The 48,867-nt window shown below is 48.6% G+C and carries 43 protein-coding genes and 1 tRNA gene; 22 read left to right on the top strand and 22 right to left on the bottom strand.

What is annotated here, in order from left to right:
- The 4 genes from ACTF7Q_RS01420 to ACTF7Q_RS01435 all read left to right on the top strand — a co-directional run.
- A partial coding sequence (locus tag ACTF7Q_RS01420) for a GcvT family protein (RefSeq protein WP_438996068.1) occupies positions 1-2,167 on the top strand: 2,167 nt, incomplete at its 5' end.
- A 2-nt stretch (positions 2,168-2,169) separates the two neighbouring features.
- A complete protein-coding gene (locus ACTF7Q_RS01425; protein ID WP_438996069.1) occupies positions 2,170-4,641 on the top strand; it encodes a GcvT family protein in 2,472 nt (823 codons plus the stop codon).
- Positions 4,642-4,685: 44 nt separating this feature from the next.
- On the top strand, positions 4,686-6,233 hold the full coding sequence (locus ACTF7Q_RS01430) for a trimethylamine methyltransferase family protein (protein WP_438996070.1): 1,548 nt from the start codon (positions 4,686-4,688) through the stop codon (positions 6,231-6,233).
- A gap of 121 nt (positions 6,234-6,354) precedes the next feature.
- Positions 6,355-8,127: an acyl-CoA dehydrogenase gene (locus ACTF7Q_RS01435; RefSeq protein WP_438996071.1), complete on the top strand. Its 1,773-nt coding sequence runs from the start codon at positions 6,355-6,357 to the stop codon at positions 8,125-8,127.
- On the opposite strand, the gene ACTF7Q_RS01440 is transcribed toward ACTF7Q_RS01435, so the two are convergent.
- From ACTF7Q_RS01440 to hmgA, 10 genes are all read right to left on the bottom strand, one after another.
- Complete coding sequence (locus ACTF7Q_RS01440; RefSeq protein WP_438996072.1) at positions 8,124-10,466, bottom strand: 3-hydroxyacyl-CoA dehydrogenase NAD-binding domain-containing protein; 2,343 nt, start codon at positions 10,464-10,466, stop codon at positions 8,124-8,126. The genes ACTF7Q_RS01435 and ACTF7Q_RS01440 overlap by 4 nt on opposite strands.
- 44 nt (positions 10,467-10,510) lie before the next feature.
- Positions 10,511-11,308, bottom strand: a complete 798-nt coding sequence (locus tag ACTF7Q_RS01445) for an alpha/beta fold hydrolase (RefSeq protein ID WP_438996073.1) — start codon at positions 11,306-11,308, stop codon at positions 10,511-10,513.
- A gap of 24 nt (positions 11,309-11,332) precedes the next feature.
- A complete protein-coding gene (locus ACTF7Q_RS01450; RefSeq protein WP_438996074.1) occupies positions 11,333-12,631 on the bottom strand; it encodes an O-acetylhomoserine aminocarboxypropyltransferase in 1,299 nt (432 codons plus the stop codon).
- A gap of 90 nt (positions 12,632-12,721) precedes the next feature.
- Positions 12,722-13,756: an MBL fold metallo-hydrolase gene (locus ACTF7Q_RS01455; protein ID WP_438996075.1), complete on the bottom strand. Its 1,035-nt coding sequence runs from the start codon at positions 13,754-13,756 to the stop codon at positions 12,722-12,724.
- Complete coding sequence (locus ACTF7Q_RS01460; protein ID WP_438996076.1) at positions 13,740-14,243, bottom strand: tRNA (cytidine(34)-2'-O)-methyltransferase; 504 nt, start codon at positions 14,241-14,243, stop codon at positions 13,740-13,742. The genes ACTF7Q_RS01455 and ACTF7Q_RS01460 overlap by 17 nt, the downstream gene beginning before the upstream one ends.
- Before the next feature lie 27 nt (positions 14,244-14,270).
- Positions 14,271-14,471 carry a DUF2783 domain-containing protein gene (locus tag ACTF7Q_RS01465; protein WP_438996077.1) on the bottom strand — a complete coding sequence of 67 codons (201 nt, stop codon included), beginning with the start codon at positions 14,469-14,471 and terminating at the stop codon, positions 14,271-14,273.
- 18 nt (positions 14,472-14,489) lie between these two features.
- Positions 14,490-16,103: an FAD-dependent oxidoreductase gene (locus tag ACTF7Q_RS01470; RefSeq protein ID WP_438996078.1), complete on the bottom strand. Its 1,614-nt coding sequence runs from the start codon at positions 16,101-16,103 to the stop codon at positions 14,490-14,492.
- Positions 16,104-16,130: 27 nt separating this feature from the next.
- On the bottom strand, positions 16,131-17,081 hold the full coding sequence (locus ACTF7Q_RS01475; protein WP_438996079.1) for an MBL fold metallo-hydrolase: 951 nt from the start codon (positions 17,079-17,081) through the stop codon (positions 16,131-16,133).
- On the bottom strand, positions 17,074-18,090 hold the full coding sequence (locus ACTF7Q_RS01480) for a fumarylacetoacetate hydrolase family protein (protein ID WP_438996080.1): 1,017 nt from the start codon (positions 18,088-18,090) through the stop codon (positions 17,074-17,076). Before ACTF7Q_RS01480 ends, ACTF7Q_RS01475 begins: the two co-directional genes overlap by 8 nt.
- Positions 18,091-18,115: 25 nt before the next feature.
- Positions 18,116-19,414 carry a homogentisate 1,2-dioxygenase gene (gene hmgA, locus ACTF7Q_RS01485; RefSeq protein WP_438996081.1) on the bottom strand — a complete coding sequence of 433 codons (1,299 nt, stop codon included), beginning with the start codon at positions 19,412-19,414 and terminating at the stop codon, positions 18,116-18,118.
- A 359-nt stretch (positions 19,415-19,773) separates the two neighbouring features.
- Between hmgA and ACTF7Q_RS01490 the strand changes: the two genes are divergently transcribed.
- From ACTF7Q_RS01490 to ACTF7Q_RS01500, 3 genes are read left to right on the top strand one after another with little or no spacing between them, the layout of a single operon-like run.
- Positions 19,774-21,297 (top strand): TolC family protein, encoded by a 1,524-nt coding sequence (locus ACTF7Q_RS01490; protein WP_438996082.1) that lies wholly within the window; start codon positions 19,774-19,776, stop codon positions 21,295-21,297.
- The gene (locus ACTF7Q_RS01495) at positions 21,291-23,000 is read left to right on the top strand and encodes an ATP-binding cassette domain-containing protein (RefSeq protein WP_438996083.1); all 1,710 of its coding nucleotides are present in this window, start codon (positions 21,291-21,293) and stop codon (positions 22,998-23,000) included. The genes ACTF7Q_RS01490 and ACTF7Q_RS01495 overlap by 7 nt, the downstream gene beginning before the upstream one ends.
- A 2-nt stretch (positions 23,001-23,002) precedes the next feature.
- Positions 23,003-24,457 (top strand): HlyD family type I secretion periplasmic adaptor subunit, encoded by a 1,455-nt coding sequence (locus tag ACTF7Q_RS01500; RefSeq protein WP_438996084.1) that lies wholly within the window; start codon positions 23,003-23,005, stop codon positions 24,455-24,457.
- A 35-nt stretch (positions 24,458-24,492) separates the two neighbouring features.
- Here ACTF7Q_RS01500 and ACTF7Q_RS01505 read toward each other — a convergent pair whose 3' ends face one another.
- A complete protein-coding gene (locus tag ACTF7Q_RS01505) occupies positions 24,493-25,689 on the bottom strand; it encodes a putative manganese transporter (RefSeq protein ID WP_438996085.1) in 1,197 nt (398 codons plus the stop codon).
- 148 nt (positions 25,690-25,837) lie between these two features.
- Between ACTF7Q_RS01505 and ACTF7Q_RS01510 the strand changes: the two genes are divergently transcribed.
- A complete protein-coding gene (locus ACTF7Q_RS01510; protein WP_438996086.1) occupies positions 25,838-26,509 on the top strand; it encodes a thiamine diphosphokinase in 672 nt (223 codons plus the stop codon).
- Here the strand turns inward: ACTF7Q_RS01510 and ACTF7Q_RS01515 are convergent.
- Positions 26,506-27,795, bottom strand: a complete 1,290-nt coding sequence (locus ACTF7Q_RS01515; protein ID WP_438996087.1) for an NCS2 family permease — start codon at positions 27,793-27,795, stop codon at positions 26,506-26,508. The genes ACTF7Q_RS01510 and ACTF7Q_RS01515 overlap by 4 nt on opposite strands.
- 215 nt (positions 27,796-28,010) lie before the next feature.
- On the opposite strand from ACTF7Q_RS01515, the gene ACTF7Q_RS01520 reads away from it, so the two are divergent.
- Complete coding sequence (locus tag ACTF7Q_RS01520; RefSeq protein WP_438996088.1) at positions 28,011-28,643, top strand: biotin transporter BioY; 633 nt, start codon at positions 28,011-28,013, stop codon at positions 28,641-28,643.
- Between the two features lie 26 nt (positions 28,644-28,669).
- Positions 28,670-29,599, top strand: a complete 930-nt coding sequence (locus tag ACTF7Q_RS01525; protein WP_438996089.1) for an AEC family transporter — start codon at positions 28,670-28,672, stop codon at positions 29,597-29,599.
- Between the two features lie 45 nt (positions 29,600-29,644).
- Here the strand turns inward: ACTF7Q_RS01525 and ACTF7Q_RS01530 are convergent, their stop codons facing one another.
- The 3 genes from ACTF7Q_RS01530 to ACTF7Q_RS01540 all read right to left on the bottom strand — a co-directional run bounded on the left by ACTF7Q_RS01530 (position 29,645) and on the right by ACTF7Q_RS01540 (position 32,045).
- Entirely contained in the window at positions 29,645-29,929 is a 285-nt protein-coding gene (locus tag ACTF7Q_RS01530) for a hypothetical protein (protein WP_438996090.1), read from the bottom strand.
- A 304-nt stretch (positions 29,930-30,233) separates the two neighbouring features.
- A complete protein-coding gene (locus ACTF7Q_RS01535; protein ID WP_438996091.1) occupies positions 30,234-31,430 on the bottom strand; it encodes a hypothetical protein in 1,197 nt (398 codons plus the stop codon).
- Positions 31,431-31,667: 237 nt separating this feature from the next.
- On the bottom strand, positions 31,668-32,045 hold the full coding sequence (locus ACTF7Q_RS01540) for a carboxymuconolactone decarboxylase family protein (RefSeq protein ID WP_438996092.1): 378 nt from the start codon (positions 32,043-32,045) through the stop codon (positions 31,668-31,670).
- A 299-nt stretch (positions 32,046-32,344) separates the two neighbouring features.
- On the opposite strand from ACTF7Q_RS01540, the gene ACTF7Q_RS01545 reads away from it, so the two are divergent.
- The 5 genes from ACTF7Q_RS01545 to ACTF7Q_RS01565 all read left to right on the top strand — a co-directional run bounded on the left by ACTF7Q_RS01545 (position 32,345) and on the right by ACTF7Q_RS01565 (position 36,949).
- Positions 32,345-33,523: a hypothetical protein gene (locus tag ACTF7Q_RS01545; RefSeq protein WP_438996093.1), complete on the top strand. Its 1,179-nt coding sequence runs from the start codon at positions 32,345-32,347 to the stop codon at positions 33,521-33,523.
- Between the two features lie 162 nt (positions 33,524-33,685).
- Positions 33,686-34,393, top strand: coding sequence for a phosphatidylserine decarboxylase (locus tag ACTF7Q_RS01550; protein WP_438996094.1), 708 nt, complete (start codon positions 33,686-33,688; stop codon positions 34,391-34,393).
- Positions 34,390-35,199 (top strand): CDP-alcohol phosphatidyltransferase family protein, encoded by an 810-nt coding sequence (locus ACTF7Q_RS01555; protein ID WP_438996095.1) that lies wholly within the window; start codon positions 34,390-34,392, stop codon positions 35,197-35,199. The genes ACTF7Q_RS01550 and ACTF7Q_RS01555 overlap by 4 nt, the downstream gene beginning before the upstream one ends.
- A 74-nt stretch (positions 35,200-35,273) precedes the next feature.
- Positions 35,274-35,681, top strand: coding sequence for a Fur family transcriptional regulator (locus tag ACTF7Q_RS01560; RefSeq protein ID WP_438996096.1), 408 nt, complete (start codon positions 35,274-35,276; stop codon positions 35,679-35,681).
- Positions 35,682-35,824: 143 nt separating this feature from the next.
- Entirely contained in the window at positions 35,825-36,949 is a 1,125-nt protein-coding gene (locus ACTF7Q_RS01565; RefSeq protein ID WP_438996097.1) for an MFS transporter, read from the top strand.
- A 331-nt stretch (positions 36,950-37,280) separates the two neighbouring features.
- Here the strand turns inward: ACTF7Q_RS01565 and gluQRS are convergent, their stop codons facing one another.
- Entirely contained in the window at positions 37,281-38,183 is a 903-nt protein-coding gene (gene gluQRS, locus ACTF7Q_RS01570) for a tRNA glutamyl-Q(34) synthetase GluQRS (protein ID WP_438996098.1), read from the bottom strand.
- A gap of 90 nt (positions 38,184-38,273) precedes the next feature.
- Between gluQRS and ACTF7Q_RS01575 the strand changes: the two genes are divergently transcribed.
- The gene (locus ACTF7Q_RS01575) at positions 38,274-38,939 is read left to right on the top strand and encodes an alpha/beta hydrolase (RefSeq protein ID WP_438996099.1); all 666 of its coding nucleotides are present in this window, start codon (positions 38,274-38,276) and stop codon (positions 38,937-38,939) included.
- Between the two features lie 155 nt (positions 38,940-39,094).
- A complete protein-coding gene (locus ACTF7Q_RS01580; protein WP_438996100.1) occupies positions 39,095-39,661 on the top strand; it encodes an HNH endonuclease in 567 nt (188 codons plus the stop codon).
- Here the strand turns inward: ACTF7Q_RS01580 and ACTF7Q_RS01585 are convergent.
- The 6 genes from ACTF7Q_RS01585 to ACTF7Q_RS01610 form a co-directional block, all read right to left on the bottom strand.
- Positions 39,658-40,185, bottom strand: a complete 528-nt coding sequence (locus ACTF7Q_RS01585; RefSeq protein ID WP_438996101.1) for a demethoxyubiquinone hydroxylase family protein — start codon at positions 40,183-40,185, stop codon at positions 39,658-39,660. The two genes, ACTF7Q_RS01580 and ACTF7Q_RS01585, sit on opposite strands and share 4 nt — an antisense overlap.
- Before the next feature lie 21 nt (positions 40,186-40,206).
- The gene (locus ACTF7Q_RS01590) at positions 40,207-40,728 is read right to left on the bottom strand and encodes a disulfide bond formation protein B (protein WP_438996102.1); all 522 of its coding nucleotides are present in this window, start codon (positions 40,726-40,728) and stop codon (positions 40,207-40,209) included.
- Positions 40,713-41,312, bottom strand: a complete 600-nt coding sequence (locus tag ACTF7Q_RS01595) for a YqaA family protein (RefSeq protein WP_438996103.1) — start codon at positions 41,310-41,312, stop codon at positions 40,713-40,715. The genes ACTF7Q_RS01590 and ACTF7Q_RS01595 overlap by 16 nt, the downstream gene beginning before the upstream one ends.
- A gap of 19 nt (positions 41,313-41,331) precedes the next feature.
- Positions 41,332-41,417, bottom strand: a tRNA-Leu gene (locus ACTF7Q_RS01600).
- A gap of 20 nt (positions 41,418-41,437) precedes the next feature.
- Positions 41,438-42,151 carry a gamma-glutamylcyclotransferase gene (locus ACTF7Q_RS01605; protein WP_438996104.1) on the bottom strand — a complete coding sequence of 238 codons (714 nt, stop codon included), beginning with the start codon at positions 42,149-42,151 and terminating at the stop codon, positions 41,438-41,440.
- Positions 42,132-43,034, bottom strand: coding sequence for a mechanosensitive ion channel family protein (locus ACTF7Q_RS01610; RefSeq protein WP_438996105.1), 903 nt, complete (start codon positions 43,032-43,034; stop codon positions 42,132-42,134). The genes ACTF7Q_RS01605 and ACTF7Q_RS01610 overlap by 20 nt, the downstream gene beginning before the upstream one ends.
- Positions 43,035-43,245: 211 nt before the next feature.
- Here ACTF7Q_RS01610 and ribF point away from each other — a divergent pair, with 211 nt between their 5' ends.
- The 5 genes from ribF to mutL all read left to right on the top strand — a co-directional run.
- Entirely contained in the window at positions 43,246-44,229 is a 984-nt protein-coding gene (gene ribF, locus ACTF7Q_RS01615) for a riboflavin biosynthesis protein RibF (RefSeq protein WP_438996106.1), read from the top strand.
- A 60-nt stretch (positions 44,230-44,289) separates the two neighbouring features.
- Positions 44,290-47,097 carry an isoleucine--tRNA ligase gene (gene ileS, locus ACTF7Q_RS01620; protein ID WP_438996107.1) on the top strand — a complete coding sequence of 936 codons (2,808 nt, stop codon included), beginning with the start codon at positions 44,290-44,292 and terminating at the stop codon, positions 47,095-47,097.
- A 40-nt stretch (positions 47,098-47,137) separates the two neighbouring features.
- On the top strand, positions 47,138-47,641 hold the full coding sequence (gene lspA / locus ACTF7Q_RS01625; protein WP_438996108.1) for a signal peptidase II: 504 nt from the start codon (positions 47,138-47,140) through the stop codon (positions 47,639-47,641).
- Positions 47,638-48,180, top strand: coding sequence for a DUF3035 domain-containing protein (locus tag ACTF7Q_RS01630; protein WP_438996109.1), 543 nt, complete (start codon positions 47,638-47,640; stop codon positions 48,178-48,180). Before lspA ends, ACTF7Q_RS01630 begins: the two co-directional genes overlap by 4 nt.
- Positions 48,181-48,186: 6 nt before the next feature.
- Positions 48,187-48,867: DNA mismatch repair endonuclease MutL (gene mutL, locus ACTF7Q_RS01635; protein WP_438996110.1), on the top strand; the 681-nt coding region annotated here is incomplete at its 3' end.

Genomic DNA, 48,867 nt, shown 5'->3' on the forward strand with positions numbered 1-48,867 from the left:
TGCCCATAGTCGCCAGCGCATGGAAGAGTTCCGCCATGTTGAGCGTATGGGGCGGCAGATGGGTGTCGAATTACAGGAAATGTCGAATAAGGACATGCAGGATGTCTATCCGTTTCTTGAAACGCATGATCTATATGGTGGCCAGTGGGATCCCTATGATGGCGATATTGATCCAGCGCAATTAACGCAGGCATTGGCCAAGGGCGCGCGTGATCTAGGTGCGACCATTATTCGTTTCTGTCCAGTAACCGGTGTCAAATGGGACAAGGGTGAATGGACTATTTCAACGTCGCAAGGTGATATTCAGGCTGAATTCGTTGTCAATGCGGCGGGTTATCGTGCCAATGAGCTTGGCAAGATGTTTGGCCGTGATGTGCCCTGTGTATCGCTGGCGCATCAATATCTGATTACCGAAGCCATTCCCGAACTGACCGCACGCGACAGCAAGTTACCATTGCTGCGCGATCCGGACAGCTCGTATTATCTGCGTCAGGAAAAAGACGGATTATTGCTTGGGCCCTATGAAAAAAATTGCCGTGCTCATTGGCTGACCGACGATGATCCGATGCCGGATGATTTCTCTTTCCAGCTATATAATGATGACCTTGACCGGCTGGAATGGTATATTGAGGATGCCTGTGAACGTGTGCCGATTCTGGGCAGTGGTGGAATAACCCGCGTAGTCAATGGCCCGATTCCCTATACGCCTGACGGTTTGCCGCTTATCGGCCAGATGCCAGGTGTGCCCAACGCTTTTGAAGCTTGTGTATTTACCTTTGGCATTGTGCAGGGCGGTGGCGCGGGTAAATTACTGGCGGATATTATTGTCGAAGGCGAGGCTGAAACCGATAGCTGGGCGGTTGACCCGCGCCGCTTTACCGATCATGTCGATACGGCTTATACGGCGGCTAAGGCCATTGAAACCTATAGCCATGAATATGCTATGCATTTTCCGCAAATTCAGTGGCCAGCTGGTCGTAAGGCAAAGGTGAGTCCGCTTTATGAACGGCTCGAAGCTGCAGGTGCCGAATTTGGCGCCTATGGTGGGTGGGAACGTGCGGATTGGTTCCCAAAAGCAGGTGATGAGAGGCGTCCTGCAGATAGCTATGATCGTCAAGCCTGGTTCGACACCGTTGGTGCCGAATGCCGCCATGTTGCAGAACATGCAGGCATTCTCGAACTAACCGGATTTTCGCGTTATATGATCAAAGGTGAAGGCACGCGGAATTGGTTATCATCGCTGATTACGGGCAATCTACCAAAGCCCGGACGGATTGGCCTGATTTATTTTGCCTCGCCAAAGGGGCGCGTGCTTAGCGAAATGACCGCAACCTGTCTTGGCGATGATGAATTCATGCTGATGACAGGTGCTGGGGCATATTGGCATGATTTCGATTTGCTGTCCTTTGCCCTGCCAGCAGGGGGGGCGATTTCCATCAGCGATTTAACGCGCGATTTTGCCACCTTGCTTGTCACGGGGCCAAAAGCACCTGCTTTGCTTGCTGATGTGGTTGCTATAGATGTGGCGTCAGCCGCGTTTCCGTGGCTGACGCATCAAAAAGTTACGATCGCTGGGGTTGAAACCACGGCTATCCGTGTATCTTTTGCTGGTGAAGCTGGATGGGAACTACATTGCCCAATGCAAGATGTTGTTACCGTTTATGACGCCATTATCGCACAGGGTGATGCGCATCAACTTGGGCATTTCGGCATGTTGGCATTAGATTCGATGCGGCTTGAAAAAGGCTATAGGTCATGGAAGGCCGATCTAACTTCGGATTATACGATGTTGGAAAGTGGTCTCGAACGCTGGGTGAATTTCAGCAAAGACGACTTTACCGGCAAGGCGGCATTGATGGCCGAGCATCAGGCAGGCGCAAAACGGTGCTTTGTAACTTTGACTGTTGATGATCCAGCTGATGGCGCGCCTTTTGGAGAGGCGGTCTATCTAAGTACGGTTCTGGTCAATGGCGAAGCTGCTGGTCTGGTTATATCGGCGGGTTACGGTCATCGGGTAGGGGCATCGATAGCTATGGCGGTCATTGATGCAGACGCGCTGGTTGATGGGGCAACGGTTGCGGTTGATGTGCTAGGCCGGATCCGCCATGCGCATATTGTCGATGGCCATGTTCTGTATGATTCAAGCAATGCAAAGTTAAAGGGGTAGTCATGGCCATTCCGTCCCACGCACGTGCTGTCATTATCGGTGGCGGTGTCATCGGTTGTTCGATCGCGTATCATCTTGGCAAGCTTGGTTGGAAAGATGTGGTTCTGCTTGAACGCAAACAGCTGACCTGTGGCACAACATGGCATGCCGCAGGTCTGATCGCCCAGCTTCGCGCGACCCAGAATATGACCCGTCTGGCGAAATATTCGCAGGAACTTTATTTTGATCTGGAACAGGAAACCGGCGTTGCGACCGGCTTTAAGCGGAATGGATCAATCACTGTTGCCCTGACAGATGAACGGATGGAAGAGCTGAGACGTTCGGCGGCCATGGCGCGTGCCTTTGGTGTCGAAGTCGATGAGATTCTGCCCGATGATGTCAGCAAACGCTATCCGGGGCTGTCGCTGGATAATGTTGTTGGGGGCGTATGGTTGCCAAAGGATGGGCAAGCCGATCCAGTCAATATTACGCAAGCATTAGCCAAAGGTGCGCGTAATTTTGGCGTCAAGATCATTCAGGGTGTCAAGGTAACGGCCATTGACCAATCTGAGGGATGCGTGACTGGCGTGATGACGAATGAAGGGCCGATCACGGCTGATTATGTGGTTAATGCAGGTGGCATGTGGGCGCGCGAAATTGGCGCAATGGCAGGTGTTGCTGTACCACTTCATGCCTGTGAGCATTTTTATATTGTGACCGAGGCGATTGAAGGGCTAACGCCGAATCTGCCAGTTCTTCGGGTGCCAGACGAGTGCGCCTATTATAAGGAAGATGCTGGCAAAATGTTGCTTGGTGCCTTTGAACCAAATTCAAAACCATGGGGTATGAATGGCATCCCTGAGGATTTTGAATTTGACTCATTGCCCGAAGATTTTGACCATTTCGAACCTATTTTAGAGCGTGCTGTGGAACGGTTGCCAGCCTTGGCAACGGCAGGTATCCAGACCTTTTTTAATGGGCCAGAAAGTTTTACCCCAGATGATCGCTATATTTTAGGTGAGGCACCTGAGGTGAAGAATTTCTTTGTCGCGGCCGGGTTTAATTCGGTGGGCATCCAGTCCGCAGGTGGTGCCGGCATGGCGCTGGCTGAATGGATGGATACAGGCAATGCCCCGATGGATTTGTGGGATGTTGATATCCGCCGGATGATGCCGTTTCAGGCAAACCGCAGCTATCTTAAAACCCGGGTTTCGGAAACGCTTGGCCTGTTATATGCCGACCATTTTCCCTATAGGCAGGTTGAAAGTGCCCGCGATGTTCGCCAATCACCTGTTCATGACCGGCTGAAGGCGGCAGGTGCTTGTTTTGGTGAAACAAGTGGATGGGAACGCGCGAATTGGTTCTTGCCGTCATCGGAAATCGCCAAAGGTACAGTCCCAGCTTATGAATATAGCTGGAAGCGCCAAAACTGGTTTGATTATAGTGCCAGCGAACACAAAGCTGTTCGTGAAAAAGTCGGCATGTTTGATATGTCGAGCTTTGGCAAAATCAAAGTCATTGGCAAGGATGCCGAGGCTGTTTTGCAGACTATTGCGGCAAATGATGTGGCGGTTGCACCAGGTAAGATTGTCTATACACAATTTCTCAATGAAGCTGGCCATATAGAGGCTGATGTTACGATTACCCGACTAACATCGGATGAATTTTTGATTGTAACGCCAGCCGCAACAGTGCGGCGTGATCTGCACTGGATTAATGGACATATCCCCGATACTGCACATGCGATTGCGATTGATGTGACGGTTTCTGAGTCTGTCCTTGTTGTCATGGGCCCTGAAGCACGTGATTTTCTGCAACCCTTGATCCCACAAAGCCTTGCGAATGATGATTTTGCCTTTGGCACGATGCAGGATATTGAGATTGGACATGGCATTGCCCGCGCGCATCGCGTGACCTATGTGGGCGAGCTTGGCTGGGAGTTATATGTTTCGGCGGATATGTCGAATCATGTGTTTGATGCAATCATGGCACGCGCCCAAGATCACCCCTTACAGCTATGTGGTCTTCATGCGCTGGATAGTTGCCGGATAGAAAAGGCATTCCGGCATTTTGGGCATGATATTTCGAATGAGGATCATGTGCTTGAAGCGGGACTTGGCTTTGCTGTTAAGGAAACCAAACCAGCGTCAAAATTTGGCGGTATGATTGGGGCTGATGCGGTGAAGGCAAAACGCAATGACGGGCTGGATCAGCGATTGATGCAATTCCGCCTGAAAGATCCAGACCCGCTTTTATATCATAATGAAGCGATTTTGCGTGATGGCGAGATTGTTGGCTTTTTAACCAGTGGAAATTACGGGCACCATCTTGGCGGGGCGATTGGCCTTGGTTATGTCGGGTGCGCTGATGCTGGCGAAACGGCTGAGTCCCAGTTGCAATCACATTATCAAATCGATGTTGCTGGCCAGATGATTGACGCTGATGTCAGCTTTAAACCGATGTATGACCCGAAAGCTGAACAAGTGCGCTTATAGCCGAAAGACATTCAGATAGATAGACAGACAGAAAGGAAGAAACGATGCGGCAGAATAGACCTATTCCACATTCCACCCGCCGAAGCGGCGGTCGTGAGGCGCGTCGCTCGGTTCGAGCCGCACCGCTGGCAGACGAATTACGCCCAGTTCGCCCAGGCCTGTCTGGAGGCACCTTCAAACCTTTAAGCGAGGCTTCAGTCAAAGCAATTGAAGATACCGTTTATCAGATACTTGACGAAATTGGTCTAAGTCAGGCACCTGAAAGCGGTGTGAAATATATGACTGATGCAGGGGCTATCGCGGGTGACGATGGTCGTGTCCGCTTTCCGCGGGCGCTTGTCGAAGATACGCTTGCCAAAGCCGCCCGACATATCACGATCCATGGACAGGATGAAAAGCATGACTTGCTGTTATCGGGATCACGCGTGCATTTTGGCACTGCTGGCGCCGCTGTTCATGTCGTTGATGTGCAGAATAATTGCTATCGTGAGTCATATCTAGCCGATATCTATGACGCCGCGCGCATAGTCGAGCAAATGGATAATATTCATTTCTTTCAGCGTCCGATGGTGGCACGCGATATTCCCGATCCGGCTGATCTCGATTTTAACACTGTCTATGCCGCGATAAAGGGTACTACAAAGCATGTAGGCTGTAGCTTTACCGAAGCGCCATTCATGCGGCCAGTAATTGACATGCTGCATATGGTTGCAGGCGGTGAAGATAAATGGCGTGCACGGCCATTTGTGTCTAACAGTAACTGTTTTGTCGTGCCACCGTTGCGGTTTGCGACCGAGTCCTGTCTGGTGATGGAAGAAGCGGTTCATGCAGGTATGCCAGTATTGCTATTATCGGCAGGTCAGGCTGGGGCGACAGCACCGGCCAGTATTGCAGGCGCTGTGGCTCAAGCGCTTGCCGAAGTGATTGCTGGTCTGGTCTATGTCAATGCGATGGTGCCGGGGCATCCCTGTATCGTTGGCACCTGGCCATTTGTGTCTGATTTGCGCACTGGTGCGATGTCGGGAGGATCAGGCGAACAAGGGCTTTTGACCGCCGCCTGTTCGCAGATGCTACAGCATTTCGATCTGCCTGGTGGTGCTGCATCGGGGATGGCTGATGCCAAAATGCCAGATGCACAATCAGGCTACGAAAAAGGCAGCACGTTGGTTATGGCAGGCCTATCAGGGCTGAATATGGTCTATGAAGCGGCAGGTATGCATGCGTCATTACTTGGCTTTTGTCTGGAAAGTCTGATCATCGATAATGACATGATCGGGCAATGTCTGCGCTGTGTGCGTGGCGTCGAAGTCAATGAAGCGACGTTGGGTGTTGCTGTGATGAAAGATGTCTGTATGGGTGGCGCAGGGCATTATCTGGGGCATGACCAGACGATAGGCCTGATGCAGACGGAATATGTTTATCCAGCAATAGCCGACCGGTCGAGCCCAAAGGAATGGGAAGAACTTGGCAAGCCAAACCTCGTCGAGGTAGCAAGCAAGCGCAAGGATGAAATTCTTGCTAGCTTTAACCCGACGCATATTCCAGACGCGCTTGATGCTAAAATCCGAAGCGAATTTAATGTGCTATTATAGTTGGCAGACGTGACATCGAGCCACGGTTTGTGTCGTTGTAATGCCAAAGGGAGAAGTTTATTATCAGTCATCTTATAGATTGTTAATGAACATGCCCCGCTTTGTTGATTGTGAGTGACCTATGTATAAAGCCCCTGTCGATGACATGAAATTTGCCCTTGCGCATCTGGTTGGTATTGATGATATCGCCGCACTGCCTGGTATGGATATGGTCTCGGATGATCTGGTCGAGGCTGTGCTCGAAGAAGCCGGTAAAGTTGCCGGTGATATTATTGCCCCGCTAAATCACGATGGTGATGTTATGGGCGCTATGCGTAATGACGATGGTTCGGTATCTCTACCAGACGGGTTTGGCGCGGCGTGGCAGGCTCTAGCGACAGGTGGATGGATCGGGTTCGAAGCGGATCCCGACTATGGTGGACAAGGCTTGCCCTTGTGTCTGGGGTCAGTGGTCAGTGAAATGTGGAATAGCGCCAATATGAGCTTTGCGCTTTGCCATTTGCTTACGCAAGGGGCGATTGACGCGTTGGAACAGGTTGCCAGCCCTGAACAAAAAGCCACGTTCCTTCCCAATCTGATTAGCGGTGAATGGTCAGGCACGATGAATTTGACCGAACCACAAGCTGGCACCGACCTTGGTGCTTTGCGCACAATGGCGATCCCTAATGATGACCATTATCTGATTAAGGGTCAGAAGATATATATCACCTATGGCCAGCATGATATGAGCAAGAATATCATCCATCTTGTGCTGGCGCGGACGCCTGATGCCCCGGATGGGGTCAAGGGCATTTCGCTGTTTGCGGTGCCTAAAATCTTGGTCAATACCGATGGTTCTTTGGGTGAGGCGAATGATGTTTTCTGCGTTTCGATTGAGAAAAAGCTGGGCATTAAGGCATCACCGACTGCGGTTTTGCAATATGGTGACAATGGTGGTGCGGTTGGCTATCTGATTGGCGAAGAAAATAAGGGTCTGGAATATATGTTCCTGATGATGAATAACGCCCGCTTTGCCGTTGGTATGCAAGGCGTTGCTATTTCCGAGCGCGCCTATCAACAGGCTGTGCATTATGCACATGATCGTGTGCAAGGCACACCAATAGCGGGCAATAAAGGTGACAGCATTGTTCATCATCCGGATGTCTTGCGCATACTGACCATTATGAAAGCCGAGATTGAAGCGATGCGCGCCTTGATGGTGGTGGGTGGTGCCTGTCTGGATAAATCGCATGGCACGGATAACGCGGCGTTCTGGCATGAGCGCGCAAGCCTGCTGATCCCAGTGATTAAGGGCTGGATGACCGAGCGGTCACAGGCACTAACATCGGATGCTGTTCAAATTCATGGTGGCATGGGATTCATCGAGGAAACCGGCGTTGCCCAGCATTATCGTGATGCCCGTATTCTCCCAATTTATGAAGGCACTACGGCGATCCAAGCCAATGATCTTGTTTTTCGTAAAACCCTGCGAGATGGGGGCGCGGCTGTGACCAGCCTGTTTGCCGATATTGATGCTGATATGAATGCGATTATCAGCACCCAAAATGACAACACAATGGCTTTAGCGGATCAGGTCAAACAGGCTGTTGATACAGGCCGGCAGGCGCTGGAATCATTGCTGGCACGAGCTAATAATCCGCGTGATGCCGCCGCCGCAGGTGTCGATTTTATCATGCTTATTGGCTATCTGACGGGGGGCTGGCAAATGGCACGTGCAGCAGCGGCGGCAGTAAAAGCCGAAGCCGAACAAGCTGGCAACCCCGACTTCATGAAAGCCAAACAGGCAAGCGCTGCGGCCTATATGGCCTATAGCTTGCCCGAGGTTGCAAAATTGGCCAGCAAAATGATGAATGGGCCTGACGCGCTTGCCAAAATGGACGTTAACTGGCTTTAATTTCTGACAGGTGAGCCATTATCAAGCATTGAGGAAATGCGGATATAGGTTTCTTTAGTCTTGGCCAAAGTGATAAAGGCTTCCCGCTCGCGATCATAAAGCCCCTGTTCGTCAATTTCACCACCATCACCGGCGCGTTGCAACATAACACTGGCAATCGCCATGGCGACTGTCTTGTCATGCGGCATGAAATCGCCCCGATCGATACCTTCCTGCATAAAGCCAGCCATCTTATCAGCCAAATTGGCGTCCGCCAGTTTTGACGATGGTATATCGGGTGCGCGGTAACTATCCTGCATTTTGCCAATCATGCTTATTGCTTTGGTCAACAGCCTGTCTCGGTTCATAACCGCTTCGTCATGATCTGGGCGGAAATACTGCATTTTAGCCGATAGGTTAGGCGACGAACCGGTGGCACCATAGCCGATATTCATCCATGTTTTCCAAGCGGCATCATCAACATTTTTACCAGCGGCTTGCCACCGTAAAAAAGTTTCCTTGATACCACCACCGCCAGGTACAACACCAACACCAGCCTCAACAAGGCCAAGCACCGAATTTGAATGAACTGCTAATTTGTCACAATGTGCTAGCACCTCAAAACCACCACCAACGGCCAAGCCTGATGGCGCACCGATAACAGGCACAGGCGTATATTTCAGCGCGCAAACAGCGTCTTGGAATCGTGCCAGAAATTTATCTATACCGTCCCAGTCTTCGGCTTCTATAAAGGCGCGAAACGCGTTCAGATCAACACCAGCCGAAAAATGCTGAGCGTCATTATGGACGATTATACCACTGCCATGATCCTTGGTGGCGGCAGCTACAATTTCCATGGATTCATCATTCAGCGCATTTGCCTTTGAATGAAATTCGATAAGCCTTAGATCGTTGACGCTTTGTGCAAAGCCATCAAGAACAAAAAGGCTGGCAGAATTATTGCTTATAATGGGCGTCATCGATCTGCGCGTCATATGAAACCGTATGACGCCTGTCGGCAACATGACCGGATTATATTTTTTGGCAGCGTCGCGCACCATCAGGCTACTGCCCTGTAACTGGTAGAATGGGCTTTCAGTTTTTAAAACCTCAGGAACTGTGACACCAGCTTCCGACATTAATGATTGCATGCGCTCATATCCAATAGCGTCGATCAATTCAAATGGCCCACGGATCCAGTTAAAGCCCAGCTTCATAGCATCGTCGATATCTTGCGGGTTATTTGTGACAGCAGGGATAAGGCTGGCCGCATAGGCAAGTACCCGTCCCAGAACACGGCGACAGAACCGCGCATTTATGTCATCACCAGCTAGGATCATATCCAAAGGCTCAGCACGTTGTGCGGTGGCTTCGGCCGCTTTGCTTGCTGATTCTGGTAAGGTTGTTTTCACCGGCTTTAGCGGAAGCAATTCGGCACCACCAAGTGGCCTGACAAATATATTTTCATCATCATCGGTGACGTAAAAACCACCTTTGCCTTTGTCTCCGGTATAGCCATTGGCAATCATCGCATCAATCATGGGGTTTTTGCCCCCAACGGCATGAAAGGCATCATTTTCTGGCAGGATGCTCGCAAGTGATGCAACCACATCAACCATAAGATCAATGCCGATAAGATCATAAAGGCCAAACACACCCGTTTTGGGAATACCCATGGGGCGCCCCATCAAGGCGTCAGCATCTTCGACCGACAAGCCGCATTTGAAAGCTTCGTCAATACCAACTTGTAGCGCAAACACGCCAACACGGTTGCCTAAAAAGCCGGGTGTATCCGCACAGCGGACAACACCTTTGCCCAGAACACGGTCATTGAAATCAGCCAGTTTTTCAATAATACGGGCTTCGGTTTCACTGCCGCGCACCAACTCGAGCAGGCGCATATACCGTACTGGGTTGAAATAATGTGTAATCGCAAACCGTTTTTTAAAAGCGATTGGCATATCTTCGACAAGAAGCCGGATCGGAATTGTTGATGTGTTCGAACTGATAATGCAATGTGCCGGAACAATATCATCAAGCCGTTTATATAAAGCTTTCTTGATATCAAGCCGTTCGACCACAGCTTCGATTACCCAGTCATAATCAGCTAGTTTTTCAAGATCGCCATCAATCGTGCCGGTGCTTATACGGTTGGTGAATTTCTTATCCATCAATTGCGGCGGGTCTGATGCCAGCAAACGATCTATAGCCATTTCAGCCGGGGTTTTGTCGCCCGGGTTGTGGGCATCAAGATCAAGTAACAAAACATCATGTCCGGCATTAGCGATCTGGGCGGCTATGCCACTTCCCATGGTGCCAGCACCAATAACAGCAATTTTGGAAAAATCAGATTGTGTCATAACTTAAACCTTTATCTTCGGCAGGTATTTGCCATGTAATCCATTCACCGGTTCCCAAGGAAATTACGCATGGCGGCGTTCACCGCAAGCGGGCGTTCAACAGGTAACATATGACCAGCATTATTAATGATCTCAAGGGTAGAATCCTGGATAGCTTCGGCCATCATTTTACCGAACTTTAATGGTGTGTTTCGGTCTTTCTGGGCAAGCAGGCATAAGGTTGGCTGACGGATCGATGCGGCGGCGGCGGTGCCATGACTATAATTATTGCAGGCGGTGAAATCGGCTTTTAACGCCGCGCGGTTATTTATCGCCATCAACCGCTCTCCAAAGCCAATAAAAGAATGCCCTGGCAGTGAGTGGTCATATTTATGCGCCTCGGGGCCATGCCCAAAGCTTGTCAGCATGGCAATGGCTTTTTCCAGCGCTTTATCAGACATGTCTAACAAAACATCATTGACCGGAATGGCCATGGCGCCAGCAATCAGAACCAGATGCGTGATGCGGTCAGGCTGGCTGGCAGCTGCTTCGATTGTGACAAGGCAGCCTTGCGAATGCCCAACCACACGGGCAGTTTTGACGCCGAGACTGTCAAGCAAATCGATAAGCCAAGCGGCCATATCTTCAATTGTTTCAAGAGGCGCGCCTTCAGATAGGCCATGTCCGGGGAAATCGGGCACTAACACGCTATAGCCTTGATGGGCAAAATGACGGCTTTGTAAAATCCAGCTTAAATGATTCTGTCCGCTTCCATGCAACATGACAAGCACATCGCCAGCCGGATCAAAATCACGTCCGCCAGTTGCAAGATGGATTTGTATGCCATGCAGATTATGTTTCATAGTTATCCCCGCTATGCTGGCAGATCAGGCTTTGACCGCACGGCTAGCCGCCTTCAGCCCTTGTTTGAAGTCGGCAATAATATCGTCTATGTCTTCCAGCCCCACCGACAGGCGAATCATATCATCTGACAAACCGCCTTCGATCATGGCTTCGGCGGAAATATGCGAATGTGTCGTGCTGGCTGGATGGATCACTAGGGTTTTGGCATCGCCAACATTTGCCAGATGTGATGCTAGATCGACTGACTCGATAAAGGCGCGTCCTGCTTCGCGTCCCCCTTTCAGACCGAAAACAATGATCGAGCCTGCGCCACGCGGCAACATTTTCTTGGCAAGTTCATGCCCTGGATGATCGGGCAGATTAGGGTGGCGCACCCATGCCACACCATCGTGATCGCTAAGAAACGCGAGCATTTTGTCCGTATTTTCCATATGCCGTTGCATGCGTAACGGCAAGGTTTCCAGACCTTGGAGAATATGAAAGGCATTGGTTGGTGACAGGCTTGGCCCCAGATTGTACATCCCTTCGGCGCGGAATCGTGCGGTAAAGGCGGCAGGGCCGAATTCTTCATAGAAATTAATGCCGTTCATTGAATAATGTGGGCCAGCGATAGTCGGAAATTTATCGTTGCGTCCCCAGTCAAAATTACCTGCATCAACGACAATACCGCCAATTGCAATGCCGTGACCGCCCATCCATTTTGTCAATGAGTGAATGATGATACTGGCACCAAGATCAATTGGTTTTAAAAGCCAAGGCGTATTGAAAGTACAGTCAAGGATTAGCGGAATACCGGCTTCATCGGCAACCTTGGCGACTTTTTCGACATCCATGATATCGAGACCCGGATTGCCTATGACCTCGCCAAAAATCAGTTTGGTATTTTCCTGAATAGCGGCTTTTATGGCGTCGGGGTCGCAGGGATCAACAAAGCTGGTGGTGATGCCAAAACGCGGTAGCGTGTTTTCCATCAGATTGATATTTGCACCATACATGCGTGATGATGACACAATGTGATCGCCTTGCGAACAAATGGTCAGCAAAGCTGTTGAAAGCGCCGCCATGCCAGAAGCCGTCGCGGTGGCAGCAACAGCCCCGTCAAGGGCGGCAACACGTTGTTCAAGAACAGCAACAGTCGGGTTGGAAATGCGACTATAGAGATGGCCGCCAATTTCCATATTATATAGCGCGGCTGCATGATCACTATCTTTGAAAACATAGGATGTAGTCTGATGAATCGGCACAGCACGTGACCCATGTGTTTCATCGGGTACATGTCCGGCATGCAAGCTCAAAGTATCGAATTTATAATCGCCGCTCATAGAGTCACCTTTAGGTAAAGCACAGACCTCTTTTTGCCCTGTTCGCTAGGCCAAGTCAATCAATCGGAGAGCCAGCTTACATGCATAACCCTAAGCCAGAGCAAAATAACCGATATTGTCTTCGCCAATCGCATAATCCATTTTACCACTATGGAACAGGTGATTGAGATGCGCCCGTGCTTCGCAACTAGCAAAAAACACTTCATGGTCGGTCAATTCAAATGGAAATAGATGGTCACTGGCCATTTTGGTCGATAGGGGCGAGATTCTGGCAGCGTCGATTAATTGCTCCAGTCTTTGTTGATGGTGCGCAATCAAGGCGGCGGCGCGAATGCCGCCACCATAATAAGGCCAGTCATGGCCTGAAATTACCAGCCAGTCATTATCCAATGCGCACATATCATGCAGATAGGTAAAATAATGTGCCAGCACATCTGCATTGATATTGCGGAAAGACGCCGACACATTTGGTGAGATTCGCGGTAACAGGAAATCGATTCCAAGATATAATTTACGCGCATGATCGCTCAGGCTTATATGGCCTGGTGAATGCCCGCCATCAAAGCGCAGCTGCCAGCTACCAGCGACGGTTTTGATCTCGTGTCCAGCTTTGAGAATGGTGACATCTGGCAGTTCTCCCACGAGGGAACGATAAAAATTGCCAGATTTTTTGGTGCGGTCAATGACAGCTTCGGGCAGACCAAATTCAGAATAAATCTCGACAGCAAGTTTTTCATAATCGGCATTGGTCATATCCAATGCCCAGCGCATCATCTCATGCTCGATAGCACCTGTCATAATTGGCGCACCTGTCAGGCTGGATAATTGCCCCGCATAACCAACATGATCAGCGTGATGATGTGTCACCAGAATGCCAGCAACCGGCTTGCCTGCAAGCGGCCCATCAAGCATAGGTGGCCATTGTACGGCGTTACTATCGGCCTTTATGCCGCAATCGATCAATATCCAGCCGTCGGCGGTATCAAGCGCATAAAGATTGATGTGGTTCAGGCGGAAGGGCAGGCTGAAACGAAACCAATATAGATCATCAGCAAGTGCAACCATGTGGCCGGGGGCTGGTACGTCGATATCCAGAGGTTGCATTGTGCTAGTTTGAACTGTCATGAGATATCTTCTGCTGGGGTGTTTGAAAGCCGTTTTGACGCCATGCTTCATACAGGGTAACAGACACAGCATTGCTAAGATTCAGGCTACGATTGCCAGGCAGCATTGGTAGAGATAATTTCTGACTCTCGCCAAGTGCCGCGTGGATATGGTCAGGTAAGCCAGTTGTTTCTGCACCAAACAGGAAAACATCCCCCATAGCTAAGGCGGTGTCATGCACAATCTGCGTGCCGAATTTGGTGACGGCAAATAGCCGCGCTGCGCCAATCGAAATACCCAGCAGGTCAAGGCATGAGTCCAAACTGTCATGTTGCTGCACCTGTGCCATGTCATGATAATCAAGACCCGCCCGGCGACATGATTTTTCATCAAGCGAAAAGCCAAGCGGCTTGACTAGATGCAGGCGCGCCCCCGTATTTGCGCATAGCCGGATGATATTTCCTGTATTGGGTGGTATCTGCGGCGTGAACAGGATGATGTCAAACATGAAGAATATTATCCGTTGCGCCAGAAGCTAGTTATCAATAGATATGCGCGCTGTGCGGATGGCGTCGCGGATGATAGCGGCATCGCCAATATGATTCATCATCACCAGAATAAGCGCGGCATTTAGCTGGTTGCTTTTGTCTGCAGATAAGCCGGCATGAGCGTCAAGTAACTCGTTATAGAGCGCATCGCTGTCGGCACCTAGGTTAAAATCTGTTTTGATTGTCATGCGCCTCTCCTATGCCCCCTATGCCTCTATGATGTTGTGTGCATAAGCGCGTGCCAATGCGGCGGACATATCGGCGATGCTCGCTTTGTCTGGGAGCCAGCGTGCGGTAACATGCTGATCTGGTCGTATCAGATATATCCCCTTACCATATCGTGTGCTGACAACCCCATCACTATCGATGTAATCACCATCCACGGCAATGTGAATACAATCAAGATTGTCCGGCACATCGCATAAAGGCATGCCAATCACCAAAAGTGTAAATCCGTTTCCAAGCAGGTTCATCAACCAGACGCGCTCACCATCTTTATTGGTAAGCGGTGCATCCATACAGGGGGCGCCTAACGTCATATGGACGTCAAAATCGTTCATATCATGGCCAGTCAGGCTGCTTTGGCCAAGATGACATGGCAGTGACAAGCGTCCCGCATTGACAAGCCGGCGGGCAAAAGGCGCGTTTACACTTAATCCCAGAACAGCATTGCGAAAGGCCATTTCGACATTGCTATCAGGGGACATGAAACGTGATGTCCAACTGGAATTACGGATATTTTCATCAGCGCCAAAAACCCGTTCTTCATTATAGCTATCTAGTAATTTTGAGTCTGCCTGTCCGGTGATAACGGCGGCCAGCTTCCAGCCCAGATTATCGATATCATGGATGCCGCCATTACCACCTCGCGCCCCAAAAGGGGATACGACATGTGCTGAGTCACCTACAAAAATGACGCGGTCATGGATAAACCGGTCAATCCGTCTGCAGTTGAAATCATAGATGCTGACCCAATCAAGCTTGAAGGGGCGGCCACCAACGATCTTTTCGATGCGTGGAATGACATTTTCGGGTTTCTTTTCTTCATCTGGATCCGCATCGGGGCCAAGCTGTAAATCAATCCGGTAGATATTATCCGGCTGTTTATGAAGCAAAGCTGACTGTCCTTTATGAAAGGTGGGGGTAAACCAGAACCACCGTTCGGATGGGAAGTCAGCCTCCATTTCGACATCGGCTATCAGAAAGCGTTCGTCAAAATGCCGACCGTCAAAATCAAGGCCGAATTGTTTGCGCAGACGGCTGTTCGCCCCGTCACAAGCTAGAAGATAGGCACCACAAATATCATAGTTACCATCAGGCGTTTGAATCGATGCGGTGACATGATCATCATCCTGGGTGACTAAAACGACTTTATTCTTGAAGCGTAAATCGATCAGTTCAGGGAAATCGGCGCAGCGTTCGACCAGAAACTGTTCGACATAATATTGCTGTAGATTGATAAATGCCGGAAATTTGTGACCGTCTTCGGGCAATAGATCAAAGCTGTAAATTTCGGCATCACCGCGGTAAACGCGTCCCAATTTCCATGTTACGCCTTTGGCCAGCATGCGATCAGCCACGCCAAGCCGATCAAAGATTTCCAGCGAACGTTTGGCCCAGCAAATGGCTCGACTGCCAACCGAGACAACATTATTGTCGTCAAGAACGATGCTGGCGATTCCCCTAGTCGCAAGATCAACCGCCGCCGCCAGTCCAATCGGGCCCGCACCAACGATTAAAACAGGCGCATCAGATGCCGCTTCGCCTGATAATTCAGGCGGGGTGTGGTATGGAAATGATTCATAGGCATAACGTGCCATAACAAACTCATATTCTACTGATATGTATCAGCCTTGTAATGCGTTCCACATATCCAGATCACGTTCGGCAGTCCAGATACGCGGTGTATCAATGCCTTTTGCCTCGTCAAAGGCACGCGCCACATTAAATGGCAGGCAATGTTCGTAAATTGCATAATCAGCGAATTTAGGGTCGCAGACGTCACGCACAGCGTCCCACGCATCTTTCAATGTGCCATCTCTGGCCGCCACCATGGCCGCTGGCCGATAGGTACTCATCACAAAGTCGCGGGTGTTTTCAATCGCCGCTGTGACCATATTGTCACCAACCAGCGCGTCACCGCGTCCTGGCGCAATGGCACTTGGGGCAAAACCGGCAATCTTATCCAATGTATTGCCCCAATCATTGAAATGACCATCACCGCAATAGCAAGCGGAATGATATTCAACGATATCGCCGGTGAACATCACCTGTTCGTCTGGCACAAAGGCAACAATATCTCCAGCTGTATGGGCGCGGCCAAGATGCATCAGATCAATTTGCCGTTTGCCAAGATGAACGGTCATTTTTTTGGCAAAGGTCTGGCTAGGCCAAGTCAGGCCAGGAATTGACTCATGTCCTTCAAATAGTCGGGGAAAGCGGCCAAACTCACTATCCCAATCTTCCTGACCACGTTCATGTATCATCGCACGACATGTATCCGAGGCGATGATTTCCGAGGCGTCATAAGCCGATGCGCCTAGCACGCGAACGGCATGATAATGCGACAGCACCACATGCTTAATCGGCTTGTCAGTCACGCCACGAATTTTTTCGACAACTTTATTGGCAAGACGCGGGGTTGCCTGTGCATCGATAATCATGACGCTGTCATCACCGATGATAACGCCAGTATTCGGATCACCTTCGGCCGTAAACGCCCATAGGTCACGTCCAATTTCGGTAAAGCTGATATTCTTTTCGGCCATATCGCCTTGTGATGCAAATGCCTTAGCCATTATGTGCCTCTACTATCTGTTCGATCCGGCCAAAGATGCTGGCGCCATCATCATCATGCATCTCAATACCTACCTTGTCACCAAAATGCATGAATGACGTGGTTGGAGCGCCATCTCTGATCGTTTCAACCATGCGGATTTCGGCAAGGCAGGAATAGCCGCGCCCACCATCGGCAACTGGCCGGCCAGGGCCCCCATCTTCATCACGATTTGAAATTGTTCCTGATCCGATAATAGCACCTGCGCGCAAATTACGTGATTTGGCTGCATGGGCAATTAATTCAGCAAAGGAAAAGGTCATATCGGTTCCCGCATCTGCACGGCCTAGCGGGGCGTCGTTCAGGTCAACTTCCATGATCCGGTTTAGCTTGCTATCGGCCCAGGCCGTGCCAAGTTCGTCAGGCGTCACGGCCACAGGTGAAAATGTGGTTGCTGGTTTGGATTGGAAGAACCCAAAGCCCTTGGCCAGTTCACCTTTGATAAGATGACGCAACGACACATCATTGACTAGCATGATAAGCTTTATATGCGCGCTGGCATCGGCAACTGATACGCCCATGGGCACATCATCGGTAACAATTGCAACCTCGGCTTCCATATCTATGCCCCAGGCTTCATCAGGAATGACAATGGGCGCGCGTGGTGGGGTGAAATCATCCGAGCCGCCCTGATACATCAAGGGGTCGGTCCAGAAGCTTTCAGGCACTTCGGCACCACGTGCTTTACGCACAAGCTGGACATGATTGACATAGGCTGACCCATCCGCCCATTGATAGGCGCGCGGCAAAGGAGAATGGGCGTCGTTAGGGTTAAAAGCCTGACAGGTCGCTGATCCGGTTTGGACCGCATTAAAAAGCGTTGCTAACAAAGGTGCGCATCTATCCCATTCGTCAAGTGCCGCCTGCATTGTTGGGGCAATCTCGCTGGCATGGCAATAGCGAGTCAAATCACGCGACACGACAATCAGGCTTCCATCACGGGTGCCGTCATTCAGACTGGCAAGTTTCATTATCTATCTCTTATCTTGGTTACTGTTACTTTTTGCCGGTAAATTTTTTTTCTAGCCCCTGCCAGCAATCGATATAGTCAGTCTGTAACATCGATGTTTCGGCAGCAAAACATGTTACATGCTGGGGTAATCGGCTTTCAAACATAAAGGCCATTGTATCGGTCATCTTGACGGGTTTGAGTTCGCTCGTCGATGCTTTTTCAAAGGCGTCCATATCTGGACCATGTGGCAGCATCATATTATGTAGGCTGATACCGCCGGGGAGAAAGCCTTCTTCCTTGGCGTCATACTTTCCTTTAATAAGCCCCATAAATTCAGACATGATGTTGCGATGATACCAAGGCGGACGAAACGTATTTTCGGCAACTGACCAGCGCTCAGGGAAAATCACAAAATCTATATTAGCAGTGCCAGCGGTTTCCGATGGTGCTGTCAAAACGGTAAATATAGATGGATCGGGGTGATCAAAGCTGATAGCACCGACAGGTGAGAAAGTGGCAAGATCATAGCAATAAGGCACGTAATTGCCATGCCATGCGACCACATCAAGCGGGCTATGATCGAGTGATGTCGTGTGAAAGCCACCGCACCATTTCACAATAAGCTCATGTGGTTCATCACTATCTTCATAGGCAGCAATGGGGGTTTTGAAATCGCGTGGATTGGCAAGACAGTTCGCCCCGATAGGGCCGCGATCAGGCAAGGTGAATTTTGCCCCATAATTTTCGCAAACATAGCCCCGCGCCGCATCATCAGCAAGCTGGACTTTGACCATCATACCACGCGGCAGAACAGCAATATGCCCTGGCTCAATCGTCATTTGCCCTAGTTCGGTATGTAAAATTAAACCACCTAACTGTGGCACAAATAGCATCTCGGCATCGGCATTCAGAAATACGGATTTATCCATATCGCGGTTACATACATATATATGTGTCGCCATGCCCATATGCTGGGTGCAGTCACCCGTGCTGGTTATTGTGCGCATGCCAGCGACAAAATCTGTATCCGCATCCGGAATATCTATCGGGTTCCATCGATATTGTCCCAACGGCAAATCATGTCTCTCACCGGTAGGGGCTGTTTTCCAAAGCGCGTAGTCAGTTTTCGTAAATCGTCCCGAATGGCGAACCGAAGGACGGATTCTATATAACCATGAACGCTCGTTGGTTGCGCGTGGTGCCGTAAAGGGTGATCCACTAATCTGTTCGGCATAAAGCCCATAGGGACATTGTTGCGGTGAATTACGGCCTTGAGGCAGTGCATCAGGCAACGCTTCACTCTCAAAATCATTGCCAAAGCCTGGCATCAATTTGTTGCTCATAGATGAATCCTTATTGGCTAGTGCCGTCGATGTCCCAGCTTTAAATTATCATCATGCTACACTGACTGTTAGCGTTTTTAAAGCCAGCGTTTGGCCAGTTGTGACATCTTTGATTCGCGGCTGATTCGTAAAATCTGGTTTTTGATTTCGCTTTGTCAGCATATACGCACACAGCTTTGCGTTAAGAAACAATTAAATTTATTAGCAATTAATATAAAATTAATAAAATCAATTAAATAAAAAGATTTTTTTAGCATAAATCATAAATTATTTAGTTTGCATTTACGAAAAATTAGGCATCCGTCTCTTATTCTCATCCCAGACACTTTGATCACTCACGTCAGTATCGGGGACTGCAGATGCAAAAATATAAGGTACGAGATAGAACACTTAGATTTTCACATTATTCTTTTTTAAACGAATATCTGAAACAGCCATTATATGCCTATGCCAAACATACAGCCATTATAGCGGCGCTATCCTGTTTGGTGCATGGCGCATCTGCACAGGCGCAGACAGATAATGCGTCAACGTCACATGCCACCGGTGTATTGAGTGAAGCTGTCCGGCTGGCATTATTTAACCACCCCGAAGTATCCGAAGCCAATGCACGTGTCTGTCAGGCGATCCACCGGCTGGGTCTTGGCCGGGCATTGCGGCGGCCACAGGTCAATTTGACAGTCTCGGGTAGCCAGCAGCTTTTTGACCGGATCAGGCAAGATGAGGGAAGACGGGTACCCACTACCATCAAAGTTGGAAACCAAACTATTAATAGTTATAAAACGGTTCACGAACGCAGCGAAAAGGATCGTGCTGCGGGGGCAAAACATCGTCAGTTCAAACGCCTTGAGAAAGAAGGTGTTTATGATGCCACCGTATCGGTGCGTTATAATCTGATCGATTGGGGGTCTAGCAAAAGCGATATCGAAGCTAAGAAGCTGCAGCATAAAGTCAGCCAGATCGATGCCAAGGGCACCTTGTCCGAGCGAAGCTTTCAACTTCTGACCACATCAATCAGGTTGGCGATGTATGATGAATTGCTGGCTGAACATAAACGGGCGGAAGCACAGGTTGCCGAACAGATAGCGTCAGTGCAAGCACGCGTTGAGTCCGGCGTTGGACGTGTATCTGATTTGCGCGCGGCCAAGCTGATCGGGCTTGATCTGGAAATCGCCGCTAGCCGCCTGCAATCCCAACGCGAGCAGGTGATCGAATCACTCGATATTGATCTTGGCCTATCACCTGGTGATGCCAAGCATCTATTTACCACTTATATGGAACGCCGCCCATTGGCGCTGGCGACTGTTGAGGCAACGCAAACCGAAAAGGCACATGCCTTGCGGTTGCAGATTGAAGCTGTCGATTTTGAACAACGTCAGATTAAAACATCAAAATATATGCGCATAGATGGGGTGCTGGATGCGACCGTATTCGACCTGCGCGATTATGAAGATGAGTATGAGCTGGTTGGAAAATTAGAATTTAAAATGCCGCTTTATGATGGCGGTGCGGCGCGGGCGCGTCTGCGCGAAGCGACCTGGCGACAAAGTGAGATCAAGGCAAGTCTTGATAAATTAAACCGGGGGCATGGCAATGAAACCAGCCGCAATCTATTGCGATTTGAAGAGTTAAGAAAGGAAATTGGCGAGCAGACCGAAAGGCTTGCTGAGCTTGAAGCGCGCCTTAATTCTTTGCAAGCACGCCAAGGACGCACTGTGACATCGCCATTGGAAGTGGCGGGTGTGATGGTCGAAATAAATCAGGTCAAAACAACCTTGATACAGGCACGAATGGAACAGGAAGGGGTGCGATCCAGCGCTCTGTTCATTGCCGAAAAACTTGACAATGTATTACTTATTAATCTTGGAGAAAACGGATGTTAAAGCCTATGGCGGTCGGTAACGACCATTGGTTCTTTGGCCCAGTATTATCGTGTAAATCGGTATATGTGCAGGTCATTTTCGGGTCGGTGTTGATCAATGTTTTTGCACTAGCTTCATCACTTTACATCATGACGATCTATGATCGTGTGGTACCAAATAATGCGATTGATTCCATGTGGTGGCTAACCGCTATTATTGTGGTTGTTATCTTTTTTGATCTGGCCATGAAAATCCTGCGCGGGGTTTTTGTCGATACCGCCAGTGCGCGCGTCGATAAAAAGGTTTCGACAGCTCTATTTGACCGGATTTCACGCCATGATGCCAATCTGTCACGAACTGCGACAGGGTCACTGGCCGGAACTGTGCGTAATTTTGACATTCTGAAAGATGTGATTGGGTCAGCAAGCTTTACTGTTTTTGCAGACTTGCCCTTTATCTTTTTGTTTCTGGTCGTGTTGTATCTCATTGGTGGCCCGGTCGCAGCGGTGCCAGCGGTCATTGTCCCATTGGTGCTTCTGTTTGCCTTTTTATTGCAACCAATTATCCGGCGGATGACCGAGCTAAGCCAGTCACAAGGCAAGTCCAAACAAGCTGTTATGGTTGAAATGATTTCGGCACTGGAAACAGTGAAAACGACACAGGGCATTTCGATGCTTCGTAATCGCTGGCTAAATTCGGTTTTGCATCAAAGCAAGTCATCAACCAAGACCATAATCACCAGTCAACTTGCCGCACAATTTGCCCAGTTTGGACAGCAGGTGAGCCAGATTGGAATCGTGGTCTATGGGGTGTTCCTGATTGCCGATGGAAGTTTAACAATGGGACAGCTTATTGCTTGTGTCATTCTGTCGGGGCGGACGATGGCGCCTTTGGGTCAAATAACAGGCTTGCTTGGTAAAATGAACTCGGCCTTTGCCGCCTATAAAAGCCTTGACGAAATTTTAGGCACGCAATCTGAGGAAGAGGCGGCCGCTGCCCAAGTCGAACGACAAGTTATCAAGGGTGATATCAATTTCAAGAATGTAAGCTTCACCTATGAAGATCAGCCTGAGCCTGTGCTTACCGATATCAGCTTTGATATAAAAGCTGGTCAAAGGATGGCAATCGTTGGGCGCATTGGATCCGGAAAAACGACTTTGTTGCGGCTTCTATGTGGCTTAAATCCACCTGATCGGGGGGCTGTGCTCATCGATAATGCGGATATCCGGCAGATCAGACCAGATGATGTGCGGCGCAATATTGGTGTGGTTTTACAGAACCCTATATTGTTCTCAGGTTCAATCCGCGACAATATCTTGATGGGTAATCCAAGTGCCAGCGATGAAGATCTGATCGAGGCGGCGCGTCTTTCGGGGGCTGAAGCTTTTATAGGCATGTTGCCAGGCGGGTTTGATTTTCCGATGTCTGAACGGGGTCGGGAATTATCGGTTGGGATGCGGCAGTCAGTGGCCATTGCCAGAGCGTTGATCGGCAAGCCCAATATTCTGCTGATGGATGAACCAACCGCGCCACTTGATAGCACTGCCGAACAGCAGATGGTTGAGCATCTGGATGCAGCCACCCAAGGCATAACCACAATTTTTGTGACGCATCGCGGTGCCATGTTGCAGCTTGCTGATACAGTGCTGGCATTGGAAAAAGGACGTATTGCTGCCTTTGGTCCGAAAGATGACGTTTTAGCAGCAAGTAACAAAGGGGCATAGATATGCGTATTTTTTCCACTGTTTTCCAGATTATTGTCTGGCCGTTTAAGATCGTTTTCAAATTTTTATCAAAGATTTTGAAAATACTGTTCCTGCCATTTTCGGGACTCTATGAAAAATGGTATGGGCCTATGCCATTGACTATGGGCGGCGCGCCGGTTGATCATTCTGCACCCGATATGAGTGATCCAGAGCGTGGCCGTGTCAAAGGTCAGTTCCTGTATGTATTGATTGCCATATTCACCACAATTGCCGTGGTCTGGGCGATCTATGCCGAAGTTAATGAACAGGTGCGGGCTGAAGGGATAATTGTCACGCCTTCTGATGTGCAGCATGTTCAAAGCCGGTTGCCGGGATCGCTTGTCAAAATCAATGTCCAATTAGGTGCCAAGGTAGAAAAAGGCGATGTGCTATTTCGGCTCGAAGATGAAGATGTTCTGGCTAATTTTCATGATAACGAGATCAATTATCAAGCTGCCTATGCAACTGAAATACGGTTGAATGCAGAAATTTCAGGGGCTGATAGCCTAGTCTTTCCAGAAGAACTTATCCTCTCATCACCAGATGTGGTGGCGCAGGAATTACAACATTTTCACAGTCGTAAGAATGCAATGCGAAGCCGTCTGGATGTGCTTGCCAACGCCGTAGAGACGCTCGAACGCACGATCCTTGAAAAGGAAGCCGAAGCCCGAATAGCCACAAAGCAAGCTGAGCTATATGCCGAGGAATTGGCACTGCTGGAACCACTGGTTAAAGCCGGACACGAGCCACAGGCAATATTGCTTGCGTCCCGCACCAAGTATCAGCAGGCAATAGGCACGATTGAACTGTCAACATTAAGCGCAAATGCACGGCGGTCTGATCTGGCTGGCAAGAAACGCGAAATGGAATCAATCATTTCAAACTTCAAAGCGGATGCGGCAGGCAAATTGGCTGAAACACAAATCAAGACCATGCAGTATAAAGCGCGTCAAGATGCCCTTGAAGGCAAAGTGCGCCATGCAGATATTCGGGCTCCCTTATCGGGGACTGTATCGGCTGTTCACGTTAAAACAATAGGCGCGGTTGTACAGGCTGGAACGGTGCTGGTCGATATTGTGCCATCCGAGTCAGGCTATCTTGTCAGGGCACAGGTGCCACCACAGAATGTGGCGGCTGTCCAGCCTGGGCAAATTGCCCGTATCTCACTAGCAGCCTATGATCCATCGCGCTATGGCGTGTTGATGGGGGTGGTACAACGTGTGGCTAATAATACGACCCAGCCGGAAAATCAGATGCCGTTCTATGAAACGATGATCGAAATCCCGAAAATCGAACTGACCAAATCGCCAATCCGTCCGGAAATTACAGCTGGTATGCCGCTTACGGTTGATATCCTTGGTGATAAGCGGACGGTGATGAATTACATCATGACGCCGATTCAGAAATCACTGAAAACGGCATTCCGTGAAAAATAGGGTTTGCATGTTAGAGGCTGTCCCTTTGGGGCAGCCTATTCCATTATGAAGAACCAGCCATAGGAAATGATAAGGGCAGGGACGGCAGAATAAAGTGTTGCGACCACTGCCACACGCGGGGCAATCGCAATCGCCGGAAATAGTGCATCACCATCATTGCTGATGGCATTTCCAATTTGTGCTGATAGTGGCACATATCCTGCCAGATACATTGTTGTAACCAGAACCTGGGGGCCACATCCGGGCAGGAACCCGATGATTATAGCCACCAAAGGTGTAAATAATGCCCAGCCATCAAATAACGCTTGCAGATCAACGCCGGTAAAATAGATCGTCAATTCAAATAACAGATAGGCCGCGATCACCCAGACAGTGACAAAATTTGTGTCGGCGACTGTCCGGCGCAACATCCCACCACTTTTTGAAAAGCCAACGTCACCTGCCATGCCAAAATAAGGCGCTAAACGCATGGCTAGTGCCAGCGTGCCACCCACAACGCCAATCAAGGTGGCGGGCTTTTCATGAAATGACGAGGCAAACATTGCATCAACATCGACTTGAAAAGCGACCAAACCAGCCAGAACGACACCTGGAATCAAAATTAGATACCACATGCGGTCAAGCCAGTTACTGCTGGCGTCATGATGATGTGGTTCGTCAAACTCTCCGACAGATCCCTTTTGGCGCATAAAGTCAGTGCCATGAATATGATTTACAATCCAGCCGCTGATAGTACCAACAACAAACCCCATACTCATAATGGCAAGGCCAGTTAGCGGTTCTTGTGCGATCAGCAGAAAGGCTGCATCTCCCATGGTTGCTGTCAATACAGCAACAACACTTCCAAAACTCAATCGTCCACTGACATATTGCGTGATTACGATAATGGCGCCGCCACAGCCTGGCAAAGCCCCAAGTCCGGCAGCAGCTGGAACTTGCCATACGGTATCACGACGAAGCAATTCTGTGGCGTCAATTTTAAGGGTTTTTTCAATACTGTAAAAGATCAGAAATGTAGCCGCCACAAAAGTGCTGACCTGTAGATAGGCGTCGGCGATTGATGCGAATATAATATCCGCTAATTCAGTCGTCCAGACGGACAGAGCGATTGCGGCCATGAAAACAGGAACGCAGATCAGTAATGTCTGTAACGCAAGCGAAAGCACATACGGTTTGCCCGGTGCTACATCATGCGGCACTACTATTTTAGCCTGTGTCTGATTTTGTTTCATCACTGAAAGTTAGTATAGGCTAACTTTAAACACAAGAGCTAATTAGTGAATATGCGTCATTATTCATCTATGGCTAGGGCTAGGGAATATAGTTGTTTATAACAAGTGGCAGATATTGCTTAGTATATAAGAGTTAAAGGGAGGCAAAATGACAGAAACACATACAATTTTGACGTTTGACAGTCCGGTTGTGCTGGTGGGTGGTGTTCCTGATCCTGTTGGTTTTTCTGCTGTGTTATCCGAATGGCCAACTATTGCAGCCGATAGTGGCGTTCATGCGGCCTTGGAGGCTGGCCGTAAGCCGTTGTCAATTATTGGTGATATGGATTCGGTCAATGATTTAGCATCTTTGCCAGCAGACATTCGTCAGATAAAGCTATCTGGGCAAGACGATACAGATTTTGAAAAATGTCTGAATTTGATTGTTGCCCCCCTGATTGTGGGCATTGGGTTTATCGGTAGTCGTTTTGACCATTCGCTTGGCGTCATGAATGCATTAGCAGCAACATCAAATCAATCAGATCTGCTTTTGGTAGGTGCAGATGATGTTATTCTGCGGGTCAGGGGGGATATTGCCTTGCGTCTGCCTGTTGGCAAACGCGTTTCGGTCATACCGCTAGCCAAGCAAAGCTTTATCGCCTCAAGCGGTCTGGCTTGGCCACTTGATGGATTGCATATGGAATTTGGCCAAGCGATTGGTATTTCAAACCGTGTTATGGATGAAGATATTACAATCACCGCCGGTGCCGGAGATGGCTATGCGGTGATTGCGCCATTTGATTGCCTTGAAAGCATTCTTGGTCAGCTAACCAAAAGCTAATTAGCGACCAGCCACAATGCTCCGAACAGACCAATAGTGATAATGCCAGCATTTAGATTCTGAGTCCGCCCAGCAATCACATGGATGGCGATATAAGCCAAAAACCCGATGGCAATGCCCGCTGCTATCGAAAATGTCAAAGGCATGATCAATGTGGTCAGTAATACCGGAATGCCAACAACGGCGTCATCCCAGTCAATATTGCGCAATGGTTGCAGAAAGGCCGCCGCGACAAACACTAGCGCCGGTGCGGTTGCAAAACCCGGAATTGAGGCGAATAGCGGCTGTAATAACAAGCAGAAAAGAAACAGGATGGCGACAACCAATGCCGTAAGACCCGTACGTCCACCAGCCTTTATGCCTGTTGCACTTTCCATGTAGGTGGTCATGCTTGATGTACCCACAAGGCTACCCACAATACTTGCCCCCGTATCGGCAAGCACGGCGCGATCCAGATTATCAATGGAACCGTCAGGCTTGCGTTTTCCGCTCAGGTCAGCGATAGCAGTCAAGGTGCCAGTAGTATCAAAAAAGTCCAGAAAGAACAGGACAAAGACAACGGACAGAAATCCGAATGACGCTAAAACCGAAAAATCAAGCTGGAAAGCGGCGCTAGCTGTTGGCACTGATGTCGATACAATGCCGCCGAATTCGGCAAGACCACTAACCCAGCCAATGACACTCAGCACCATAATGCTGATCAGAATTGAGCCAGAAATCCCCCGGGCTTGCAAACCAGCCATCAAAATCAGTCCAGCAAGCGCTAACAGAAGTTCAGGGGCGTTTACCGCGCCAAGCCGCACGATTGTATCAGGATCAGCTGCAACTAGCCCCATGCTTTGAAGCCCAATCATGGCCAGAAACAGACCGATACCGGCGGTGATACCAACCTGCATTGATGTTGGAATGGCGCCAATAAGCCAGCTTCGGGCTTTGCTAAGCGAAAATAGAAAAAATAACAACGATGCAACAAACACGGCAGTGAGAGCCTGCTGCCAAGAGAATTGCTGACCTAGCACCAGCCCATAAGCAAAATAAGCATTCAAACCCATGCCTGGTGCCACCGCGACAGGCCATTTTGCCCAGAATGCCATTATAGCCGTGCCAACCGTTGTAGCGATAATCGTCGCGACGAAGCCAGCTTCAAAAGGAATGCCTGCATCGGCAAGAAACATTGGATTGACGGCAATGATGAAAGACATTGTTAAAAAGGTGCTTAGGCCAGCCAGAACTTCGGTGCGAACTGTTGTTTCGGCGGCTTTCAAGCCAAATAATGTTTCGAGCATTGCTGTAATCCCTAAAATTAAGTCGTCTTTTATGTGATAATGAACAAGAAATTCTGGTGAGCTATGAAGCTTGTTGCATTGATGTGCCCAACTTAGTTTCCATATGCAACGGTTAAATGAGATTGTAAGAGAGTGCAAGTCGGTGCGTCAGTGGCTTGTTTTCTAATTGATTGACTCTATACTAGCCCCAGATCAACGCCGTTAAGGAGATGAATATGACTGTGCCACAGCAACTACAGACCGCACGTTTTGAGACATTGGCCACAACCCTTTTAGGTGACCGGTTTGCAGATGATGCCAAGCGGACAGGTTTTGCCAAGTTCGTGATGGTCATTGCTGGTAGCTTATTCATTGCCTTGGCCGCACAAATTGCCGTTCCCATGTATCCAGTTCCGGTGACAGGACAAACGCTGGCTATCCTATTGATTGGCATGACCTATGGTCCTCGGATGGCTGGTAGCACGGTGGCTTTATATCTTTTTGAAGGCGCAATGGGCTTGCCGGTATTCGCCAATGGCGCCGCCGGAGCACTATATATGTTTGGGCCAACCGGTGGTTATCTGGCTGGCTTTCTGATGGCGGCTGTCACGATTGGTTTTCTAGCCGAACGTGGCATGGGTAGAAGCATTATTTCAACAGCAGTTGCAATGTTGATCGGTACGGCTGTGATCTATGTCTTTGGCGTTGCCTGGCTAAGCATGATGATCGGTTTTGAAAAAGCTGTCATTCATGGTGTGATACCGTTTCTGTATGGCGATGCGCTGAAAGCTGTTATTGCGGCTGGCCTTATGCCATTTGCCTGGAAAATCATTAAAAAGCTTGGCAATGACTCAGGTGATAATGCCTAGTTTCCCTTTTTGGCGGGCATAATTTAATGAGCGCCATGATTTCGACAATCCTATCGGTACTGCTTTTGGTTGTGGTAGGACATTTAATCAAGATGCGGGCATTCGTGCCCGTTTCTTTTTGGGATGGCTTATCCAAAATTTGCTACTGGATACTATTTCCAGGATTGCTGTTCAATCTGACCTCAACGGCGAGCCTGTCAGCCGCCTTTATTCTGCCTTTTAGTCTGACGTTGCTTATTGCTGCGTCTGTTATGGTTGTTTACGGCTTTCTTGCTGGCCGATTAATCGGCGCGAATGGCCCTGCAACATCTTCGCTGGTGCAGGCTGGTTTACGCCATAATGGATTTTTAATGCTGGCCTTTGTTCAGGGCGCTTTTGGTGTTGCCGCGCTTGAAATTGGGGCTATCGCGGTAGCGGTACTGGTGCCTATATCCAATATTTTTGCCGTGATTATTATTTTTCTGCTTCGAGATGGCGATCAGGATGCGAATCTTGGCCGGGCTATAACAGCTGAATTAGCTCGCAATCCCCTCATGGGCGCAATTATTCTTGGCGGTATTGTTAATGTCTTATCAATACCGGTTCCCAGTTTTATTTTTGGCGCAGCGGATATTCTCGGCAGCGCAGCTTTGCCGATGCTGTTATTATGTGTTGGTGCCTCAATACGCATCTCGGCTTTGCGTGCGCATTCTGCGGCGCTGGTTCTGGCAGTGCTTGCTAAACTGCTGGTTTTACCAGTGGTGATGATGCTTGTTGGTATGGCTCTTGGGCTGGATAAAGATGTATTGCTGGTGTTGGTCGTTTTGGCCGTAGCCCCTACGGCAACGTCATCATTCACCCTCGCGCAGGAACTTGGCGGCGATGCGCCTTTGATGGCAGAAATTATCACCGTACAAACGCTGGTGGCGGCAATTGGGATACCTTTATGGGTATTGATGATGACCCATTATTTATAGGTTATGTGGGCTAGATTGGCCTATATGGTAATCTGAAGCGCAGACCTAGACGATGCTTATCCGCTCATTGTCATTTACAGCACCATTAAAGGCTTCATCACATTCGGAAAAGGCTTCCATACCATCAACAGTATCCAGTATTTCAGCTTCACCGCTGGCCTCAATAATGTGTATTAATTTTTCTTCAGGTGACATATCGCAATTATGCAAAACCGTTACCGCAATGACGGCAGCAATATTGCTGGTAGTGACGCTGTCAGTGTCCCGATGAGGACGTTGAAAGGGAATGATGGCACATTCTGTCCGAGGATCGCGGTCAGTCAGTCGCATGGCAAAGCTCCATTGGCGATAGCAGTCATGAGTGATGTTGTGACGATAGCAGAAGCCCAAAGGCGTTTTAGACGCTTGTAATCAACACCTAGATGTAAATTAACATGCTTCATACTGTATCTAGTGTGTACGTATTAAAAAAATAGTCAAAGCAAAAAATCACAAATTCGATATTTGAGGCATATTTTTATGAAACACCATAATAGTAAGACTCCGATATCAGCATAGTTACAGGCTGGCACAAAAAACTGCCCATATGATCATATGGACAGCTTGTTGTTTGAAATCTTATATTTAGCAGATGTTAACCGCCAACCCTTTTAACAAAGATCGTTCCGGCTGGCTTATTATTCACGTTTTTAACCGTATTGGTTGCTTGACTGAAAATAACCGTTTCAATACCGAATGTGTCAACAACACTTACGCGGGCGCGAATCTGCTTGTCGACAAGGGCTTGCGATAAGCGCAACTGGCTGGTACCACCTGTTTCAATCGCTCGCCAATTGCGGCCATCTTTTGACGATTCCCATCCAACTGTAATACTGGCAATACCGTCTTCATCGGATACACGGGCTGTGTTAGCGGTTAGAACCGCACCTTCAGACGCTTCACCAGCCAACAAGACTTCACCTTCGACCGGATCATCGACATTAACAACCGTTTCAGATGGGTTGGTGATCAATAATTCGCGCGTACCATGGCTATCAACATAGGATACGACTGCGCGATAAGAATAGCCAACATGTGACTGTGTAAGCTGAAGCACTTCACCTACAGACTCAGGAAAAGCCTGCCACTCGGTCTTTGTGCTTGAGCGCTGCCAGATAATGGCATATGTCCCGACACCGTCTTCATCAGAAATCAGGCTGGTATCAACAACGAGTGCATCTTCTTCACGAGCATTGCCAGCCAGTTGCGGCGAACCGGTAGGTTTGTCATTTACATTCTGAACTTTGGTTGAAGGCGGGCTGATAAGCGTTTCCAGATTTCCCTGACCGTCAACATACGAAATTTGCACCCGCAAACGTTTGCCAACATGGATCTCTCGTGGCGTGAATGACTGGTGAACCTCACCTGTCAAATTCATCCATACCTCACCATCTTTGGAAACTTGCCACTGAACCTGAACGTTGCCCATGCCATCATCATCCATAATGGCAGACGCATCGACAATCAGGGGATCGTCTTCGATTGCTACAAACACGGCACCGTTTTCAGTCTCATCGTTAGCCGATGTTTCGGCAGTTTGCGAGGTTGTGCTAGCGCCGTCTGTTTCTGCAGTCGTGGCGCTAGACCCAGATGTGCTACTGGAACTTGCTGACGCGGAAGTTGCAGTTTCACTTGCGGCTGTATTGGTGGCCGAGCTAGTGGCTGCTTGCGTATTGCCTGAGCCTGCACTGGCTGAGTCAGTCGATTTTGTCTCGGGCAAACCGCCAGCCATAGCGCTATGCGCGCCAACAGCGAACACACAGGCAACTAAAAGGCTCTTAATCTGTTGCATAAGTTTATGCTCCTTTACCTGACACTTTCTTACACAATCTTTCCACGTCAATCAATGTTTTAACATGGTTCCTTTTTGACAGGTATAATTTCATAGTCAGTAATAAACTCTCTTATATTAACGCATTAGTCCATAATTTATATGCGCTTGATAGGATATACGGTATTTTTATTATGTTTCTTACGTTTTTATCCACATTTCAAAGGATTATTTACAAAATTATTACAGATTTTTCGACTATTTTTCATAGTCGGCGATGGCTTTATTGGCAGCGCGGAAACATTCAAGAGCTTGTGGAACGCCACAATAAATTCCAATGACATGAATAATAGCCCGAATTTCGTCTTTCGATACGCCATTGCGCATAGCCCCGCGGCAATGAAGTTCCCATTCATGCATTTTCCCTAGAGCGCCAATCATAGCAAGATTCATCATGGATCGTGTTTTGGCGTCGATGGCATCATCACCCCAACCAAAGCCCCAGCACCATGCCGTCATGGCTTCTTGAAACGGTTTCATGAAATCGTCAGCATTGGCCATTACATTCTCGACATATTCGGCGCCCAGCGTTGCTTTGCGTTGCGCTAGACCCTTTTCAAACATGTTGTTGTCCATGTGGCACCCTTCTGGTTAATATAGTCGTTATATTGTTAACAAAGTTTCCATTTTTAAGATACTGTTAAGACTTTTATGTGATGTCTGTGTTTATTGGACAAGCCTTGTTTAAAAACCCTTTCGGGCACTCATTCGCAAAATTCATTAGTGATTACAAAAGCTAGGCTTACATAAAGTGCTTTCCTGTAATCACTTTAAAGTGAAGGTAAACCCATATACAAGCGGTTATTGAGCAAGTAACTGTATTCCTGATTATGCTGTGTTAATCTAGAAGTGTTTAAGAATAGGTTTACTAAGTGATGGCAAAGCCAAAAAATATAGAAATTATTGCAATAAATTTGCCAGCCGGTGAAGAAGAGTTGATTAGCGCCGCTGCGCAATATTTTGCTGACCGTTTGCTTTCACCCAAGCAGCAGAAAGCGATCACCTTGCTCATTGACGTTGCTAACCGCCCTATCCGTGTGCCATTGACGCGGGATATGTTGTCGGAAAGGCTAGGTTTCTTTGGCACAACGTTGCCATCAGCCTTTGAAATGTCGGTCTCAACTGCGGCTGGCGTCAAAGACGCACTTGAAGTGATCGCGCATGAAATTGTGCATGTTTCGCAAGTTTTGAATCGTCGCCTCAGGATGCGTGCCAGCAAGGTAAAGTCTGATAAAAGCAGACATATGTCACATTCGGTTAGTTGGCTTGGTGACAAATTTCCATTGCTGGATGAATTTCCCTGGCATTTGCGCCCTTGGGAAATAGAGGCTTGTCAGTGGCAAACCATATTGGTGAACGAATTTATTGCACGTATGACATGCGCAAACCCCCAAATTGTAACCCAAAGTGGCCGCAATAATCAGCTTGCATTGTTAAATGTGCGCCCATCTGCCATCAAAGCACCACCGCAATCACCGTCTTTGTCGACAGTAATAGCCACAGCAGAGACAGTGCAACCAATTATTGAAATCACGCCATCAGAGTCTGCGTCAAAAGAATCAGTGTTCTCGCCTAAAGAAAATGTCATATCGATAGGTAATGAAACAGATGAAGACATAACAGGGTTTGATCTCCAACCATCTGAAACCAGTGAACGAAAATATAAAGACAGTGCCTCAATGGCTGACGAATTATCTACAGGTGATATTGAGCCTGTTTCAAATGCCCCAATCGATAACGCAAATGGAAAAGTAATCGAATCGTCACCTCCTATCTATACGACGGGTGGCAGTATGTTAAACGGCCATCAAACTGTTCACCATGGAAAAACTCTGAATGGCGATGCGCATATATATTTGAATGATACAGCGCATAAGGCATCAAATGATGGTGAAAACACGGCGATCAAAATACGTGTTGATGGGCTTGAGGCGCCTCGCTTGTTAAGTCGAGGTGCACTGAATAGCAAACTCGATGATCTATTGGCACGTGGTTTGATTACACCGGAAGATGCCAAGGCCGCGCAAACATCGTTGACGTCACCTGACGACTAGACGTATGAAAGCAATCTGACGAAATTATGGATGAGCAAGCTTGTTAGCCAATATCGCCATAGCCATTGATTGGCGGGTGACTGTCGCATGACATTTGTCTATGCTAATATCCTATTTTAACTGGACGTTTGTCCTTTGACGCTTAAAGAGTGCACGAAAGATATGAATATTATAAAAAGCACGAAAGAGGCACTGCTGGTTCCGATTCATCCGGCTGGCTGGCCTTTTATTTTTCTGTTTGTGCTGGCAAGTGGCATTATCACTTATTTCTGGACGTTATTTATTTTGCCGGGATGTCTGCTTTCACTGTGGTGCGTCTATTTTTTCCGAAATCCGCGCCGTGTGACTCCGATTACGGATAATTTGGTCATATCTCCGGCTGATGGGCGCGTTCTATCTACAGGTATTGAAAATGTGCCAGCTGACTTGGCGCTTCCAGCGGGTGAGTGGCGGCGTGTTTCAATTTTTATGAATGTATTTGATGTGCATGTGAATCGCGCGCCGGTAGCGGGTAAGGTTATTGAAACAGCCTATCATGAAGGGGCGTTTTTGAATGCTAGCCTTGATAAGGCATCCGAACAGAATGAACGCCAGAATATGGTTATGGAAACCGAAAGCGGACAACAGATTGGTGTTGTGCAAATTGCCGGACTGGTGGCACGCCGGATCATTCTGGAAGCCGCCGTGGGCGATCACCTGAATGTCGGTCAGCAATATGGAATCATTCGTTTTGGAAGCCGTGTTGATGTGTGGCTTCCATCCACAACGCCAGTGACTGTTTTGGCAGGTCAGCGCACCATAGCTGGTGAAACCGTTATTGCTGATCTGGCTGGACATTATAATGAGCCTGATGCGGGGACAGTTAGGTGAGTGCTGCCAACAAAGGCCCGCACAAGCGGCGCTTTCGGTCAGTATCAATCTATTGGCTGCTTCCGAATATGCTCACTATTGGTGGTTTTGTATCGGGGTTAACAGCCCTTCGTTTTGCTTTGGATGGCCGTTGGGCTGGCGTTATTGTGCTGATCGCCTTGGCTGCTGTTTTTGATGCTCTCGATGGACGCGCGGCGCGTAAATTTCAGACATCCAGCGCGTTTGGTGCAGCTCTTGATAGCCTGTCAGACCTAGTTGTGTTTGGTGTGGTGCCTGCATTATCGCTATATTTATGGGCGTTACAGGATTACGGCAATCTGGCATGGGGCGCGACCTTGTTTTATGCGATTTCGATTGCGTTAAGGTTGGCGCGCTTTGACTCGGAATTACCTAACCCGCCGTTCTATGCAAAAAATTATTTCACAGGCATTCCTGCGCCGGCGGCGGCTTTCCTTGTTTTGGTTCCGATTTGTCTTGATCTCGAATTAAATCTGCCTTGGGTTCGTGACGCGGTCTATGTATCTGGCTGGCTGATCCTCATTGGTGTAGGTGCTGTTACCGCGCTGCCGACATTCGCCGGTAAACGTGTAAAGCTCCCTGTTGGTAGCGTCTTGCCAATTCTGGCTGTAGTTGGATTATTAGGTGCTGGCATTGTAACACAACCTTGGATCACCTATCTCGGATTGGCACTTATCTATATTATCAGCTTGCCAATGGCCGCAGTAAGATTTCAGCAAGATCGGCGTGCTTATGAAGCAAATGGCGCATCTGATGATGAGGATACGCCTGAGGATAATACATTATAGCCAATTTAATTGGGGTGGATAACGGTGTTGTAAACGCCTATAGTGTCGATAACCTGCAAGAAAATGAGACGCATATGTCAACTACATTGATGCAAAAATGCCTGGCGAAGGGAATACGGGTGACAAGCCAACGCCAAATTATTGTTGGCGTTATTGAAGAGTCCGAAGATCATCCCGATGTCGATCAACTCTATCGTCGTGCTGTACAAGAAGACGACACGATTTCGATTGCTACCGTTTATAGAACCGTCAAATTACTTGAAGAAGCTGGTGTCATTGACCGTATTGAATTTGGCGATGGCCGCGCGCGCTATGAAGAATCAGGCGAGCATCATGAACATCTTGTTGATGTGGAAACAGGTGATGTAATCGAATTTTACCATGCTGAATTAGAAGCGCTCAAAGAACAAGTTGCCCGTGAAATGGGGTATGAGCTAGTTGACCACCGACTTGAACTTTTTGGTCGGAAGTTGAAGTCCTAGGTGGTGTTATTTTTACAGCTTTTCTGGTTTGACTTCATTGCCACTGCCACTGTCTTAGATAAGCCTGAGCCGTTAGTGCAATGGTGAATGTGACGGATAATCGCAAGAATGTGCTCAGACTGACCTGTGCGCAGGCACTTTCAATGACAACTATGAATGTGAATATGATCAATACAGCATTGGTCGGCAGCATATTGGCGCCGGTTGCTTGGTTGTCAACTTTGCCATTGTCTTTGATGTTTGTAATGTCGATGTTGTCAACATTGCCGGTTTCTTTGCTGATGTCACGATATGGCCGCCGGCCGCTGTTTGTTTTGGGCGTTTGTGTGGCGGTTCTATCGACCTTGTCGCAAGCTGTGGCTATTGTTTTGCATCACTATATATTCTTCTGCGTGGCGTCGATGGGACTTGGGTTTTCATTGGCCTGTGCAGGGTTCTATCGTTATGCCGCCGCAGATAGTGCGGCGCCTGCAGATAAACCACGGGCTATATCATGGGTGCTGACTGGGGGGCTGGTTGCGGCTTTTTTAGGGCCTGAAATTGCCCGTAATACAGTCGATTTGGTGCCTGAAGCTCTATATGCAGGCTGTTTCTTTACCGCCTCGCTTGTTCAGCTTGTGGCTCTTCTTTTCATTTTTGGTGTTAAGATTCCCAAGCCTGAGCAACGGTCACATGCAGGGCGTCCGATCGGGGTTTTTCTGCGAATGCCGATTTTTCTAATTGGCATGTTCTGTGCGGCACTTGGTTATGCCCTGATGAGCTATCTGATGACAGCCACGCCGCTACAAGTGGTCAATGTAAGCCAGCTTGGCACATCGGCTAATGCGTCGATTATTCAATGGCATGTTGTAGCGATGTTTGCGCCCTCATTCTTTACTGGCAAGCTCATTGCCCGTTATGGTGTCAGCCGTATTCTAGGATCTGGTGTTTTGGCCTATGTTGCTGTGATCATATTGGCTCTGATGGGAGATGATTTCTGGCATTATTTTGGAGCCTTGTTTTTACTGGGTATAGGCTGGAATTTCTTATATATCGGTGGCAGTTCTTTGGTGGCACAGGTTGCCGACCCGGAAGAGCGTGGGCGCGTCCAGGGTGTTGCTGACCTCACAATGACCATCCTTGTTGCTTCAGCCTCGCTAATTGCTGGTGTGGTTCATAGTCAATTGGGCTGGGACGTGATGGTTCTGGCCGCATCTTTGCCGGTTTTCTTGCTTATGTGTTCAGTTATATGGCTGGTTAGCCATAGATATCAAAATACACAGGCGTAATACCAAATTTAACTATAATGGCTGTCATTGATGATCTGACGGCTACCCTGTTGAAACATAAATGGGTTAGGCAAAACAGTCAGGTACATCTATAGATTTTGGGCAAAAAAAAGGCCGTGAGCATGCCCACGACCAAGTTTAGGGAGGAAATGCACAAACAATCGTTTGTGCAAGGCAGATATGGTGGAGTTAAGCTTGCTAGTCAACCCCGCCAAATGGAATTTCATCTATTTTCTCTTATTTTTATTATCAATATGATCTTTTGTCCTATTTACTTATATTTTAAGCAAATTTTTACATGATATTATTTTTTACCAACGTCGATATGCGCTTAAATACCGACAGATTCGTAATCCGGCAGAGCTGGTAAAATAGACATCATTGTGTCGGCACTCATACCCCTGTTTCGTAAAGCTGCAATGGACTGTGCCTTATCACGCTTGGCAAGTCGTTTATCGCAGGAATCGGTGACAAGTGGGTGGTGCAGATAGTTGGGTGTTGGTAGGCCCAGCAGAGCTTGCAAAAGGCGGTGCAAGTGCGTTGACGATTGCAGGTCAACGCCGCGGGTAACCAAGCTAACATTATCAAGCATATCATCGATGACAACGGCGAGGTGGTATGAACTGCCTAAATCTTTACGGGCAATTATGACATCACCAAATATCTCGGGCGTCGCTTGCTTTAGGCCAGCATCGGCAGAAAGCGCATATTCCCGCCAGTTTAGCTGGGAATGGGTTTGAATATGCGCATTAGCATGTTTTATAGCGGCATCCATGCGTAATCGCCAGGCAGCCTGCTGGCCATCAGCAGCACGGCGTTTCTGTTCGCTGTCAGGGATCAGTCTGTCGGTGTTGATTGGCACGATAGGGCTGGCTATGTCAGGTGCACCATGCGGTGTGCCATGCGGTGCCTGCGTCATGCTGGCAAGTTCACGACGCGTCAGGTAACAGGGATATAATAGATCCATGTCGCGTAATTGGGATATGGCCTTGGCATAATGCGTGTGTCTTTCAGACTGAAATGACACTGTGCCATGCCAGTTAAGCCCAGCCCATCGAAGATCATTATAGATGGCATCGGTGAAACAAGGACGGCATCGCGTAGTGTCGAGATCGTCAATCCGCAAATGAAAATGGCCACAATGCGCTTTGGCTATATCATGGGCTACCTTAGCTGCATATATATGGCCAAGATGGAGGGCGCCAGTCGGGCTTGGTGCAAATCGGGTAATCATAATGCATCAATCCTTAGAGTAGGGGGTACTTGTTGGCTTGCTCTTGGCATTAATATATATAGACCTATAAATCTATTACAGGAGTATAGCATGGCAGATCGCCGCTTTGGAGAGCTATCAGGGCCTTTTGTCGATCCCGCGCGTGGAGGTAAACCGTCAAGCTTGATCGTCATACTTCATGGCTGGGGTGCAGATGGCAATGACCTTGCTGATCTTGCCTATCCATTTTCGCTACGGTTTCCGGGGGCGGCTTTCTTTGTGCCGCATGCGCCTGAACTTTGCAGTATGAACCCTGCGGGACGCCAATGGTTTGACATTGAAGATAGAGTCACGGGTCCAGTTGTCGCAGCACCAGTGATTGAGGCAGCCATCGCGGCGGCGGCAGGCGCGTTGGAGCTTGAATCAAACGCCATTGCGCTGACTGGTTTTTCACAAGGCGGGATGATGAGCTTGCATTGTGGACTTCGCATGCAAGCCAAACCGACAGCTATAGTCAGCTTTTCCGGTGCGCTTCTGGTATATGATGATCTTATGGCTTTGGCCGAAGATGATCGGCAAAGCTTGCCACCAGTTCAGCTTGTTCACGGCACACAGGATCTGGTTGTGCCGTATGAAATGATGGATGTGTCAGCAGGTATCTTGAGAGATGTTGGGGTGGAGGTCACGTGTATTCCCCGTGAGGGTCTTGGCCATGGAATTGATGCCGATGCTTTGACAGCGGCGATAGATTTTCTGGCTTTGCATCTACCTGCTTAGTTGCGTTTGTGACATAGCTCACAATATCTAGACATCTGTGCGATTATAGCTTCTATATATAGTGTCACGGGGTTGTCATATCCGTGTAGACATGTTTTCATAATTAATAACTACTGTCTTGATATCTGATAACTGGTAACATCGAGGATGAGATTATGAATGCAGGCAGTTTCGCACCAGCTTTGGTTCTGAATGCGGATTTTCGACCTTTGAATTATTTTCCACTTTCCCTATGGTCATGGCAGGATGCGGTAAAAGCGGTATGTCTGGAGCGTGTGACTATTGTATCCGAATATGATCAGCAGATCAGTTCGCCCAGCATGCAAATAAATTTACCCTCGGTAATTGCCTTAAAAGAGTATGTGCCGCAGATGCGCAATCCAGCTTTTACCCGCTTTAACGTATTCCTGCGTGACCGGTTTAGCTGTCAATATTGTGGAACAGGTTTGCCCGCTTCAGAGCTTACATTTGATCATGTGATTCCGCGTTCAAAAGGCGGGCGGACAACATGGGCAAATGTGGTGGCTGCATGCAGTCCGTGCAATCTACGCAAAGCAAATAAATTACCCAAGCAATGCAATATGTATCCGTTAGCGGCGCCAACAGCCCCGAATGTCTGGCAGTTACAGGAAAATGGGCGCGGGTTTCCGCCTAACTATCTGCATGAGTCATGGCGTGACTATCTATATTGGGATAGCGAATTGCAGCAGGATGAAAGCTAGATTTTTTCGGCGACCTTGATGGCTGTGCGGCATCCGCGTTGAATAACGGCACGTAGCATGTCGTAATGTTTAGCATTCTCGCCGTCATGATCGATGGCAATATCGCGATGCTCGAGTTCGTCATCGCGGAACTTCTCGACAATCTTTTTTAAGTTTGCTTCATCTTCACCCAGATTTTCGGCCTGCTTCTGATAATGCTCGCCGATAACTTCCTCAACAGCGATGGTACATGCCATGGCAGCTTTAGGTCCCATAGCGGCGGTTGCGACGCCTAGTGCAAAGCCAGCTGCGCCCCACAAAGGGTCAAGCAATGATGGCCGCACATGCCGTTCGTTCAATAGCGTTTCAAAGGCTTCAAGATGTTCGACTTCCTGTTCCATCATATGCTGGATTTCGGGCCCCATCGCGTGATTTTTCATGATCGCTAGCTGACCTTTATAAATTTGCTGAGCCGCGCGCTCACCGGCATGGTCAACCCGAAGATAACGGTCAATATCTGATCGGTTTGTATGTGTTTTTGCCATTGCTTATGAAATCCCTGAATTCTAATTTTTGATTTTGCCTCGCCCATGCATGGCGAGCAGTGCGATCAAGAACATATCCAAACTAATGATTGCATTCCATCCTGCCATTGAAATACCCAAAAATGACCATGCTACTTCGTCGCACCTGACAATGGGTGTCGCAAGCAATTGATCAAGCAGATCGGTCACAGCCATATTACTGTCCAAAGCGGCCGTGCATCCGCTTGGCCCTTGCCATAGCTGCCATTCAACACCAGCATGGAAGCCACCCAAACCAGCGCTAACCACGGCGGTTATGGCAATAAGCCCCATCATAGCGTTAGGCGCAAATCCGCGCAGACCGATCAATGACGCTAGAATGATGATAGCATGCGGCCACCGTTGCCAGATACACATGTTACAAGGTCTCAACCCACCCAGATATTCAAAAGCAAACGCACCTGCCAGCAAACAGGTCGCTATGGCACAGGTAAAACCAAGCCCACGATTGATTGTCATCCATGCGCTTAACGTCATTATTTCGGTCTTTAATACGTTAGCCATATACCACCAACAATCAGTCCAATAAGAAGCGAGAGAAGGCCAATAACAGTCTTAGGATCACCATGATGGCGGGCAATAGCCGCAACAATGACGAAGCGTAAACCACGCCCGATAAGTGAAACAAGTAGGAAAGGCAAAAGCCCGAATCCCAATAGGCCAGCACTCACAGCGATCACTTTATAGGGAAGCGGAGAAAAAGCACCAATAAAAACAAGAATCAGACCCCAGCTGGCAAACCCCGCTTCGACGGCAGCAAAAGCGGTTGGTGCAGCTAGTTTTTCGGGGAACATCGCCAGAATATCGTGTATCCCAAGACCAAGAATAGCGCCTAATGCCCATCCACCGGCACCGCCGATCACCGATGCCAATGTACATGCCAAGGCCATGCGTAGCCACTTCATTGGCTTGGCCAGCACCACCGCTACCAAAAGCGGATCGACGGGAATAGGGATGATGATTGATTCCAGAACAGCAAATGCCAGCATAAAGCGTGTGGCAAAAGGGGTGCCTGCGGTTTTTAATCCACGGTCATAGGCCGCCTTTGCCCATGCCATTGATGATGAAAATATAGACCCAGATACCATAAATTTGCCTTTGTCGAGGTGGTACGGCTGAAGGGACTTGAACCCCCACCCTGTCACCAGGAGCGGATTTTGAATCCGCCGCGTCTACCATTCCGCCACAGCCGCACAATCCCGACATCGCTTTCCTAGCGAATATGATCCGACGAAGCAAGCTTATGTTCAACTTTGGACGCAAGTTTTTCCATTGTGGGGTCTGATATACCAAGCTCCCGAAGCCCATCAAGCGTGTTAAACAGATAATCACGGCATGGGCCAAGAAAGCCTTCGGCATTGGCAATAACATGCGCAGTTTCATCATATGTCATGCGGGGGGCAAAAACCGGACGATCAGGATCGACAACAAAGCCGATGCCATGTTTGATGCCATCTTCTGTATGCAATTTTAACCATCTTGGGCGATAAGCCAGCGTAATCATTTCGCGCTTCCACAATAGATCAAGCTCAGCAATGGCAAGGTCGCACGGTAATTTGAAAGCCACCCCCGGACATGATCCGCCTCTATCTAGTGCCAGAACCAGTCCGGGAAAATCGGGTGATCCCCGGCCAATCTGCGTCCATAAGCAAAAGCGGCGATGATGCCCATAGACACGGGCAAAAAGACGTTCAGAATGTTCAATGACCGGGTTGAAGATAAGGCTGCCATAACCGAAAACCCAGATATCATTGCAATCATAATTATCGGGAATGAATTGCTGGCGTGACTTTATCAGATCGTCATCACTAACAACGATCGTCTTGTCGCCGTCACGTTCGGCCGCCATGCGTGCAATAGCGCCATCGGCCAGCGATTCTCTGGTAATCTTATGTGGTTTTTCCTGATTAGGCGGAATCTTCGTCACGGTTCATATCTCGGTCATCATACATATGTCTTATAACACGTTGCGGGAACGGGATTTCGATATCATATTTAGCAAGCGCATCTTTTAGCCGCCGATGTAAATCCCAGTTCAGCTCAAAAAAATCATCATATGTTGCGTAAGCCCGCAGACGCACAATAATCGCGCTGTCACCATAGGATACAACTATGAAACGCGGCGGCGGGTCTTGCAAAACCCGCGGATCCTCTGCTAGTTCCATCATCGCGGTTTCGGCTACATCAAGTGAGCTTTCATAGCTAATCCCGATATCAAGATCGAGACGTCGTGTGCCATAGCGGGCGTGATTAATGATATTTGATGACCAGATGGCTGAATTAGGAACGCTGTTATAAACATTATCAAAAGTGTCGATAACCGTTGTGAACAAACCAATTTCACGAACTGTGCCCGATACGCCAGCAACTTCAATCCAGTCGCCTGTTTTGAACGGCCTTAGAAACAACAGCATTAAACCAGATGCAACGTTGGATAAAGTACCTTGCAAGGCAAGACCAATCGCCAGGCCAGCCGCACCAAGAACCGCGATAATAGATGTTGTTTCAACGCCAAATTTACCCAGCGACACAACCAATGTGAGGGTCAGACCTGTATAACGAACCAGTGCTCCAAGCAAAGGCACAATGGTTTTATCGAGCTTGTCAAAACGCGATAGATATGTACGCGTCATACGCCCGGCTTTGCCTGAGAGCCAGATGCCAATAATCAGCGTCAAAATACCAGCTGTTAGCTGAACCGAATAGGCTACAGCGACTGAAATGGCCTGCTCGTTTAGAAAAGAAGCAATACCAAGAGACGCGCTAATAGTATCAATCGAAATATCTGTCATATCTGAAATGTCTGCCATGTTATGCGCTGTTTCATAATGAAAAACACAATATATCCACTTTTGCAGAACAGGTTACAGAATTATAATACTTGTGCAAACCCCGTTACCATCCTATATCGTTCGTTATTATCAAGATAATATATGGATAATAGGTTGGATTGGCCTGACAGGGCAAAAACTTGCTAAAACCGTTGAAATATCGGTGCGTTAAGCGATATAGTGCCGCCCTATGAAACAAGATGATCTCACTTTTGTAAATGTTATCGACTGGGCTGTTGGCGACCCGGCATTGCGTGATATGCGCCTGAGTGCCGCTATTGGCAATTTTGATGGTGTGCATCGTGGCCACCAGAAAGTGATTCAGGCCGCCTGTAGCCACGCTGTAGCGCATGATTTAACGCCAGCTGTGATTACTTTTGATCCGCATCCGCGTGAGTTTTTCCGTCAAGACGATATGCCATTTCATCTGGCTGACCGTCATGAAAAGGATCGTTTGCTGGGACATCTTGCTGTCGATCATATTATTCATGTGACTTTTGATGATGCGCTACGCCGCACGGACGCCAATGTTTTTGTTACCGATATTTTGCCAGCTTTGGGCGTAGTTCAGCTATTTGCTGGAAGTGATTTTGCCTTTGGTCGTGGGCGTGGCGGCGATATTGATACGATCAATGAGATTGGCCGTATGGCGCATATTACAGCTAACACCGTGCCACTTCTTGTCGATGATAATTCGATCGTTATTTCGTCAAGCCGGATACGCGCTGCTTTACAGGCTGGTGCACCTGATCAGGCGGCGGCTATGCTAGGTCATGATTGGGCTATTTCGGGCATTGTGCAGACAGGCGATAAACGAGGACGCACAATCGGTTTCCCAACGGCTAATATTCCGCTAGGTAATCTTCTTCATCCGGCGTTTGGCGTTTATGCTGTTCAGATTTTTGAAGATAACGGATCGCCCGCCGGACAATATATCGCAAATGGTGTTGCCAATATTGGCATTCGACCTACTTTCGAGACACGTGACGTGTTATGTGAAACGCATTTATTTGACTATGATGGCGACCTTTATGGACGCCGGCTGTCAGTCCGGTTGAAATCCTTTTTGCGTGCCGAGCGTAAATTCTCCGGCCTAGAAGAGCTGAAAGCACAGATTGCCAAAGACGCTGCCGATGCGCGGCAAACGCTACCTGCCACCCAAAAGATCGCCTAACGTCTTCCGGGCATTGCCTGGTTATCTAAATTCAAAGCCTCGAAGTGAAAGCTATATCGAATGACTGAGCAAAAGATAAATTATAAAGATACAGTATTTTTGCCACGTACTGAATTTCCGATGCGTGCTGGATTGCCTAAACGTGAACCGGCTATTCTGGAAAGCTGGCAGAAAATAGATCTGTATAATAAATTGCGCACAGCTCGTCAGGGTGCTGAAAAATTCGTTCTGCATGATGGCCCGCCATATGCAAATGGCCAGCTTCATATCGGTCATGCGCTGAACAAGATTTTGAAAGATGTTGTCAATCGTTCGCAATCGATGCTTGGCAAGGATGCCAATTATGTTCCGGGTTGGGATTGTCACGGCCTGCCAATTGAATGGAAGATTGAAGAACAATATCGCAAAAAAGGCAAAGATAAGGATGAAGTGCCCGTTGCCGAGTTCCGTCAGGAATGTCGCGACTTTGCTGCGCATTGGCTTGGCGTTCAGTCTGAAGAATTTCAGCGACTAGGTGTGCTGGGTGACTGGGATGATCCCTATACAACGATGGCCTATGAATCAGAAGCAACAATCGCGGCTGAGCTGGGTAAAATCTTGATGGATGGCAGCCTCTATCGGGGCACCAAGCCAGTCATGTGGTCGCCAGTTGAAAAGACGGCGCTTGCCGAAGCCGAAATCGAATATGAGGATCATACCTCGGTTACAATTCACGCTCGGTTTCCAGTGAAAACCGCATCAGTGCCTGCTATCGAAGGTGCCAGCATCATCATCTGGACAACGACGCCATGGACAATGCCGGGTAACCGTGCCATCGCCTATGGAAATGATATCAGATATCTTGTGATTAAACTGACCGAGCTGGCCGAGGGATCAATCGCCAAGACGGATGATCTTGTCTGCGTTGCGGCAGATCTGCTGGAAAATTTTGTTGCCGAAGTTGGGGTGACAGCCCATGACGTTATAGCCGAAATTGACGGTGCCAGCCTTGCTGGTAGTATTTGTGCCCATCCGCTTGCTGATGATGGTTATGATCATGACGTACCTATGTTAGCTGGTGATTTTGTCACAACCGAGCAAGGTACGGGGTTTGTTCATACGGCGCCTGGGCATGGTGTTGAAGATTATGAATTAGCACATCTTGAGCATGGCATTCCGGTGCCAGATACGGTTGCCGAAGATGGTAAAATCATGCCGCATCTGCCGCTATTTGCAGGTATGCACGTGTTACGTGATAACCAAAAAATTGCCGATATGATGGCCGAACGAGGTGGTGTCATTGCGATTGGCAAACAGACTCATTCCTATCCGCATTCATGGCGGTCAAAGGCACCACTAGTGTATCGGAATACGGCGCAATGGTTTGTGTCGATGGAATCGCATGGGTTACGCGCCACAGCGCTTGATGCTTTGTCCAAGACAGCATTCTATCCGCCAGTTGGCCAGAACCGGTTAACAGCTATGATCGCACAACGTCCTGATTGGTGCCTTAGCCGCCAGCGCGCATGGGGTGTGCCACTGACCATCTATGTAAATAAAACCACGGGCGAACCTTTGCGCGATCAAAAGGTACATGACAGGATTGTCGAGGCCATGCGCATTGAAGGTGCAGATTGCTGGTTTTCTTCGCCTGATGAGCGTTTTCTGGGACAAGATTATACGGTTGAAGACTATGAAAAAGTAACTGACATTCTGGATGTCTGGTTTGATTCTGGATCGACACATGCCTTTGTGCTGGAAAACCGTGACGATCTAGAAAGCCCGGCAGATTTATATCTTGAAGGCTCGGATCAGCATCGTGGCTGGTTCCATTCATCTTTGCTTCAATCATGCAGTACACGTGGCAAGGCACCCTATAAAGGCGTGCTGACGCATGGCTTTGTGCTTGATGAGCAAGGGCGTAAAATGTCAAAATCGCTTGGTAATGTTGTAACGCCGCAAAAAATCATAGAACAGAATGGCGCTGATATTCTGCGCCTTTGGGTGGTTAGCTCTGATTATTATAACGATCTGCGAATCGGTAATGAAATCATCCAGCGTATGACTGACAATTATCGTCGGTTCCGTAACACCTTGCGTTATCTTCTTGGGGCGATTGACGGGTTTGACGATGCCGAACATGTTGATTATGCCGATATGCCAGATCTTGAACGCTGGGTTCTGAACCGCCTTGCTGAGATCGATAGTAACATCCGCAAAATGACTGAAAATTATGATTTTCACGGTATTTTTACCGAGCTACATACATTATGTAACAGCGATTTATCGGCGTTTTATTTCGAAATTCGGAAAGACCGACTCTATTGCGATGATCCAGACTCAATCGCGCGGCGCGCCTGTCGTACGGTTATGGCCGAGATTTTTGACCGACTTACGGCGTGGCTGGCTCCTACCCTATGTTTCACCGCTGAAGAAGCCTGGCAGTCGCGGGTTGGTGATCCGGAAAATTCGGTGCATCTGCGTAGCTATGATCCAGTGCCTGCCGAATGGCGTAATGCTGATGTTGCAACCCGCTGGTCAGCTATTCGCAAAACACGTCAGGTGGTTATGAGCGCGCTTGAAGCAGCGCGAAATGATGGCGAAATAGGCTCTTCACTTCAGGCGGCGCCAATTGTTCATATATCCACCGATAATCTAGCCATGTTTGGCGATATGGATTGTGCGGCCTTGTTTATCACCTCGGATGCCAAAGTAACTGATGCGCCAGCACCGGCTGATGCTTTTCGTATGGAAGGGATTGACGATGTGGCTGTTGTCTTTGCCAAGGCCGATGGTGATAAATGTGCGCGTTGCTGGAAAATCTTACCTGATGTAATGACAGACGGGGGTATCTGTGGTCGCTGTAGCGATGTGGTGTCTTCATCCTGATGCGTAATCCAATATGGTGTAAAGCGAAGCCGAGGTCAGAATGCTGACACTGATCCATGCACGACTTATGACTCGCCAGGCAATGACGATTTTGGCTATTGCCCTTGTCATCATTGTGGCTGATCAATGGTCAAAGCAATTCATGCTTGAGTGGATTTTTTTCCCGCCTGTCCGGATTGTTATTTTGCCATTTTTGAATATGGTGCCAGTATGGAACAGCGGCATGAGCTTTGGATTGCTGGCTGATGGCGGCATGATTGTGCGCTTTGGTCTGGCAGCACTTGCGTTGCTGGTGTCTATCTGGTTTTTGTGGTCAGCAACATCCCTGACGCGGATCCAGAGATATGCTGGCGGTGCTATAGTTGGTGGTGCGATAGGAAATGCAATTGACAGGTTGCGTTTTGGGCAAGTTGTTGATTTTATAGATCTGCATGTGGCTGGTTGGCATTGGCCTGCTTTTAATGTGGCAGATATTACAATTTCGATAGGCGCGCTTCTCTGGATAGTCAGCCTATTTTTTGAACAGGAGAACAAAGAGACATGACTTTTGTGTTAGGTCGCGAGAGCCGCTTATTCGGATTTACGATCGCTGCCGCGATGTTATTGGGCGTTGCTGGATGTTCGGATGTCCGCCGTGCTATCGGCACGGAAAAATCAACCCCTGATGAATTTCAGGTTGTTGTTCGTCCGCCTTTGTCTTTGCCTCCTGGATTTGCTGATCGCCCGAAAGATATTATTGAACAGGAAGAAAATAATCTGGCGGGCTTGAGTGCTACCGAAGCAGCCGCTTCGATATTTGGTGCGCCGGATCAACAGACGACTGGCTATGAAGCTATTTTTGATTTTGCGTCGATCATACCTGATATTCGCACCAAGATTGATGAAGAAACCTATGGCATCCAGCTTGAAAAGCGGTTGCCAGTCCAGACCTTGTTCGGCGGCGTGCCTGATATTGGGCCGGTGCTTGACAAAATGGCCGAAGATGCTCGCCTGCGCGAAACCATGCGCAATAACCAATTGCCAACTGATGGCGAAACGATGGGCATTGATCCGCTAAGTGACAAGCCTGTTCTGATCAAGTAGCTGACGATGATGCCCCGTATCAGGCAATTGCCAGATCGGCTTATTAATCAGATAGCTGCGGGTGAAGTTGTCGAGCGGCCGGCAAGTGCGCTCAAAGAGCTGGTTGAAAATGCGCTCGATGCGGGTGCTGGTAAAGTCAGCATTACGCTTAAGCGCGGCGGCATTGATGAGATTATCGTCACAGATGATGGATCGGGAATGTCGCTTGACGATATCAAACTTGCTGTCCAGCGCCATGCGACATCAAAACTGCCAGATGATAATCTGGTGCATATCAAAGCGCTTGGATTTCGGGGAGAAGCGTTGCCGTCAATTGGCGCTGTATCGCGTCTATCCCTTACGTCAATTATGGCCGATATGGATCATGCCTGGCGCCTCGTAGTAGATGCCGGTCATGTGCATGAACCCGAACCGGCGGCTTTGAAACAGGGAAGTATGATTGCGGTCAACCAGCTTTTCAAAGCTGTGCCGGCGCGGCTGAAATTTCTCAAAACGGAACGAACCGAACAAGGCCAATGCGTTGACATGGTCAAGCGTTTGGCGATGGCATGGCCAACAGTTGCTTTTGACCTTAGTAATGATGGCCGAAGCTTGATTAAGCTTGATGCGTGTTTGCCGGGGGCTGCTGGATTAAAACGACGCCTGTCAGCGATCATGGGACAGTCATTTGCCGATGAAGCGGCTGAA

Source organism: Puniceispirillum sp. (SeqCode) (assembly GCF_965657105.1).
In the GTDB taxonomy this organism is placed as follows: domain Bacteria; phylum Pseudomonadota; class Alphaproteobacteria; order Puniceispirillales; family Puniceispirillaceae; genus Puniceispirillum.

Excerpts from the sequence above, each read along its gene's own strand:
- ACTF7Q_RS01425 (WP_438996069.1), top strand. The coding sequence starts at position 2,170 with ATGGCCATTCCGTCCCACGCACGTGCTGTCATTATCGGTGGCGGTGTC.
- ACTF7Q_RS01430 (WP_438996070.1), top strand. The coding sequence starts at position 4,686 with ATGCGGCAGAATAGACCTATTCCACATTCCACCCGCCGAAGCGGCGGT.
- ACTF7Q_RS01435 (WP_438996071.1), top strand. The coding sequence starts at position 6,355 with ATGTATAAAGCCCCTGTCGATGACATGAAATTTGCCCTTGCGCATCTG.
- ACTF7Q_RS01440 (WP_438996072.1), bottom strand. The coding sequence starts at position 10,466 with ATGACACAATCTGATTTTTCCAAAATTGCTGTTATTGGTGCTGGCACC.
- ACTF7Q_RS01445 (WP_438996073.1), bottom strand. The coding sequence starts at position 11,308 with ATGAAACATAATCTGCATGGCATACAAATCCATCTTGCAACTGGCGGA.
- ACTF7Q_RS01450 (WP_438996074.1), bottom strand. The coding sequence starts at position 12,631 with ATGAGCGGCGATTATAAATTCGATACTTTGAGCTTGCATGCCGGACAT.
- ACTF7Q_RS01455 (WP_438996075.1), bottom strand. The coding sequence starts at position 13,756 with ATGACAGTTCAAACTAGCACAATGCAACCTCTGGATATCGACGTACCA.
- ACTF7Q_RS01460 (WP_438996076.1), bottom strand. The coding sequence starts at position 14,243 with ATGTTTGACATCATCCTGTTCACGCCGCAGATACCACCCAATACAGGA.
- ACTF7Q_RS01465 (WP_438996077.1), bottom strand. The coding sequence starts at position 14,471 with ATGACAATCAAAACAGATTTTAACCTAGGTGCCGACAGCGATGCGCTC.
- ACTF7Q_RS01470 (WP_438996078.1), bottom strand. The coding sequence starts at position 16,103 with ATGGCACGTTATGCCTATGAATCATTTCCATACCACACCCCGCCTGAA.
- ACTF7Q_RS01475 (WP_438996079.1), bottom strand. The coding sequence starts at position 17,081 with ATGGCTAAGGCATTTGCATCACAAGGCGATATGGCCGAAAAGAATATC.
- ACTF7Q_RS01480 (WP_438996080.1), bottom strand. The coding sequence starts at position 18,090 with ATGAAACTTGCCAGTCTGAATGACGGCACCCGTGATGGAAGCCTGATT.
- hmgA (WP_438996081.1), bottom strand. The coding sequence starts at position 19,414 with ATGAGCAACAAATTGATGCCAGGCTTTGGCAATGATTTTGAGAGTGAA.
- ACTF7Q_RS01490 (WP_438996082.1), top strand. The coding sequence starts at position 19,774 with ATGCAAAAATATAAGGTACGAGATAGAACACTTAGATTTTCACATTAT.
- ACTF7Q_RS01495 (WP_438996083.1), top strand. The coding sequence starts at position 21,291 with ATGTTAAAGCCTATGGCGGTCGGTAACGACCATTGGTTCTTTGGCCCA.
- ACTF7Q_RS01500 (WP_438996084.1), top strand. The coding sequence starts at position 23,003 with ATGCGTATTTTTTCCACTGTTTTCCAGATTATTGTCTGGCCGTTTAAG.
- ACTF7Q_RS01505 (WP_438996085.1), bottom strand. The coding sequence starts at position 25,689 with ATGAAACAAAATCAGACACAGGCTAAAATAGTAGTGCCGCATGATGTA.
- ACTF7Q_RS01510 (WP_438996086.1), top strand. The coding sequence starts at position 25,838 with ATGACAGAAACACATACAATTTTGACGTTTGACAGTCCGGTTGTGCTG.
- ACTF7Q_RS01515 (WP_438996087.1), bottom strand. The coding sequence starts at position 27,795 with ATGCTCGAAACATTATTTGGCTTGAAAGCCGCCGAAACAACAGTTCGC.
- ACTF7Q_RS01520 (WP_438996088.1), top strand. The coding sequence starts at position 28,011 with ATGACTGTGCCACAGCAACTACAGACCGCACGTTTTGAGACATTGGCC.
- ACTF7Q_RS01525 (WP_438996089.1), top strand. The coding sequence starts at position 28,670 with ATGAGCGCCATGATTTCGACAATCCTATCGGTACTGCTTTTGGTTGTG.
- ACTF7Q_RS01530 (WP_438996090.1), bottom strand. The coding sequence starts at position 29,929 with ATGCGACTGACTGACCGCGATCCTCGGACAGAATGTGCCATCATTCCC.
- ACTF7Q_RS01535 (WP_438996091.1), bottom strand. The coding sequence starts at position 31,430 with ATGCAACAGATTAAGAGCCTTTTAGTTGCCTGTGTGTTCGCTGTTGGC.
- ACTF7Q_RS01540 (WP_438996092.1), bottom strand. The coding sequence starts at position 32,045 with ATGGACAACAACATGTTTGAAAAGGGTCTAGCGCAACGCAAAGCAACG.
- ACTF7Q_RS01545 (WP_438996093.1), top strand. The coding sequence starts at position 32,345 with ATGGCAAAGCCAAAAAATATAGAAATTATTGCAATAAATTTGCCAGCC.
- ACTF7Q_RS01550 (WP_438996094.1), top strand. The coding sequence starts at position 33,686 with ATGAATATTATAAAAAGCACGAAAGAGGCACTGCTGGTTCCGATTCAT.
- ACTF7Q_RS01560 (WP_438996096.1), top strand. The coding sequence starts at position 35,274 with ATGTCAACTACATTGATGCAAAAATGCCTGGCGAAGGGAATACGGGTG.
- ACTF7Q_RS01565 (WP_438996097.1), top strand. The coding sequence starts at position 35,825 with ATGACAACTATGAATGTGAATATGATCAATACAGCATTGGTCGGCAGC.
- gluQRS (WP_438996098.1), bottom strand. The coding sequence starts at position 38,183 with ATGATTACCCGATTTGCACCAAGCCCGACTGGCGCCCTCCATCTTGGC.
- ACTF7Q_RS01575 (WP_438996099.1), top strand. The coding sequence starts at position 38,274 with ATGGCAGATCGCCGCTTTGGAGAGCTATCAGGGCCTTTTGTCGATCCC.
- ACTF7Q_RS01580 (WP_438996100.1), top strand. The coding sequence starts at position 39,095 with ATGAATGCAGGCAGTTTCGCACCAGCTTTGGTTCTGAATGCGGATTTT.
- ACTF7Q_RS01585 (WP_438996101.1), bottom strand. The coding sequence starts at position 40,185 with ATGGCAAAAACACATACAAACCGATCAGATATTGACCGTTATCTTCGG.
- ACTF7Q_RS01590 (WP_438996102.1), bottom strand. The coding sequence starts at position 40,728 with ATGGCTAACGTATTAAAGACCGAAATAATGACGTTAAGCGCATGGATG.
- ACTF7Q_RS01595 (WP_438996103.1), bottom strand. The coding sequence starts at position 41,312 with ATGGTATCTGGGTCTATATTTTCATCATCAATGGCATGGGCAAAGGCG.
- ACTF7Q_RS01610 (WP_438996105.1), bottom strand. The coding sequence starts at position 43,034 with ATGGCAGACATTTCAGATATGACAGATATTTCGATTGATACTATTAGC.
- ribF (WP_438996106.1), top strand. The coding sequence starts at position 43,246 with ATGAAACAAGATGATCTCACTTTTGTAAATGTTATCGACTGGGCTGTT.
- ileS (WP_438996107.1), top strand. The coding sequence starts at position 44,290 with ATGACTGAGCAAAAGATAAATTATAAAGATACAGTATTTTTGCCACGT.
- lspA (WP_438996108.1), top strand. The coding sequence starts at position 47,138 with ATGCTGACACTGATCCATGCACGACTTATGACTCGCCAGGCAATGACG.
- ACTF7Q_RS01630 (WP_438996109.1), top strand. The coding sequence starts at position 47,638 with ATGACTTTTGTGTTAGGTCGCGAGAGCCGCTTATTCGGATTTACGATC.